The organism is Streptomyces sp. RLA012 (assembly GCF_056270325.1).
Genome location: NZ_JBWDPA010000002.1, coordinates 11,450,507 through 11,505,311, shown reverse-complemented (window position 1 = coordinate 11,505,311; position 54,805 = coordinate 11,450,507). Strand labels below are relative to the sequence as shown.

Annotated in this window: 49 protein-coding genes and 17 pseudogenes (1 of these 66 only partly in view); 36 read left to right on the top strand and 30 right to left on the bottom strand. The window is 68.5% G+C overall.

The genetic code is table 11. The annotated features are described in order from the left end of the window. Window positions 1–349 precede the first annotated feature (349 nt). The 3 genes and pseudogenes from RV986_RS52485 to RV986_RS52475 form a co-directional block, all read right to left on the bottom strand. Window positions 350–1,282 (bottom strand): annotated as a pseudogene (locus tag RV986_RS52485) (IS701 family transposase); the annotation flags it as partial. 155 nt (window positions 1,283–1,437) lie between these two features. After that, window positions 1,438–2,505, bottom strand: a complete 1,068-nt coding sequence (locus RV986_RS52480; RefSeq protein ID WP_475924139.1) for an alpha/beta hydrolase domain-containing protein — start codon at window positions 2,503–2,505, stop codon at window positions 1,438–1,440. A 30-nt stretch (window positions 2,506–2,535) separates the two neighbouring features. After that, a pseudogene (locus RV986_RS52475) lies at window positions 2,536–3,445 on the bottom strand (helix-turn-helix transcriptional regulator). Window positions 3,446–3,606: 161 nt separating this feature from the next. Between RV986_RS52475 and RV986_RS52470 the strand changes: the two are divergent. The 8 genes and pseudogenes from RV986_RS52470 (at window position 3,607) to RV986_RS52435 (ending at window position 12,493) form a co-directional block, all read left to right on the top strand. After that, a complete protein-coding gene (locus RV986_RS52470) occupies window positions 3,607–5,055 on the top strand; it encodes an MFS transporter (protein WP_475924138.1) in 1,449 nt (482 codons plus the stop codon). A gap of 43 nt (window positions 5,056–5,098) precedes the next feature. Beyond that, window positions 5,099–5,950, top strand: a complete 852-nt coding sequence (locus tag RV986_RS52465) for an aldo/keto reductase (protein WP_475924137.1) — start codon at window positions 5,099–5,101, stop codon at window positions 5,948–5,950. Between the two features lie 44 nt (window positions 5,951–5,994). Further along, window positions 5,995–6,981 carry an aldo/keto reductase gene (locus RV986_RS52460; RefSeq protein ID WP_475924136.1) on the top strand — a complete coding sequence of 329 codons (987 nt, stop codon included), beginning with the start codon at window positions 5,995–5,997 and terminating at the stop codon, window positions 6,979–6,981. A gap of 118 nt (window positions 6,982–7,099) precedes the next feature. Continuing rightward, the gene (locus tag RV986_RS52455) at window positions 7,100–7,720 is read left to right on the top strand and encodes a flavodoxin (protein WP_475924135.1); all 621 of its coding nucleotides are present in this window, start codon (window positions 7,100–7,102) and stop codon (window positions 7,718–7,720) included. Window positions 7,721–8,083: 363 nt separating this feature from the next. Next, window positions 8,084–8,998 (top strand): annotated as a pseudogene (locus RV986_RS52450) (xanthine dehydrogenase family protein molybdopterin-binding subunit); the annotation flags it as partial. Window positions 8,999–9,087: 89 nt separating this feature from the next. Next, window positions 9,088–9,657 (top strand): annotated as a pseudogene (locus RV986_RS52445) (XdhC family protein); the annotation flags it as partial. A gap of 2 nt (window positions 9,658–9,659) precedes the next feature. Next, a pseudogene (locus RV986_RS52440) lies at window positions 9,660–10,271 on the top strand (metallophosphoesterase); the annotation flags it as partial. Window positions 10,272–11,467: 1,196 nt separating this feature from the next. Further along, a complete protein-coding gene (locus RV986_RS52435; RefSeq protein WP_475924718.1) occupies window positions 11,468–12,493 on the top strand; it encodes an aldo/keto reductase in 1,026 nt (341 codons plus the stop codon). A 114-nt stretch (window positions 12,494–12,607) separates the two neighbouring features. Here the strand turns inward: RV986_RS52435 and RV986_RS52430 are convergent. The 5 genes and pseudogenes from RV986_RS52430 to RV986_RS52410 all read right to left on the bottom strand — a co-directional run. Further along, window positions 12,608–13,801: pseudogene (locus RV986_RS52430) on the bottom strand (IS3 family transposase); the annotation flags it as partial. A gap of 66 nt (window positions 13,802–13,867) precedes the next feature. Further along, a pseudogene (locus tag RV986_RS52425) lies at window positions 13,868–14,508 on the bottom strand (IS701 family transposase); the annotation flags it as partial. A gap of 138 nt (window positions 14,509–14,646) precedes the next feature. Further along, window positions 14,647–14,985 (bottom strand): annotated as a pseudogene (locus RV986_RS52420) (transposase); the annotation flags it as partial. A gap of 90 nt (window positions 14,986–15,075) precedes the next feature. Continuing rightward, window positions 15,076–15,888 (bottom strand): transposase, encoded by an 813-nt coding sequence (locus RV986_RS52415; protein WP_475924134.1) that lies wholly within the window; start codon window positions 15,886–15,888, stop codon window positions 15,076–15,078. Between the two features lie 44 nt (window positions 15,889–15,932). Further along, window positions 15,933–16,172, bottom strand: a pseudogene (locus RV986_RS52410) (helix-turn-helix domain-containing protein); the annotation flags it as partial. Between the two features lie 367 nt (window positions 16,173–16,539). Here RV986_RS52410 and RV986_RS52405 point away from each other — a divergent pair. After that, complete coding sequence (locus tag RV986_RS52405) at window positions 16,540–16,875, top strand: GMC oxidoreductase (RefSeq protein WP_475924133.1); 336 nt, start codon at window positions 16,540–16,542, stop codon at window positions 16,873–16,875. A 20-nt stretch (window positions 16,876–16,895) separates the two neighbouring features. On the opposite strand, the gene RV986_RS52400 is transcribed toward RV986_RS52405, so the two are convergent. The 5 genes and pseudogenes from RV986_RS52400 to RV986_RS52380 form a co-directional block, all read right to left on the bottom strand. Then, a complete protein-coding gene (locus RV986_RS52400) occupies window positions 16,896–17,999 on the bottom strand; it encodes a class I SAM-dependent methyltransferase (RefSeq protein WP_475924132.1) in 1,104 nt (367 codons plus the stop codon). Then, window positions 17,996–18,514: a glycosyltransferase gene (locus RV986_RS52395; RefSeq protein WP_475924131.1), complete on the bottom strand. Its 519-nt coding sequence runs from the start codon at window positions 18,512–18,514 to the stop codon at window positions 17,996–17,998. The genes RV986_RS52400 and RV986_RS52395 overlap by 4 nt, the downstream gene beginning before the upstream one ends. Further along, window positions 18,511–18,762: a hypothetical protein gene (locus RV986_RS52390; RefSeq protein ID WP_475924130.1), complete on the bottom strand. Its 252-nt coding sequence runs from the start codon at window positions 18,760–18,762 to the stop codon at window positions 18,511–18,513. The genes RV986_RS52395 and RV986_RS52390 overlap by 4 nt, the downstream gene beginning before the upstream one ends. A 64-nt stretch (window positions 18,763–18,826) precedes the next feature. Beyond that, entirely contained in the window at window positions 18,827–19,075 is a 249-nt protein-coding gene (locus RV986_RS52385; RefSeq protein ID WP_475924129.1) for a hypothetical protein, read from the bottom strand. A 132-nt stretch (window positions 19,076–19,207) separates the two neighbouring features. Further along, a pseudogene (locus RV986_RS52380) lies at window positions 19,208–19,366 on the bottom strand (TetR family transcriptional regulator); the annotation flags it as partial. A gap of 192 nt (window positions 19,367–19,558) precedes the next feature. Here RV986_RS52380 and RV986_RS52375 point away from each other — a divergent pair. After that, complete coding sequence (locus tag RV986_RS52375) at window positions 19,559–20,677, top strand: FAD-dependent oxidoreductase (RefSeq protein ID WP_475924128.1); 1,119 nt, start codon at window positions 19,559–19,561, stop codon at window positions 20,675–20,677. Window positions 20,678–20,768: 91 nt separating this feature from the next. On the opposite strand, the gene RV986_RS52370 is transcribed toward RV986_RS52375, so the two are convergent. From RV986_RS52370 to RV986_RS52360, 3 genes and pseudogenes are all read right to left on the bottom strand, one after another. Next, window positions 20,769–21,710, bottom strand: a complete 942-nt coding sequence (locus RV986_RS52370) for an IS3 family transposase (RefSeq protein ID WP_475915735.1) — start codon at window positions 21,708–21,710, stop codon at window positions 20,769–20,771. Then, the gene (locus tag RV986_RS52365) at window positions 21,698–21,859 is read right to left on the bottom strand and encodes a hypothetical protein (RefSeq protein ID WP_475924719.1); all 162 of its coding nucleotides are present in this window, start codon (window positions 21,857–21,859) and stop codon (window positions 21,698–21,700) included. The genes RV986_RS52370 and RV986_RS52365 overlap by 13 nt, the downstream gene beginning before the upstream one ends. Before the next feature lie 20 nt (window positions 21,860–21,879). Further along, window positions 21,880–21,987, bottom strand: a pseudogene (locus RV986_RS52360) (transposase); the annotation flags it as partial. Between the two features lie 15 nt (window positions 21,988–22,002). Here RV986_RS52360 and RV986_RS52355 point away from each other — a divergent pair. Together RV986_RS52355 and RV986_RS52350 are read left to right on the top strand one after the other, a co-directional pair. Next, window positions 22,003–22,413, top strand: a complete 411-nt coding sequence (locus tag RV986_RS52355; RefSeq protein WP_475924717.1) for an alpha/beta fold hydrolase — start codon at window positions 22,003–22,005, stop codon at window positions 22,411–22,413. Beyond that, window positions 22,410–22,901, top strand: coding sequence for a nuclear transport factor 2 family protein (locus tag RV986_RS52350; protein ID WP_475924127.1), 492 nt, complete (start codon window positions 22,410–22,412; stop codon window positions 22,899–22,901). Before RV986_RS52355 ends, RV986_RS52350 begins: the two co-directional genes overlap by 4 nt. Before the next feature lie 38 nt (window positions 22,902–22,939). Here RV986_RS52350 and RV986_RS52345 read toward each other — a convergent pair whose 3' ends face one another. Then, window positions 22,940–23,326, bottom strand: a complete 387-nt coding sequence (locus tag RV986_RS52345; RefSeq protein WP_475924126.1) for a winged helix-turn-helix transcriptional regulator — start codon at window positions 23,324–23,326, stop codon at window positions 22,940–22,942. Between the two features lie 426 nt (window positions 23,327–23,752). Next, window positions 23,753–24,508: a transposase family protein gene (locus tag RV986_RS52340; RefSeq protein ID WP_475924125.1), complete on the bottom strand. Its 756-nt coding sequence runs from the start codon at window positions 24,506–24,508 to the stop codon at window positions 23,753–23,755. Between the two features lie 242 nt (window positions 24,509–24,750). Between RV986_RS52340 and RV986_RS52335 the strand changes: the two genes are divergently transcribed. The 4 genes from RV986_RS52335 to RV986_RS52320 all read left to right on the top strand — a co-directional run bounded on the left by RV986_RS52335 (window position 24,751) and on the right by RV986_RS52320 (window position 27,885). Next, window positions 24,751–25,326, top strand: a complete 576-nt coding sequence (locus tag RV986_RS52335; RefSeq protein ID WP_475924124.1) for a PadR family transcriptional regulator — start codon at window positions 24,751–24,753, stop codon at window positions 25,324–25,326. Between the two features lie 76 nt (window positions 25,327–25,402). Further along, a complete protein-coding gene (locus tag RV986_RS52330; protein WP_450556521.1) occupies window positions 25,403–26,560 on the top strand; it encodes an epoxide hydrolase family protein in 1,158 nt (385 codons plus the stop codon). Between the two features lie 62 nt (window positions 26,561–26,622). Continuing rightward, window positions 26,623–27,024, top strand: a complete 402-nt coding sequence (locus RV986_RS52325) for a PPOX class F420-dependent oxidoreductase (protein WP_475924123.1) — start codon at window positions 26,623–26,625, stop codon at window positions 27,022–27,024. A gap of 342 nt (window positions 27,025–27,366) precedes the next feature. Continuing rightward, window positions 27,367–27,885, top strand: a complete 519-nt coding sequence (locus tag RV986_RS52320) for a transposase domain-containing protein (protein WP_475924122.1) — start codon at window positions 27,367–27,369, stop codon at window positions 27,883–27,885. 1,518 nt (window positions 27,886–29,403) lie between these two features. On the opposite strand, the pseudogene RV986_RS52315 reads toward RV986_RS52320, so the two are convergent. Beyond that, window positions 29,404–29,562: pseudogene (locus RV986_RS52315) on the bottom strand (transposase); the annotation flags it as partial. Between the two features lie 200 nt (window positions 29,563–29,762). Here RV986_RS52315 and RV986_RS52310 point away from each other — a divergent pair. From RV986_RS52310 to RV986_RS52260, 11 genes and pseudogenes are all read left to right on the top strand, one after another. After that, window positions 29,763–30,120 (top strand): annotated as a pseudogene (locus tag RV986_RS52310) (integrase core domain-containing protein); the annotation flags it as partial. 291 nt (window positions 30,121–30,411) lie between these two features. Beyond that, entirely contained in the window at window positions 30,412–30,903 is a 492-nt protein-coding gene (locus RV986_RS52305) for a DUF2975 domain-containing protein (RefSeq protein ID WP_475924121.1), read from the top strand. Continuing rightward, on the top strand, window positions 30,903–31,124 hold the full coding sequence (locus tag RV986_RS52300; protein WP_054237256.1) for a helix-turn-helix domain-containing protein: 222 nt from the start codon (window positions 30,903–30,905) through the stop codon (window positions 31,122–31,124). The genes RV986_RS52305 and RV986_RS52300 overlap by 1 nt, the downstream gene beginning before the upstream one ends. Window positions 31,125–31,164: 40 nt before the next feature. After that, window positions 31,165–31,302 (top strand): hypothetical protein, encoded by a 138-nt coding sequence (locus RV986_RS52295; RefSeq protein ID WP_475924120.1) that lies wholly within the window; start codon window positions 31,165–31,167, stop codon window positions 31,300–31,302. Between the two features lie 24 nt (window positions 31,303–31,326). Continuing rightward, window positions 31,327–31,410 (top strand): annotated as a pseudogene (locus tag RV986_RS52290) (SDR family NAD(P)-dependent oxidoreductase); the annotation flags it as partial. 85 nt (window positions 31,411–31,495) lie between these two features. After that, window positions 31,496–31,621, top strand: coding sequence for a hypothetical protein (locus RV986_RS52285; protein ID WP_475924767.1), 126 nt, complete (start codon window positions 31,496–31,498; stop codon window positions 31,619–31,621). 112 nt (window positions 31,622–31,733) lie between these two features. Beyond that, window positions 31,734–32,024 carry a hypothetical protein gene (locus RV986_RS52280; RefSeq protein ID WP_475924766.1) on the top strand — a complete coding sequence of 97 codons (291 nt, stop codon included), beginning with the start codon at window positions 31,734–31,736 and terminating at the stop codon, window positions 32,022–32,024. Between the two features lie 63 nt (window positions 32,025–32,087). Next, window positions 32,088–32,426, top strand: a pseudogene (locus RV986_RS52275) (isochorismatase family protein); the annotation flags it as partial. Between the two features lie 116 nt (window positions 32,427–32,542). Continuing rightward, a complete protein-coding gene (locus tag RV986_RS52270) occupies window positions 32,543–33,190 on the top strand; it encodes an SDR family NAD(P)-dependent oxidoreductase (protein WP_475924119.1) in 648 nt (215 codons plus the stop codon). 33 nt (window positions 33,191–33,223) lie between these two features. Further along, window positions 33,224–33,886: an MFS transporter gene (locus RV986_RS52265; RefSeq protein WP_475924118.1), complete on the top strand. Its 663-nt coding sequence runs from the start codon at window positions 33,224–33,226 to the stop codon at window positions 33,884–33,886. Then, window positions 33,840–33,974, top strand: a pseudogene (locus RV986_RS52260) (SGNH/GDSL hydrolase family protein); the annotation flags it as partial. The gene RV986_RS52265 and the pseudogene RV986_RS52260, both read left to right, overlap by 47 nt. Window positions 33,975–34,188: 214 nt before the next feature. Here the strand turns inward: RV986_RS52260 and RV986_RS52255 are convergent. Beyond that, window positions 34,189–35,787: an IS1634 family transposase gene (locus RV986_RS52255; protein ID WP_475924117.1), complete on the bottom strand. Its 1,599-nt coding sequence runs from the start codon at window positions 35,785–35,787 to the stop codon at window positions 34,189–34,191. A gap of 244 nt (window positions 35,788–36,031) precedes the next feature. On the opposite strand from RV986_RS52255, the gene RV986_RS52250 reads away from it, so the two are divergent. The 3 genes and pseudogenes from RV986_RS52250 to RV986_RS52240 form a co-directional block, all read left to right on the top strand. Continuing rightward, window positions 36,032–36,502, top strand: a complete 471-nt coding sequence (locus RV986_RS52250; protein WP_475922747.1) for a helix-turn-helix domain-containing protein — start codon at window positions 36,032–36,034, stop codon at window positions 36,500–36,502. A 26-nt stretch (window positions 36,503–36,528) separates the two neighbouring features. Beyond that, complete coding sequence (locus RV986_RS52245) at window positions 36,529–37,173, top strand: IS630 family transposase (protein ID WP_475918978.1); 645 nt, start codon at window positions 36,529–36,531, stop codon at window positions 37,171–37,173. 89 nt (window positions 37,174–37,262) lie between these two features. Continuing rightward, window positions 37,263–37,541 (top strand): annotated as a pseudogene (locus RV986_RS52240) (DUF6518 family protein); the annotation flags it as partial. Between the two features lie 181 nt (window positions 37,542–37,722). On the opposite strand, the gene RV986_RS52235 reads toward RV986_RS52240, so the two are convergent. The 5 genes from RV986_RS52235 to RV986_RS52215 form a co-directional block, all read right to left on the bottom strand. Next, the gene (locus RV986_RS52235) at window positions 37,723–38,340 is read right to left on the bottom strand and encodes a malonic semialdehyde reductase (protein ID WP_475924116.1); all 618 of its coding nucleotides are present in this window, start codon (window positions 38,338–38,340) and stop codon (window positions 37,723–37,725) included. Between the two features lie 149 nt (window positions 38,341–38,489). Beyond that, complete coding sequence (locus RV986_RS52230; protein ID WP_475924115.1) at window positions 38,490–40,508, bottom strand: acetoacetate--CoA ligase; 2,019 nt, start codon at window positions 40,506–40,508, stop codon at window positions 38,490–38,492. Between the two features lie 16 nt (window positions 40,509–40,524). Then, window positions 40,525–42,147, bottom strand: coding sequence for a bifunctional 3-(3-hydroxy-phenyl)propionate/3-hydroxycinnamic acid hydroxylase MhpA (gene mhpA / locus RV986_RS52225; RefSeq protein ID WP_475924114.1), 1,623 nt, complete (start codon window positions 42,145–42,147; stop codon window positions 40,525–40,527). Further along, the gene (locus RV986_RS52220; protein ID WP_475924113.1) at window positions 42,144–43,082 is read right to left on the bottom strand and encodes a fumarylacetoacetate hydrolase family protein; all 939 of its coding nucleotides are present in this window, start codon (window positions 43,080–43,082) and stop codon (window positions 42,144–42,146) included. Before RV986_RS52220 ends, mhpA begins: the two co-directional genes overlap by 4 nt. Beyond that, window positions 43,079–44,224 (bottom strand): VOC family protein, encoded by a 1,146-nt coding sequence (locus RV986_RS52215; RefSeq protein WP_475924112.1) that lies wholly within the window; start codon window positions 44,222–44,224, stop codon window positions 43,079–43,081. The genes RV986_RS52220 and RV986_RS52215 overlap by 4 nt, the downstream gene beginning before the upstream one ends. 137 nt (window positions 44,225–44,361) lie before the next feature. Here RV986_RS52215 and RV986_RS52210 point away from each other — a divergent pair, with 137 nt between their 5' ends. After that, on the top strand, window positions 44,362–44,997 hold the full coding sequence (locus RV986_RS52210) for a TetR/AcrR family transcriptional regulator (RefSeq protein ID WP_475924111.1): 636 nt from the start codon (window positions 44,362–44,364) through the stop codon (window positions 44,995–44,997). Window positions 44,998–45,185: 188 nt separating this feature from the next. After that, on the top strand, window positions 45,186–45,422 hold the full coding sequence (locus RV986_RS52205) for a helix-turn-helix domain-containing protein (protein WP_475924110.1): 237 nt from the start codon (window positions 45,186–45,188) through the stop codon (window positions 45,420–45,422). Window positions 45,423–45,539: 117 nt separating this feature from the next. Here the strand turns inward: RV986_RS52205 and RV986_RS52200 are convergent, their stop codons facing one another. Then, a complete protein-coding gene (locus RV986_RS52200; RefSeq protein ID WP_475924109.1) occupies window positions 45,540–46,586 on the bottom strand; it encodes a zinc-binding dehydrogenase in 1,047 nt (348 codons plus the stop codon). Window positions 46,587–46,719: 133 nt separating this feature from the next. Further along, the gene (locus RV986_RS52195) at window positions 46,720–49,941 is read right to left on the bottom strand and encodes a bifunctional cytochrome P450/NADPH--P450 reductase (protein WP_475924108.1); all 3,222 of its coding nucleotides are present in this window, start codon (window positions 49,939–49,941) and stop codon (window positions 46,720–46,722) included. Between the two features lie 245 nt (window positions 49,942–50,186). Between RV986_RS52195 and RV986_RS52190 the strand changes: the two genes are divergently transcribed. Further along, a complete protein-coding gene (locus RV986_RS52190) occupies window positions 50,187–50,804 on the top strand; it encodes a TetR/AcrR family transcriptional regulator (protein WP_475924107.1) in 618 nt (205 codons plus the stop codon). Window positions 50,805–51,389: 585 nt separating this feature from the next. Here RV986_RS52190 and RV986_RS52185 read toward each other — a convergent pair. The 3 genes from RV986_RS52185 to RV986_RS52175 form a co-directional block, all read right to left on the bottom strand. Continuing rightward, on the bottom strand, window positions 51,390–51,719 hold the full coding sequence (locus tag RV986_RS52185) for an NIPSNAP family protein (protein ID WP_475924106.1): 330 nt from the start codon (window positions 51,717–51,719) through the stop codon (window positions 51,390–51,392). A 70-nt stretch (window positions 51,720–51,789) separates the two neighbouring features. After that, window positions 51,790–52,209, bottom strand: coding sequence for an SsgA family sporulation/cell division regulator (locus RV986_RS52180; RefSeq protein WP_475924105.1), 420 nt, complete (start codon window positions 52,207–52,209; stop codon window positions 51,790–51,792). Window positions 52,210–52,236: 27 nt separating this feature from the next. Continuing rightward, window positions 52,237–52,491 carry a hypothetical protein gene (locus RV986_RS52175; protein WP_475924104.1) on the bottom strand — a complete coding sequence of 85 codons (255 nt, stop codon included), beginning with the start codon at window positions 52,489–52,491 and terminating at the stop codon, window positions 52,237–52,239. A 511-nt stretch (window positions 52,492–53,002) separates the two neighbouring features. Here RV986_RS52175 and RV986_RS52170 point away from each other — a divergent pair. The 3 genes in view from RV986_RS52170 to RV986_RS52160 are tightly spaced (at most 31 nt apart) and all read left to right on the top strand, a layout consistent with a single transcriptional unit that may run on beyond the window. After that, window positions 53,003–53,212: a ferredoxin gene (locus RV986_RS52170; protein ID WP_475924103.1), complete on the top strand. Its 210-nt coding sequence runs from the start codon at window positions 53,003–53,005 to the stop codon at window positions 53,210–53,212. Next, window positions 53,202–54,575, top strand: a complete 1,374-nt coding sequence (locus RV986_RS52165; protein ID WP_475924102.1) for an NAD(P)/FAD-dependent oxidoreductase — start codon at window positions 53,202–53,204, stop codon at window positions 54,573–54,575. The genes RV986_RS52170 and RV986_RS52165 overlap by 11 nt, the downstream gene beginning before the upstream one ends. A gap of 31 nt (window positions 54,576–54,606) precedes the next feature. Further along, window positions 54,607–54,805, top strand: partial view of a cytochrome P450 gene (locus tag RV986_RS52160; RefSeq protein WP_475924101.1) — the beginning only. 998 nt of this gene lie beyond the right edge of the window; 199 of the gene's 1,197 nt are visible here — the first part of the coding sequence; the start codon lies at window positions 54,607–54,609; the stop codon falls past the right edge of the window.

Sequence of the window (54,805 nt, the reverse complement as noted above, 5' to 3'; positions counted from 1 at the left end):
TTCAGCCAACACAATCCAGCCAGCAAAATACCCGCCCGCGCACTGAACTTGACCCGGACAACCCGCAGGAACACACGACCCCGCAACCGCCACCTGCCCCCGAACACCACCGCCACCACCACCAACCCAGGCGACTAAACATTCCCAACCCGCCGCCCCCCACCAGAGTCATGTATGTGTCGCGGACTCGTGCCGCACGGCACGACATCCCTACCGAGACCATGGACTGCGCCACGGCGACGACCAGACGCCAGCAGCGCAACTGCACCAAAGCCAGCACTCGGCCCCGCCTACACACCGCCCAGCCGGGCAAGCTGCGCGGCACCGACCTACTGGAGACGGACGACCGCGCCGTGGACACGTCGCACAACCAGGCACCGTAGGCGATCTCGTCGGGCTTGCTGATGCTGCGGCGGGCCAGTATCCACCGCTGCCGGGTCGGCTCGCCGCCGTCGGACTCGGCCACGGCGGACAGACGGGCGGCGGCCCAGTCGTAGAACCGTTCGCCCTTGGCCCCTGGCCCCGCCGACAGACGCTGCCATGCCTCGGGCGGGGCCTGGGTGATGAGATGGTCGATGCGCGGGCCGCTCACCTGCTGCGACTTGGGGACGGCAACGACGTAGGAGAGCTTGGTGTCTTCCAGGAAACGCCGGAAGCACGAGTCCTGTCCGTAGGCGGAATCCGCAGTGACCCAGGCGACGGGGAGCGGGGAGGCCAGGGCGCGCAGGATCATGTCGCGGGCCAGCTCGCCCCTGGTGGCGAAGGTGCGCTCGTCGGGGATGCGGGCCGCTCGGCAGCGGTCCCGGTCGCCTGTCCAGGACTTGGGCAGGTAGAGCTCGCGATCGATCAGGGCATGGCCGCGGGTGGTGGCGTAGGCGGCGAAGACACCGATCTGGCAATTTTCTGTCCGTCCGGCCGTGCCGGAGTATCGGCGTTGCACCCCTGCGGAGGTGGTGCCCTTCTTCACGAAGCCGGTGTCGTCGAGGATCAACACCCCGTCTACACAGCCGAGTTGTTCGGCCACGTAGGCCTGCAGGTCGTCGCGCAGGCCATCGGCGTCCCAGCGGCTGTGCGAGAGCAGGTGCTGCAGGCCGTGCGGGGTGGCATGACCGGCGTACTCGGCGAGCTGCCAGCTGTTCTTTCGGCCTACCGGGCCGAGCAGTCCGCGGACGTAGTCCCGCATCCGCCGCCGGGCCTCCACACGGCAAAAACGGGCTCCGGTCTGCAGGAAGAGTTCTTCGAGTTCCAGGTCCCAGGTGTTCGTCGGTACATCGTGGATCACGACAACGGACTGCTCGTCGCACTGTCACTGCATGCGGCGCCGGCACTCGTTGGTGGGACGGCCGGCCCAAGACCGTCCCACCCATGCCAAACCCCCGCTACACTCCCCACCGCCAGGCCGTTGACCAGGAGAAATACAGAAGTCCGGCTGGAGTATTAGGCCGGTTTCGTTTCCGCCGATATCCGCTCGATCAGGATGTCGGCGTACCGGACGAGCAGATCCGCGATCGCTTGGTCTGCCCGGCCCTGGCGTCGGAGTTTCTCCACTCCGACGCGATAGCGCCGCACCGACTGGATGGCCTTCTCGAACTTGCTCTTCCGGGCGGTGTGATCAGATCGCTGGGCGGCGGTATACCCCTCGGCAACGAGCCGGGTGGCCTGGTCGAGGAGTGCGAGCAACCGCTTCCCGCCACGGAAGTAGTAGATCTGGGTGTGGTCACGCAGGATGCTGGTGGAGGGATTGTTCAGGAAGGTGCTGACATTCGCGCAGCGCGGACCGTAGATGAGCCCGGTGCCCACGAGCGAGCTCTCGGCGTTTGCGATGAGCTCGGCGGCGTCCTCTTCCGGTAGGAAGCCGTCGCGGACGTTCTGCTGAGCGGCTTCCTTGATCGCGCGCACGTAGGCGCTGTGGCTCGGGTACCGACTCTGCAGCGTCGCGGTACCGAAAGGAACGTGTACACCCACAAGGATGTTGCCGCACGAAGTGATGCCCTGGTCCGTTGCGATCGGCACGGCGAATGGTGCGACGCGAATCCCTCCGAGCGCGTTGCCGTGCTCGTCACGGACGAGGGCGGGGGGACCGGTCGGCCTGAATTCGGGCAGCGGGGAGTGGGCCGGCGGCGATCCTTCGCGGATCCACTTCACCATCGCATCCATAGCGGCCGCGACGACGTGGTGGGACGGTATGCGGCTGAGGCTCGGGCGACTGCAGTCGGTCTCCGGCAACGGGTCGTTCGGAAGGTCGCGGACGCGCGTGGCGGCATGGCTGAGCTCAGACTGATGGTCGCCGTGCGACGTACCGGCAATCCACCAGGTCCGGAACCGGCCGGTATCGGGCTGCCGGGCGCTGATTTGCGTTCCCTCGTCGTAGGCGCCGCCGAAGTCCGTCTCGGAGAGGACCTTCATCACGGGGATGTCGAGGTCGGTGCGGACCTGCCGGCCTGCGATCAACAGCATCACGCCGTCGGCTATCGGGGCGCGCGGATGCACCGCGTTGACGTACACGCGCAGCTGGAAAAGCTCAGTGGGTCTCGGTCAGGACTGTATGCGCCGTTGCTGTCCGGCGTTTGCTTCGGGATGCACGGCCGTGTCCGGTGCGGTCACGTCGAGCAGGAGCATGGCGTCGTGGTCGGGGGTCCCTGGTTCGGCGGTGTAGACGCCCAGGCGTTGGCCCGGGGTGTCTTCGAGGTGCATGCTTTGGCCGCTGAGGGTGAGGACGCCGACCTCGGGGTGATGGAAGGTCTTCTGGTTCTTCTTGCGCCCGACGACGTCGTAGCGCTCCCACAGCTTGGCGAAGTCGGGGCTCTTGAGCAGAAGTTCGCCCACCAGGCTGGTGAGATCGGGGGCGTCCGGGTCGGTGCCGGCCACCGCGCGGAGCCGGGCGACACAGCCGCGGACCAGGTACTCCCAGTCGTCGGGGAAGAGGGTGCGCGCGGTGGGGTGGAGGAAGAGGTAGCGGGCGAGATTGCGCTGGGTGGCGGGCCAGTCGGCGAGGCCCGCGTACAGGGCGAGGCCGCCGGGATTCCAGGCGCAGGTCCATGCTGCGGCTGATGACGTAGGCCGGGCTCGGCCGCAAGGTCTCCAGGACCAGCTTCAGGTGTGGGGGCACGGATCGGCTGGGCGGCGGAGGTTCGAGAGCGTACCGGGCGGCCTGGGCGGCGAGGTCGCGCATGTGCTGGTGCTCGGCCTCGTCGAAGCGCAGGGCGCGGGCCAGGGCGTCGAGGACAGAGGGACTGGGACGAGTCTCGTTGCCGCGCTCCAGGCGGATGTAATAGTCGATGCTGATACCCGCCAGCGTGGCCAGCTCCTCGCGGCGCAGGCCAGGGGTGCGGCGCAGTCCTGTACCCACAGTGAGGCCGACCTGGTCAGGGCTGGTCTGGGTGCGACGCGCGCGCAGGAACCGGCCCAGTTCCATGTCTGCGCTGCTGCTCTGCTCGGATGCCATAGCCCCAGTGTCACGCCGCGCTGACCTGCGCGGCAGGCAGGTGGGGGGCCCTGTCACACCCCTGAACATCAGTCCCTGGCACAGCCCGGCCTGCCACACGGGCGGGAAAAGCGCGAGGCTCGTCTTCTGTCACACCCGTTCCCAGCGCAGGAGATCGTTCCTTGTCCCCGTCCGCCTCGCCCGCCCAGCTCCAAGTCGGCGCAGCCGCTCCGTCGCCGCCGAGCACCTCCGGCACACGCGCGGCGCTGGCTGCCGTGCTTCTCGGCTTCTTCACGATCATGGTCGACGCGATGATCGTGAACGTGGCCCTGCCCTCGATCGGGCGCGGTTTCGGCAGCGGGATGACCGGGCTTCAGTGGGTGGTCGACGGTTACACCCTCGCCTTCGCCGCGTTCCTGCTGTCGGCCGGCGCGGTCAGTGACCGTATCGGGGCCCGTCAGGCGTTCGCCTGTGGCCTGGGCCTGTTCGTGGCGGCGTCCGCGGTCTGTGCGATGGCGCCGAACCTGGGCGTTCTGGTGGCGGCGCGGCTGGTACAGGGAGGCGGCGCCGCGCTAGTCGTTCCGTCCTCCCTCTCGCTGCTGCGTGAGACCTTCCCCGACCCGGCGGCCCGGGCGAAGGCGATCGCTCTGTGGGGCGTGGGCGGCTCTGTCGGCGCCGCTGCCGGGCCGGTGGCCGGCGGGCTGCTCACCCTCGTCGACTGGCGGATGATCTTCTTCGTCAATCTGCCCGTCGGCGCGGTGGCCCTGGTGCTCCTCAAGCGCGCCCGGCGCTCCCCGCGTCAGGACGTGCCGTTCGACTGGACCGGCCAGGTTGCCGCCGTCGCCGCCATGGGCGCGCTGACCTACGCGGTCATCGAGGCCGGTGCCGACGGCTTCGGCACCGCGCGGGTTCTGGTCGCGTTCGCCGTGGCGGTCGTGGCGGCCGTCGTCTACGTGGTGGCGCAGGCCCGTGGGCGGCATCCGATGACGCCGCTGCCGCTGCTACGCTCCCGCACGATGTCGCTCTCGGTCGCCATCGGGTTCGCTCTGAACGTCGGGTTCTACGGAATGATCTTCCTGCTGGGGCTGTATCTCCAGCAGGTGCACGGGCTCAGCGCCCTCGCCACCGGCGTGGCTTTCCTGCCGATGACTGTCCTCACCTCCTTCATGGGTCCCGTCGCCGCTCGCCTGGCCACCCGGTTCGGTGCACGGATGCCGGTGGCCACCGGCCAGTGCCTGATTTCCGCAGGTCTGCTGGCGATGGTGGTACTCCCTGCCACCGCCCCGGTGTGGCTGACCGTGGTGTTGATGGTGCCGGTCGGCGCCGGCGGTGCGATGGCTGTGACCGCGCTGACGGCGTTTCTGCTGGAGAAGGTGCCCGCCGAGCGGGCCGGCGTCGCCAGTGGTGTGCTGAACGCGGCCCGTCAGCTCGGTGGCGCCTTGGCTGTCGCGGTCTTCGGCGCGCTGGTCGCGGACCGGACCGGATTCGTCACCGGTCTCCACACCAGCCTGCTGATTGCCGCGGCGACCGTGGCGGTGAGCATCGTGGCCACCGTGCTCCTGCGTACTCCCATCCCTCATCAGATTCCGGCCACCGCCACCGACGCGGGCCCACACCCGGTCGAACGCTGACCGGTCACGTCCCTGACCCCCGTTCCGTACAGAAGGAAGTCCCATGCAGAACGTCACCCTCAACAACGGCGTCGAGATGCCGATCCTCGGCTTCGGCGTCTTCCAGATCCCGGCGGAGGAGACCGAGCAGGCCGTTTCGGACGCCCTGACCGCCGGCTACCGGCTGCTGGACACGGCTGCCTCGTACCAGAACGAGGAGGCCGTCGACCACGCCATCAAGAACAGCGGCATCCCGCGCGAGGAGCTGTTCATCACCACCAAGCTGTATGTCCAGGACGCGCCCGCCGAGGAGAACACCAAGCGCGCCTTCGAGACCTCGCTCAGCAAGCTCGGGCTCGACTACCTCGACCTCTACCTGATGCACCAGCCCTACGGAGACGTCTACGGCCAGTGGCGTGCCATGGAGGAGCTCCACCGCGCTGACCGCGTCAAGGCAATTGGTGTCGCCAACTTCTACCCCGACCGGCTCCTCGACCTCGTCATCAACAACGAGGTCACGCCCGCGGTCAACCAGATCGAGACCCACCCGTTCTTCCAGCGCGCCGACTACCAAGAGCTGATGCGCGAGCACGGCGTGCAGATCCAGTCGTGGGGCGGGTTCGCCGAGGGCAAGAACGACCTCTTCACCAATCCGGTCCTGAGCGAGATCGGTGAAAAGCATGGCAAGTCCGTGGCGCAGGTCGTGCTCCGCTGGCTGACCCAGCGCGGCGTCGTCGCGATCCCCAAGTCGGTCCGTGCCGACCGTATGGCCGAGAACTTCGACATCTTCGACTTCGAGCTCACCGACGACCAGATGGCGGCCGTCGCCACCCTGGAAACCGGCGGCTCACTGTTCTTCGACCACCACGACCCGGCCATCGTCAGCTGGCTCAGCGCGCGGCGCCTGGACGCCTGAGTCGGCTGGACACATCCGCACCGCACGTCATAGGGAGAAGAGCTTTGAACACCCGCACTCTCGGCAACAGCGGACTGGACGTCTCCGCCATCGGACTGGGCTGCATGGGCCTCAGTCACGGCTACGGGCCGGCAGTCGACAACCAGGACGGCATCGCTCTCATCCGCGCCGCGGTCGACCGGGGCGTCACCTTCTTCGACACCGCCCAGGTGTACGGCCCGTTCACCAACGAGGAACTCGTCGGGCAGGCCCTGGCACCCGTGCGCGACGAGGTCGTCATCGCCACTAAGTTCGGCTTCTCCTTCGACGGCTCCCGGTCCACCGGCCTGGACAGCCGTCCCGAGCACATCCGGGCGACCGTGGAGGATTCACTGCGCCGGCTGGGTGTGGACAGCATCGACCTGCTCTACCAGCACCGTGTCGACCCCGACGTGCCGATCGAAGACGTCGCCGGCGCGGTGAAGGGACTCGTCGAGGCGGGCAAGGTCAAGCACTTCGGCCTGTCCGAGGCAGGGGTGGACATCATCCGCCGCGCCCACGCCGTACAGCCGGTCACCGCGCTGCAGAGCGAGTACTCCCTGTGGTGGCGCGAGCCCGAGGAGCGGATCCTGCCCACGCTCCTCGAACTCGGCATCGGGTTCGTCCCCTTCAGCCCGCTCGGCAAAGGCTTTCTGACCGGTTCGATCACCAGCTCCACGTCGTTCAGCGACTCCGACCTGCGAGGCAGCCTCCCGCGGTTCACCGAGCAGGCCCGCGAAGCCGACCAGGCCCTCGTCGACCTGCTGGGAACCGTCGCCGCGCGCAAGGGCACCACCACCGCGCAGATCACGCTGGCCTGGCTGCTGGCCCAGCACCCCTGGATCGTGCCGATCCCCGGAACCACGAAGATCCACCGTCTGCAGGAGAACACCGGTGCTGCCGATGTCCAGCTCACCCCGGACGACCTGGCGGAGATCACCGAGGCGGCCGACCGGGTCGACGTCAGCGGGGACCGCTACCCCGAACACATGCAGCGGTGGATCAACCGCTGAAGGCGTCCGCCGTGCAGCCGACGACGACAAGGGACGCCAACGATCTTCGGGAGACCGACCCGCTGCACCGAAGCGACGCACGTTCCTTCGTGGCGCGCTACTGGGAGGAGCCACCTTCATGACCGGTGTCGAGATCGCCGGCTGTTCCGGGTCCCCGTCAAGCGGGGACGCGCCGGCGCCTGCCGAGCGGCGTGCCTCTGCCGACTCGTCCGGGAAGCGGGTCCTGCTCGCCTATTTCTCCCGGCCGGGCGAGAACTACGACAACGGCGGGCGCACCGATCTCAAGGTCGGCAACACCGAAGTACTCGCCGAAATGATCCGCGAGCACATCGAGTGCGACGTCCACCGCATCGAAGCCGTCGACCCCTACCCCGACGACTACGACGCGACGGTCGCGCGCAACGTCCGCGAACAGGCCGCCGATGCGCGACCGGCCATCGTCGATCTCCCGTCCTCGATCGACCGTTACGACGTGGTGCTGTTGGGCAGCCCCATCTGGAACGTCCGGGCCCCCATGATCATGTCGACGTTCACGGAGAAGTTCGACTTCCGTGGCAAGACCGTGCACCCGGTCACGACGTATGCGATGAGCGGCCTGGGCACGACCGAGCGCGACTACGCGGCCTCCTGCCTGGGCGCGACCATCGGAGAAGGGCTCGCGGTGCGCGGCGAGGAAGTCCGGAAAGCCGATGCCGAGGTCCGGTCGTGGCCGCGGCACATCGGTGCTCTCCGGGACTGACCCCGTTTCCGAACGAAACAGTCTGACAGCCCTGTGGCCCGTGCGACAGGTGGGAGAGGGGCTCTGTCACACCCTGGCTGACCGTTCCCTGGCACAACCCGCCCTGCCACACGGCCGGCTGGCCCACCAGGCCGGGGACGGAACCGGAATGCCGTGCGAGGCAACGGCGAACCTCCTTCGCGGGCTCACGCCGATCAGCAAGTCCCCCACCTTCCTTGTATCGAGAGAGGGCGCATGTCTGCCGAAACTTCAGAGTCAGCCGCGTCTCCCCCCACCCGGTCCCCGTCCACACCATCACGTCGTACCTTCATAGCAACGACCTCCGCGGCCGGCGGTGCCCTCGCGGCGGATGGTCTGGTCGCAGGTCCGTCCTTGCTCGGCGTCGAGGACGCCGCGGCCGCCGAGACCTCTCCCAGCAGCCGCGTCTCGTTGACCGTCAACGGCGAGCGACACACCGTCACGGTCGACAACCGCACCTCGCTGCTGGACCTGCTGCGCGAGCATCTGGGCCTGACCGGCTCTGTCCGCAACGTGACCTTCCGGCTCGGCGACACGGACATGCCCACGGCCCCGCTCCACGGCGGCTCGCTGACCATGGCCAGCGTCGGCTCCACCGTCCAGGACGGCTGCGACAAGCTGCGACAGCAGGCGATCAAGCTCGCCGTCGAGAACGAGAACTCACCGCTGTACGGCGTCGCGGCAGACGACATCGTCGTACGGGGCGGGCGGCTGCACGTGAAGGACAACTCCGCACGCGGGGAGACGTACAAGCAGCTCCTCACCCGCAACAAGCGCGAGTACCTGGAGGCGATGGGCTCCTGGACCCCAGGCCAGTCCCGGTCCTCGATGTACGCCTACGGGGCAGTCTTCGCCGAGGTCGGTGTGGACGCCCGCCTGGGCCTGGTCCGAGTGCGGCGGATGCTCGGCGTCTTCGACGCGGGCCGGATCATCAGCCCCAAGCTGGCCGACAGCCAGGCCATCGGTGCCATGGTCGGCGGTATCGGCGCGGCCCTGCTGGAGCACACCGTCACCGACCACCGCGACGGCCGGATCGTCAACGCCAACCTGGCCGACTACCTGGTCCCGGTCAACGCCGACGTTCTCGACCTGAAGGCGATGTACGTCGACGGCCGGGATGACGAGGCCGATCCCATCGGCGTCAAAGGCCTCGGCGAGGTTGTGCTGGTCGGGGTTGCGCCCGCCATCGCGAACGCCGTCTTCCACGCCACGGGCCGACGGATACGCGACCTGCCCATCACCGCCGAGGCCCTGCTCTGAGCCCAGCCCCGGGGCGGCGGTCAGGACGCACCGCTGCCCGGGCCCTCCCCCCCCCAATGCGTCCGCCGCCCTTCCTGGAGACCCCACCCATGCTGAACATTGCGGACACGCTCCACACATGGTGTCGCGAGGCCCGCCCCTTCGCCCTCGCCACCGTCGTCCAGGTCAGCGGCAGCGCACCGCTGCCCGTCGGCACGGCTCTGGCCGTGGACGCCGACGGCAACGTGGTCGGCAGTGTGTCCGGAGGATGCGTGGAGGGCGCCGTCTACGGGCTGTGCCAACAGGTACTGAAGTCCGGCGAACCCCCGACCCGGGAACGCTTCGGCTACTCGGACGACGACGCCTTCGCCGTAGGCCTGACCTGCGGCGGCGAACTCGACATCCTGGTGCGGCGGATCGACCCCACCGACCGTCCCCACCTGACCGCGGCTCTCGACGAGGTGACGTCCGGCCGGCCCACCGCCGTGGCCCAGATCATCGGCGGCCCCGAAGAACTCCTCGGCCGCACCCTGAGCGTCACCGGCGACGGCAGCAGGCACGACACAGCCATGGGCAGCGAGCAGTGGGAACGTACGGTGACGGCACAGGCTGGCGCGTATCTGCGCGCGGGCCGGGTCGAGGCCGGCGGAGACGAGACGGCCTGCCCGCAGAGGCTGTCCGCTCCCAGCGAGTCGTCGACACCATCAACTCGACCCAGCCCGACCTGATAGCGATCGTCGGCGACCTGGTGGACGGCAGCGTCGAGAACCTCACCCCGGCCGTCGAACCACTCGCCCAACTCCGGGCACGGCACGGCACGTACTTCGTCACGGGCAACCACGAGTACATCTCCGGCGCCGAGCCGTGGATCGAGAAGGTACGGGAGCTGGGGCTGCGCCCGCTGGAGAACGCCCGCACGGAACTGCCCGGCTTCGACCTGGCCGGCGTCAACGACGTCCGGGGCGAAGAAGAGGGCCAGGGCCCCGACTTCCGCGAGGCCCTCGGCGACCGCGACCGTTCCCGCGCCGCTGTCCTCCTCGCGCACCAGCCCGTCGTCATCGACGACGCCGTCCGCCACGGCGTCGACCTCCAGCTCTCCGGCCACACCCACGGCGGCCAACTCTGGCCCGGCAACCTCCTCGCCCAACTGGCCAACCCCACCGTCGCAGGTCTGGAGTGCTACGGCGACACCCAGCTGTACGTGAGCAGGCGCGCCGGCGCCTGGGGCCCGCCCGTCCGCGTGGGCGCACCGTCCGACATCACCGTCATCGAACTCGCGTCAAGGCAGGCATAGTCTCCGGCGGACTGCGCGACAATCGGCAGCCCTCACCGCACGTTCCGGAGCATCTGGCATGGCCGGACGGGCGCGCGGTGGTGCGGAGCACCCGAAACTGACGGAGGGAGGGGTAGCACCGGGTCACTTACGGCCTGCCGCTGACGGTGGCCCCTGCCGTGCCCTGTCCAGCTGGAACCACGGGCTCGCGCTCGTGTCGACGAAGGCGCACAACGCTGATCGTCAACGGCCTTGCGCCGCGATGCTGATGTGTTCGGGGCGGCGGCGGGCACGCCCTGCGCAAACGCGCCCGCAGGCGGCTGTCGGCTTCCTCCCTGCGCACGGTGCAACGTCGTGCTCCAGAAGCCGAGACTGGCGTATCCCACGGCCACGTACCGCCCCCACAGGTGGACGAACTCCGTGCTGCTGCACAGGAGTTCATCGACGAGCTCGATCAGATCAGGGGCGTCCCGCTCGACCCCGGCCAGTCGCACGGGCGACCAATTCTTGGACCGCGCTCCCCTTGGCCGAAGGGGTACCCGGCACCGCTGCGACCAGGGCAACGTCCTCTTTTCGCCAGGCTGTTGTTCTGTTCCGTGCCGACGAACCCTCCAGTGGATTGCGGCGGAGCCTGGAGCGCGCGAGCCTCCGTAATGCTTCCATGCCAAGTCAGGCCGAGAGTGCCCTGTCCGAGACTGAGGGGCACTGCTGTTACCTGGCAGATCACGCCCTCCCACCCCGACGGGAACGCTGATTGACTCAGCTTGACCGCCCGGCATCATCGGAACCAGACGACGCCCATCGCCGGACGAGCGTGGGCATCATCCGGAGCCACGGACGTGGACGAAGCCGCCGGACGAAGTGCCCAGGGGTTCATCTCGGGCACGGTCCACTTCGGCCGCTCGACAAGGCCGACCCTGACGCGGCCCGTCCGGGCGGGGACCACAACCCGACCAAGGCAACAGAATCCACTCCTTCGTCACCGACGGTGACGTACCGAGGGTGCTCACAACCGACGACCATGAGGGATGTAATCCATGCACGAACAGGACAGCACGCCGAACGGCAGCTCGACAGACCGCGGCCGTCGCGGCTTCCTGAGCGCGGCCGCACTCGCAGCGACCTCGCTGGTGGCCGTGACGGGGGCCGCGCCGCTACAGGCACACGCAGCGTCACCCGTCACGGGCACCGGGGCCCCCACACGGCATCGTAACCAGGTGACCGCAGCCATCACGCAGACCGGTCGCCGCCGACTCGGGTCCTTGAAAGTCTCCAGCATCGGCCTCGGCTGCCAGACCATGCCGGGCAACCTTTACGGCCCCGTCACCAGCCGCAAGGACATGGTCGCCCTCATCCGGACAGCCGTCGACCAGGGGGTGACGTTCTTCGACACGGCAGAGGCGTACGGGCCGCTCGAGTCGGAACGGATCGTCGGGGACGCCCTCCGACCCGTCCGCGACGACGTGGTGATCGCGACCAAGTTCGGCTGGGACATCGACCCGGACACGGGAGCCCGAGGCGGCCTGAACAGCCGACCGGACCACATCCGCCGAGCCGTCGACGGCATGCTGAAGCGGCTCAGGACGGACCACATCGACCTGCTCTACCAGCACCGCGTCGACCCCACCGTCCCGATCGAGGACGTCGCGGACACGGTGAAGGACCTCATGGCCCAGGGCAAGGTGCTGCACTGGGGCCTTTCCGAGCCGGGGCTGCAGACCATCCGCCGGGCCCACGCGGTCCAGCCGCTCACCGCGATCCAGAACGAGTACTCCACGCTGTGGCGCGGACCCGAGGAGCAGGTCCTGCCGCTCTGCGAAGAACTCGGCATCGGCTTCGTGTGCTGGGCGCCGCTGGGCATGGGCTTCACGACCGGCACGATCAATCCGTACGCCCAGTTCGCGCAGGGCGACTTCCGGGCCGCTGTGCCCCGCAACAGCCCGGACAACATGCCCGCCAACATGGCACTGGTGCAGTTGCTCCAGGAGTGGGCCGTACGCAAGGGTGCCACGCCCGCCCAGATCGACCTCGCCTGGCTGCTTGCCCAGAAGCCGTGGATCGTACCGATCCCCAGCACCACCAGGCTGTCCCACCTTCTGGAGAACATCGGCGCGGAAGAAGTCAGGTTCAGCCCCGACGAACTCGAGGAGCTGAACGCTGCCGTCGCGCGGATCACCATCAGCGGTGCACGGCTCATGCCGCCGGTCCTCGCACAGACGGGCGTCGAAGCACCGACCCGCTGACCGATCACCCGGGCCGTCACGTCCCACCCCCGGCCGAACTCCCGTACACGACGGGACGTTGCGGCCGGGGGGCCCTGACCCCGGATTCTGGACACGGGCTTTTGCGGCTTCGGTAAGGCTAGTTGATATTGTTGTGGTGGCCGTCTCGTAGGCCATGGGGCTGTGTTGTCCCAGGCGGGAGTGACGGCGTCGGGTGTTGTAGCGGTGGAGCCGGCGGAAGGCGTCGAGACGTGCTGTGCGCTCGTTTGGCCGGCTTTTTCGGCCTTGCAGCGTCTCTCTTTTGAAGGTCGCGTTGAAGCTTTCCGCGGCGGCGTTGCCGGCTGAACTGCCGACCGCACTCATGCTTTGGAGCACGCCCGCCCGGCGGCAGGCGTCAGCGAACGCCTTACTCGTGTATTGAGCCCCGTGATCCGTGTGCATGATGACGCCCTTGAGGCTGCCGCGGCACCGTTCGGCCGCCGCGAGGGCGTCGATGACGAGCTCGGTGCGCATGTGACCGGCGAGTGCCCAGCCGGCCGGGCGCCGTGACGCGAGATCGATCACGTCGCGAGACAGCAGAACTTCCCGCCGCCGATGCTCAGGTAAGTGATGTCGCCCACGTACTTGGTGTTCACCTCCTCGGCAGTGAAGTCGCGGCCGGTCCGGTCCGGGGCCTTCGCGGCGGCCGGGTCCGGGACGGTGGTGCGGTGCCTGCGGCGCAGGCGGACGCCGGCCAGGCCGATCGTGCGCATGACGCGAGCGATGCGCTTGTGGTTGACGTGCTCGCCGCCTCGCGGAGTTCGGCAGTGATCCTCGGGACGCCGTAGGTGCCGTCCGATTCCTGGTGGACGATGCGTATCTTCACGGCGAGCTTTGCGTCGGCCGCCTGGCGGGCAGCGCGGTCTGCGGCGGTCTTGCGCCAGTAGTGGAAGCTCGAGCGGGCGATGCCCAGGATGATGCACAGCCGCTTCACGCCGTGGCGGCGCTGGTGGTCGGCAACGAACTGGAAGCGGTTCACCAGCGCGTCTCCGTTGCGAGATACCGGGCTGCCTTGCGCAGGATGTCGCGCTCCTCCTCCAGCTCGCGGATCCTCTTGCGTGCGGCGGCGAGCTCGACCCCTACCGAATCCCCAGCCGGTGCCGTCGCGGTGGCCCCGGCTGCCGAGTGGGAGCCCGGGCGTCGTTCGTCGGTGGCCCTGATCCAGTTGCGCAGCGTTTCAGTGTTGACCCCCAGACCGGCGGCGACCGGCTTGATCGTCGCTCCCGGCCTCGACCGGTACAGCGCGACCGCGTCCGCCTTGAACTCCGGCGGATACTGCTTCATCCCCACAGGGACTCCGTTCTCCCAGACCCTCAAGATCCAGTGTCTACGGTGTCCAACATCCGGGGTGACGGCCCATTCGACCAGCAGTGTTACTTCGGGCAGGACGCCGTCCCAGTGGCCGTGTCCGGCGGTTGCGGCGGCCTGGGCCAGACGGCGGGCCCTGACGCCGGGGGGCCGCACCCGCACTGCCAGGAAGTGCGAGCGCATCGGCCCGCGGGAGGCTTGCCGCCAGGTGACCTCGTGGAATGCCGTCCGTCCGTGGCTCATCGCCGGCGCGGCCACCGGGGACGGCTTGTCCCGGTAGCGGGGCTGCGGCTTGCGGCCGTTGCCCGACCACGGCGGCGTGAGGGGCTCGGGGCCGTGCGGGTGGACGGTCATATCCGAACGGACCGCCACGGCATAGCCGATGCCCCGCTCGCTCAGGCCGGCCCGGAAGTCGGCGTTCTGCCCGTAACCGGCGTCGGCCACCACCACCGGCGGCACCAGACCCCACCCGGCCAGCTCGTCGATGGTGTCCAGGGCCAGGCGCCACTTCTCCCGGTGCCCGACCTCCTGCGGTATCCCGGTCTTCTGCCGCAGTACGGCATCGTGCGCCCACTCCCCGGGCACGAACAACCGCCACTGCAGCGGACAGGACGCGGTGTCGGAGACCGCGTGCATGCTCACCGCGACCTGGCGTTGGCCTGCTTGCCCAAAGCCCTGCAGTACTGATGCTGTTGGCCAACCCGGTCGGCCACGTCGGCTCCGCGGCATGTGTGCCGGAAGCCGTGAGCACTAGATCGATCTAGTGCTCACGGCTTCCGGGGAGAGTGTTCCCCGCGGCGGATTTGCCAACAGCATCAGCACTGGGGCGCGACCGCCACCGACATCTTCCCGTCCTTGGGGAACGACACGTCATCGACCGCCCAGGCATCCGGGCCGATCTGCGGCACCATCCGCTCCGCAATCCGCCGCCGTACCGGCACCGGGTCCCAGGTCGACTGGTTCACGAACTGCTGCAGGTTCTGCTCGCTGCCGTCCGGCAGCCGCTCCGCCATGGCCTGGATGGACTTGCGCCGCCCGTCCAGCATCAGTCCCCGCAGACAGCAGTCGCCCTTCGCCCGCTGATCCTTGCGCGGCACCGACGCGAACACATCAGCTACGAACAACGCCAACTTCGCCCGAGCACCGTTCACTTCATGTGCGTCCACACCCCCACCATGCCCCCAAACAGGACCGAGAGACAGACCTAACGGAGTCCTACTACTAGTGGTCGGCTCCGGAGGTCCTTCGGGGGTTGATCACACTGCCAGTCCGGCGGAGGATTCTTCGTGGTGATCGGCGGTGTGCCGGTCGAGCCTGGCCGGCAGATCGTCCAGGTCGGTGGTGGTGAACTTCCACTGGAACGGCTTCGCTGTGGCGTTGTAGCGGTCTTCGAATGATCCGAGCCGGTCCCGGACTTGGGCCAGGTCGGTGAAGTCGTTGGGCGAGACGACCTTGCGCTGTACGACGGAGAAGTAGATCTCCACCTGGTTGAGCCAGGAGGCGTGGACGGGGGTGTGGACCATGACCGCGTTCGGAAACGCTCTGGTCAGGCGGCCGGCGGCTTTCTTGCCTCGGTTAGAGGAGCCGTTGTCGACGATCCAGAACACGCGCTTGGCACTGGCGTACGGCTCGTGGCTCATGACCTGGGTGCCCAGGTTCATGAACGGGTCGATGCCGGTGCGTGGTTCGGTGCGGCCGAACACCCTCGCGCGGTGGACGTCGTAGGCAGCCAGGTAGGCCAGGGCACCGCCGCGGCCGTAGGTGTGGTTGACGCGCATGGCCCGGGCCTGGCCTGGGGCCAGGGCGGGATGGCAGCGGCAGCGGGCCTGGATGGAGGTCTTCTCGTCGGCGCTGATGACGTACTCGTCGGCCCTGAGTGGTTCGCCCTGCCAGGTGCGGGCGTACAGGTCCAGGACGCTGGCGGCCTTGGCAGGGAAGTGCGGGTCGGTGATGAAGATCCAGGAGCGGTGCCGCCAGGGCTTGATCGCGCCCTCGTGCAGCCGGCGGCGCACGGTGGAGGCCGACAGGGCCGGGGTGATGCGACGGCCTCGCGGGCCGGCTCCGGGCACGGCCGGCGCGGCAGGGGGATGCCGGTTTCGGCGGGCAGTCGGCAGGCCAGTGCCTTGACCTGGGCGGTCTGCAACGCCGTGAACGAGGGCGGGCGCCCGGAGCGCTTGCGGTCGGCCAAGCCCGGCAGGCCCTCTTCTGCGAACCGGCCCCGCCAGGTGCGGACCGTGTCCAGGTGCAGGCCCGAGCCGAGGGCGATGCGCGCGTTGGAGCGGCCGCGCGCGGCGTGGAGCACGACGTGCGCGCGTATCAGGGCCCGGTGAGGGGTCTTGTGGCCGTAGGCCATCGCCTTCAGCCGGTGCCTTTGCGAGACGGTCAGCGATATCAGGCAGGCGGCGGCAACGGGCAAGGCAGGCAGGCCGATCAGCGGAAATGGATCCTACCGGCCGAAGCCTCCCGCACCACCTGACGCAACGACCAGGCAGGATGCCCCCCACATGCCCACCGTGCCGGAGTCGACCAAGTCCTCCCTCACCCTTCAGGACTTGCTTGAGCCGTATGCGCGGATAACGTGCACGTACGGTTCTGAGGGGGCGAGGGCGACGAAATGCGCCCTCGCTACCCGACAAAAGTAGCGGGTGTCCCTCCATCGGCATCTCGATGCCGCATTGACCAGGGGGGCGAACACACTCCTCGCGCTGATCACAGCCCGCATGGAGTCCATCGCCGCGGTGAGCGGCGGCCTCATGATCGACACCAATGCTACCGCGCCCTCCACCTGGCACTCGCTGGGCGGCGTGCCCATGGGCGAGACCGTCGACCTCTACGGCCGCGTCCTCGGCCACCAGGGTCTCTACGTCCTGGACGGCGCCCGCATCCCCGGCTCCACGGGCGCCTGCACCCGTCCTACACCATCGCGGCGCTCGCCGAGCACAGCATGGAGACCATTGTCCGCCGGGACGTCGGACGCGTCTTCTGACAGGCCGTCCGAACGGACGCTGCCGGGCCCGGTGCGCGGTCGCGCCGGGCCCGGCAGCAGGGCATCGTAGGACGGTACGGGTCGCGAGGGTCAGTCCCGGCGGGCCACCAGCCGGTAGGCGTTGGAAAGGCCCAGGGGCCGGGCCACGCGTTTGACGACGAGGAGGTCCAGCAGCCTGCCCAGGAGCAAGGCCGGGATGCCGGCGATCACTGTCGTGGCGCGCAGTATGCGCTGGAGGCGGGACGGCGGGACCGGCAGCCAGGGCAGGTCGTCGCGCGGTGCGGCCGCGTCCAGGGCAAACCAGACGGCGGCCAGCAGGTCGACGGGGTCGTGGGGTTCGGCGTGCTGCTCCGCGACCACCGTGAAGCCGAGGTCCGTGAGACGAGCGCGCAGGTTCTCGACCGGGACGAAGTGCAGGTGCTGCGGCTGCAGCCAGGGCAGCCACCAGCGGCCGAGAAGGCGGGCATAGCGGCTGTCGGGGTCCGGGACCTCGATCAGCAGGTGGCCGCCAGGTCGGACGGCTCGGTGCGCAGCCTGAAGTTCGCGGGCCGGTTCCGTGCTGTGCTCCAGGTAGTGGAACATGCTGACGACGTCGTAGCCGTCGGTGAGTTGCTCGGCCAGCTCGGGAAAGCTGCCCCGGTGGCCGTGGTCCACGCGTCCGGCGCGCTCGGCGAGTTCGGCGCCGTCGGTGAAGTCGAGGCCGTCGAAGCTCGTGTCCGGGAAGACAGTGCGGGCCGCCTCACAGAAGTGGCCGTGACCGGTGCCGACGTCCAGCCAGTTCTTGGGCGTGGGGGCGAAGGGGACCAGGGACTCGGCACGCTCCACGTACATTTTCGTCCGGCTTGCGAAGGTCATGGCGAGCTGCTTCTCGCCCAGACCGTCATAGAAATCGCGGTAATAGAATTCCAGGCCGGCCTCGCTGAGCCGCGGGTTCTGGAAGGTGTGCCGACATCCCTCGCACCGGTCGAGGACGAAACGGCCTGGCTTGTGCTGGATCAGGTCCGTGGTGCGCAGCCGCGTCGCCAACCGGGGCGAGCCGCACCACGGGCAGGTGTCGCGCCGGGGTTCGAAGAAGCGGTCCAGGCCTTCGGCGAGGTCGGCCCGGTAGACCGGGCGCAGCGCGGCGACCTGCTCGGCTCGGTCCGGGGACACGGGCTCGGGCTCGTGGGTGCGGTTCTTGTGGTCGTTGCTCACTGGTCCTCCTCGGGAGCGCGCCATTGGCGGCTCCAGGTGTGGGTCGCGGCCGCCCCGCTGCCGCCGACCGCGCGGAACGCCGTGCGGATCCGGTCGGCCGCCGCGCGATGGGCGGGATCGTGCAGTACGGCGTCCAGCGCGGTGCCCAGCCGCCCGGCGGTGACCCGGCCGAACCGGACACTTACGCCCGCGCCTGCGTCGGTCACCTGCCCGGGTCCGGCCACGACCGGCTGGTCATCGCGGATGGGAGCCACGACGAGGGGGACGCCATGCCAGAGGGCCTCGCACAGGTGTTGTGACCGGCGTGGCAGATTACCGCGTCCACCCGTTCCAGGAGCGGGAGTTGAGGGACCGAGAGGGAGAACAAAGACGTCCTTGTCGTGGGTGTCGGCGCCGAGTTCGCGGCCCGGGTCGACGATCACCGCCTGCAGCCGGTCGGTCCGTTCGAGGATGGCGGCCAGGCACCCGCCCAGGAAGCGCGCCCCCACATCGGTGTTGGCGACGCCGAGCGTCACGAGGACGCGGGAACGGGAGTCGTCGAGCCAGTCCCAGTGAAGTCGGATCCGGCGGGACGGCCCACGATCGAGGGGCCGACAAAGCGGATCTGCCCGTCCCGCCGGGCGTCCGGTCCCACGAACTCCGGGGTACTGAAGACGGGTACCAGGTGCGGGGAGAAGCGGGGGTCGGCAGTGCCGGACGGGTCGCCGATCCGGCTGCGCAGGGCCCGGAGGGCTCCGTCCAGCCAGTCCGCGCCCCTGGGCATGCCCCGCCAGGACGTCGGTGAACTCGGCCGACGTGGTGGCCGAGGCGGCCCACGGAACACCGAGTCACTCCGCCGTCAGCCCACCGGCGAGCGCCTGTTGATCGGCGACGACGGCATCGGGACCGAACGCGTCCAGAGCCGCCCGTACGCCGGGCGCCATCTCCTCGGCGAGCGGCACCAGGAACAACTCCCACAGGAACTTCAGCGCCTCAAGGCTCTGGATCTCCGGCGGCCGTCCGCCCTCTCCCGCACCCGGCACCTGCCCGGCGCAAGGGAACACCGCCGCCGCCTCGCCCTCGAGCCACCGGGCCAAGCCGGGATCCGTACAGGCCCAGGCCGACTGGTGCTCTCACCGGGAAGGTTCGCCGGGGTGGCGGTTTCGGCGGTTGGATGTGCGGTGGCGTCGGATCCGATGGCTGGGGGTGTGGTGGCTGAGCCTGCCGTCAGCTGCTGAGGCATCGGTCGCGGTGCCGGGCAGGTGGCTCTTGTTCGCAGCATGCCAATGGATCGCCGCGGGCCCGGTGGCAAGGCGCTCGGTCAGTGCTCGGAATGTCATTCCGCCCTCGCCGGCTGCGTCGAGCAGTTCGACGGCAGCCTCGATGATGCGCTTACGGGTGTGCGCTTCTGTACGCCGCTCCGACTTGCGCGTCCGTGGTGTCGGTGTGCTGTCGGTGCGCTGTCGGCCGTCGGTGACGGTGTCGCTGAGGTGTGGGTGCTTTGTCGGTGGGATCTGGAACGTTCTGCGGAGATCCTGCCGGGCGTCCATCCGGCAGGCGTGAACATGCGAGGAATCACTATGACCACTCACGTCACGATCATCGGTGCCGGACTCGGCGGTCTCACGCTCGCCCGTGTCCTGCACGTCCACGGGATCCCGTCCACGGTCTACGAGGCGGAGCCTTCCTCGACGGCGCGCACGCAGGGCGGGCTGCTCGACATCCGCGACTACAACGGCCAACTGGCTGTGCAGGCGGCCGGCCTGATCGACGAGTTCCGCGGCCTCATCCTGGAGGGACGTCAGGCGATGCGGGTCCTGGACCGGGACGGGAACGTCCTGCTCGAGGTGCCCGACGACGGTACGGGTGGCAGCCCCGAGGTGCAGCGCGGCGAGCTGCGGCAGATGCTGCTCGACTCGCTCCCGGCCGGCACTGTTCGGTGGGGGCACAAGGTCAGCGGTGTCCGTGCCCTCGGCGGGGGCCGCCATGAGGTGGCCTTCGCCGACGGCACCACCGCCGTCACGAGCCTGCTGGTCGGCGCGGACGGCGCGTGGTCCCGAGTCCGGCCGTTGCTTTCCGACGCGGCACCCGAGTACATCGGCATCTCGTTCGTCGAGACCTACCTGTTCGACGGTGACACGCGGCACCCGACCAGCGCGAAGACCGTCGGTGGCGGAGCGCTGATGGTGCTTGAGCCGGGAAAGGGGATCATGGCTCACCGGGAGCGCGACGGGAACCTCCACACCTGGGTGATGCTTTCCAGGCCGCAGGACTGGTTCGCCGGTATCGATTTCACCGATCCCGACGCGGCCACCGCGCGGATCGTTCAGGAGTTCGACGGCTGGGCACCAGAGCTCACTGCCCTGGTCACCGATGGTGAGACCACACCGGTCCTGCGCACCCTTTGCACCCTGCCCATCGAGCACCGGTGGGATCGGGCGCCTGGGGTGACCCTGCTCGGTGACGCCGCCCACCTCACGGGCCCGAACGGCGAAGGCGCCAACCTGGCCATGTACGACGGCGCCGAACTCGGCAAGGCCATCGCCGCGCACCCCGACGACATAGAGGCCGCGCTCACCGAATACGAGCAGGCCATATTCCCCCGCAGCGCCGCGTCCGCCGTCGATGCCCCCGATCTCCACGAGATGTTGGGCGACGACACACCCCACAACCTGATCAACAAGTTCGCCGGGAGCTAGTGCTGACAAGGAGGGTTCGCCGAGGTGGCGGGTCACTCCTTCCCGGAGGCAACTGCGAGATGTCAATCCCCTGGTTGCGTAGAGACGTTGGTTATGCGGCCCGGCCTTCCTGATCGGTCCGAGCTCGCGCTTCCTGGATGATCCGTTCGAACTCGGCGGGTGGCTTCCCCCCGGCCGCGCTGTGACGGCGTTTCGTGTTGTAGAAGTCCGCGATCCACGTGGCGGTCTTCAGCCGGGCCTCGGTGCGGGTGGCGAAGGTGTGCCGGTGGATGTACTCGACCTTGAGGACCGAGTGGAACGACTCCGCGGCGGCGTTGTCCAGCGCCGACCCGACGCGCCCCATCGACTGCACCACGCCCCACCTGCCGCACAGCTGCTGGAACGCCTCGGACGTGTATTCGCTGCCGCGGTCCGTATGGAAAATGACGCCGTCGACCTGGCCGCCCCGGGTCGCGATCGCCATCTGCAGGGCCGCGCTGACCAGCGCGGCGTCGTGCCGCGCGCCCATCGCGTAGCCAAGGGCGCGGCGGGAGAAGGCGTCGTGGACGGATGCGAGGTAGAGCTTGCCCTCTCCGGTCTCGATCTCCGTCATGTCGCCCCACCACAAGACGTCGGGAGCGATGGCGTCGAACTTGCGTCGCACCAGGTCAGGAGCGGTCTTCCGCTTGCCTGGGCGGGTGAGCGAGCGGCGTCGACGAGGCGGCTTGCGGCCCTGCAGGCCGAGTTCGGCCATGATCTCGGCGACGGTGTTCTGCGACACCTGCCAGCCCTCCTCCCACAAATCCAGCGTGATCCTCGGCGAGCCGTACGTCCGGCCGGAGCAGTCGAAGAAGTAACGGATCCGCTCGGCCAGCTCTGCGCGTCTGATCTCGCGTTTTGTCGGCTCGGACGGCCTGCGGCGCCACTTGTAGAACCACGCCTCCGACACGCCCAGGGCCCGACAGGAGGTGCGGTGCGAAATGCTGTGCACGGTCTTCTGGTCGCTGATCACCCCGACAAGCAACGCCGGGTCCGCCACAGCTACTTCACCCACAAGACCATGCAGCGTTTGAGCACATCACGCTCCATGGCCAGCTCCTTGTTGTCCTTCTTCAGCTGCGCGTTCTCCCGCCGCAGCCGCGCGAGCTCCTCGCTCTCACCCGTCGCCGTGGCCCCGCCGCCCTGCGAGCCCGCGACACCCAACTCGCCAGCGTGGTCTCGTTGATCCCGAGATCCTCCGCGACCTGCGCGATCGGCTTGCCGGTCTCGGCGACGATCCGCACAGCCCCCTCACGGAACTCCGCGTCGAACTTCCGCCTCTTGCCTGCCATGACCCTCAACTTCCCCTGCAGTCAGGGTCTCTACGCTACGAGGGGAAGGTCAGGCAGAGCCTGTCGGAGTTCGGGGACGGCAGCCCCGCCCCGTTCCTCGACGTCGACCCCGACGCCGGCACGTTCGGGGTCCGCCCCGAGCTGCTCGTGGACACGTTCCTGCAGGACTGCGACCCCGAGGTCCAGGCGCAGGCGGCGGACCACCTCGCCCGGCAGAGCGTGCAGGTGACCGGGCAGCCGGTCGGGGCGGCCGCATGGCAGCAGTTGCCCTCGACGTACCTCGTCTGCGCTCAGGACCGGGGCACCCCGCCGCGGCTGCAGCGCGAGTTCGCCCGCAGGGCCGGCAGCGTCGTCGAGCTCGAAGCCGGGCACCACCCGTTCCTGTCCCAGCCTGCAGCGGTCCGGGACCTGCTGCTGAGCCTGTGACGGCAGCCGCGGACGAGCCGGGCCGGCGATCCGAGGGCCAGTGGACCGTCGTGAGCGCCGAGGAAGAACTGCTGTCGAGGGCCTGCCTGGCCTGCAACAGGCAGTTCGTCGACGGCCTGCTCGCTCTCGTCAGCGACGACGTCGACCGGCCGGACGGCTTGAGCAGGCTGCGAGGCAAGGCTGCCGTCCGGGCGTACTGGACGAAGCAGTGGACCCGCACGCATACCCACGACCGGCCGGTCGCGTTCACGCGGCGGCCAGATGGCAGGGTCGCGGTCCGGATCAGCCAGGTCGTCCGGTCCCTCGACGGTTCCGTCATCTCCACAGGGTCCTTCTGCCACGTCCACCGCATCGAGGGCCATTGCATCGTCCGCATGGACATCGAGGACGCCCGAGCCGGCTCCTGCGCTATTCGATCGGACCCGTTGGAACAGCTGCACCCGAGATCAATTCGCTGCCCAACAGTCCGTAAGCGGCGGTCCGTGTGAGCCTGACTTCTTGCAGCGCAGGACCACTTCGCGCTGCGCTATCCGGCGCGGTCGAGGCGAGTGGCGTTGTCGTACGACTCGCGGGCGTCGAGCAGTTCGTCCCAGTGTTCCTCCGTCCAAGCGCAGGCGACCGCTATCGGTTGGAGCATGCTGCGGCCCAGCGGCGTCAGCTCGTACTCGACATGCGGGGTGGCCTCGGCGTAGACGGTGCGCTTGACCAGACCATCTCGCTCGAGGGACCGCAGCGACTGGGTGAGGACCTTGGGAGTGACGCGGCTCAGCGGCACACGCAACTCGGAGAACCGGCGCGGCCCGTGCTCAAGGCAACGGATGATGAACGCCGCCCACTTGTCGCCGAATCGGATCGGATTGAGCGAGGAAGGGCACAGTTCGTCGAACATGTCGGCGGGCAAGGGTTCCCTCATGGCCTCACCCTAGCCCCGGTATCCCAGCGATAACCATGGCCTTCGATACCGGTAGTTCGTTAAATCCGGTGGTGGCGTGGGTTGACGGCAGGTCGGGTTGGTCGGCTGCCCGGCGGAGGCCGACCACCTGTCCGAAGTTGTCCATCGCTGACAGATTCTGCAGCAGCCTGCCCAACGGATCGCAGCAGATGCCGACATATCGGTCACCACGATCCGAAACATGTTCCGAACTGCCGCTAGTGGTGTGGTTCAGAGGCGTTTGTGGTGCCGTTGTCGCAGTTCTTCCAGCCTTGCGCGAGTCGCTTCATCTCGCCTTGTCGGCGGGGTTGCATGTGCCGGACAAGGTATTTGGGGTGGCGTGGGCAGGCTCAGAGACGTAGATACGAGCGTGAGGATTGCTGCCAGATCAGTGAGCGTTTTCCAACCTCACATTGACGCGTGGTGAAGGACGAGGACGGCCTTCACCATGTCGGTGATCCGGTTGGTGCTGCAGCGGAGCTTCCGCAGAAGACGCCAGTCCTTGAGCGTGGCCATAGCTCGTTCGCCGACGCATCGGATCTTGGCGTGACTGGTGTTGTGGCGGCGCTTCCACCCCTTCAGACGGCGACCGCGGAACGGGACTCGAACAGGCCCGCCGGCGCCTTGATACGCCTTGTCCGCCCAGCACTTCAGGCCCGCCTCGGTGAGCGCGTCGATGATTCCGTGGTGTCGGGCAGCAGTGAGGTCGTGGGTCGATCCGGGCAGGGCGGGCGAGGCCCAGAGCAGGCGTCCGAACGGATCGGCGAGGACCTGGATGTTCATGCCGTGGCGCTTGTGTTTCCCGGAGCAGTACGGGGAGTCCGCAGCGATCCGGTCGATCGGCAGCAGAGTGCCGTCCAGGATCACGAACGCCTTCTCGCGGATTGTCCGCATCGCCTCGGCGAGTGAAGGCGCGAGGGCGGCCAGGGCCTCGACAGCTTCGCGTATATAGCGGTAGACCGTGGCGATCCCGATGTCGAATCCGGCAGCGAGCTGGGCGTAGGTATCACCGCACCGCAGGTGCGCGAGGGCGAGCAGAGCCTGGCGGCCGACGGCCAGACGTCGCCACCGTGTACCGATCTTCGCCCGCCGCGCGGCCAGTTGACCGGTAAGGAACCGCAGGGTTCGGCTGGACAGATCGATCGAGGATGAGTAGACAAGCATGCGAAGCTCCTGGCAGGCACGGGTGATCTTGGTCGAGAACCCGTCTACCAGGAGTTTTGTCGTTGCGCAGGGGCGTCCAACTTGTGGTCAGCATCGGGATGCTGGAAATCGCTCACTGTTCAGTCACGGCGGTGAGCTCGGCGATGAATCCCGTTCGTGACCTCGACGCGGTCGCTCCCGGAGCCGATGTTCAGCACATCGGCCGGTTGCCTATGAACGAGTACTCATGTAAGAGTAGTCGTATGTCATCGATCAGGTTGTTCATCCTCGACACGTTCGCGAGGAACGGCGAGATGCACGGGCATAGGGTGCGCCTCCAGGCCGAGCGGGAACATCTGCACCTGTGGACGGACGTGTCCGTGGGCAGCCTGTACCAGGCGATCAAGCGTCTGCTGGCTGAGGGCTTGCTCGAAGAGGTCAGGACCGAGAAGGAGGGCAATCTGCCCGAGCGTCAGGTGTACGGCATCACCGGTGAAGGGCGGCTGCGTCTCAAGGAACTCCAGTCCGAGAGTCTGCGCCACATCTGGATGAAGCCGGACCCGTTCGACCTGGCCCTCACCCGCCTGGACCCGGAGAAGCTGGACGAGCTCCACACGGTGATCGCATCCCGGCTGGATGAACTCGCCTACATGCTCTCGGACACCGAGGCGCTGAACGCCAACGCCATCGACGGCGGCTACCTGACGGTGAGCGAGGCGCTAGCGGTCAGTCACAGTGCGCACAGGCTGCGCGCCGAGATCGCCTGGCTCCAGGAGGTCCTGGACGCGGTGCCCGAGATTGTCACCGATGAACGGACCCGTCAGCCCGACACCCTCTGAATCACCGGATTCCGCCCCCCCTTGAATCCACCCGCGTCGCAGTCGGCGCGGTATCGCCCGGTAAGGAGCACGCCCCATGTCCGAACTCATCGAACCCTTCACCCTGTCCGTGCCGGAGGAACAGCTGACCGACCTGCGTGAGCGGCTCTCCCGCACCCGGTGGCCCGATCCAGAGACCGTTCTGGACACCAGCCAGGGACCCCAGCTGGCGAAGCTCCGCGCGCTGCACGACTACTGGCTCAACACCTACGACTGGCGGCGGTGCGAGAAGACCCTCAACTGCTTCGGCCAGTCACGCACCATCATCGATGGTCTGGGCATTCACTTCCTCCATGTGCGCTCGCCTGAGCCGGACGCCCTCCCGCTGGTCATGACCCACGGATGGCCCAGCTCCGTCCTCGATTTCCACAAGGTCATCGGCCCACTGACCGATCCCGCGGCCCACGGCGGTGACCCGCGGGACGCCTTCCATCTCGTGGTGCCGTCGCTGCCGGGATTCGGGTTCTCCGACCGGCCTACGGAACCCGGCTGGGGATTCCCCCGGGTCGCCGATGCCTGGATCACGCTGATGGACCGGCTCGGCTACCGGCGATGGGGCGCCCAGGGCGGCGACCTCGGATGCGCGGTCACCGACGAGATCGGCCGCAAGGCCCCCGACGGATGCGTCGGGCTGCACCTCAACTTCGCCATGTTCCCGCCAACGCCCGACGAGATCCGGGACGCCACCGAGCACGAGCAGGCAATGCTCGACAGCGCCGCCTACTTCTGGGAGAACCTCTCGGGCTACGCCAAGGAGCAGGCAACCCGCCCTCAGACCATTGGCTACTCCCTCGCGGAGTCCCCCATCGGCCTGGCTGCCTGGATCTACGCGATGTTCCAGGACACCTGCGGCACGCCGGGGGACGCGGAAGCATCTTTCACCCTGGACGAGCTGCTCGACGACATCATGCTCTATTGGCTTCCCAACACCGGGACGTCCTCTGCGCGGACCTACTGGGAAATGGCACGGTCGGCACGGCCCTCCGCGCCGAACGCCGCCGCACCGATCACACTGCCTACCGGATTCAGCATGTTCCCGGAGGAGCACGTCCGGAAGTCCCAGCGCTGGGTGGAACGCCGCTACAGCAACGTCGTCCACTTCAACGAGCTTGAGGTGGGCGGGCACTTCGCGGCCCTGGAACAACCGGCACTCTTCGTTGACGAAGTCCGGACCACCTTCCGTTCCTTGCGCTGAGCGCACCGCCGGCATCGGCACCTCCTAACCGACAGCTTCCCCCCCAGGAAGGGCGATACCTCATGACACCCCTGCCCGGCGAACTCCTCAAACTGCTGAACCGGCCCAGCCCCTGCTTCATCGCCACCACCATGCCGGACGGCTCGCCTCAGCTCACCCAGACCTGGGTCGACACCGATGGTGAACACATCCTCATCAACACCGTCGAGGGCTACCGCAAAACCAAAAACGTTCGACGCGACCCCCGTGTGGCCGTCAGCATCGCCGACCCGGATGACACCTCCCGCTACTTCTCCGTACGGGGACGCGTCACCAGCGCCACGACCGACGGCGCCGCCGAGAGCATCGAACACCTCGCCCAGAAGTACACAGGCCACCCCTACGCCTCGTACGGCGGCCCGGGCCAGACCCGGCTCCTGCTGACCATCACCGTCGACTCCGTCATCCATTCCCCCATGCACTAACCTCGTGCTTTCATGAGCGTGCTCGTCCATGCCTGATTAAATAAGCGGAGAGTGCTTCTGACCTGCAATGCCGGTGATTTAGTGCATCGGTGCAGGTGGGCGCCATACGGATGGTGATTTTGGGTGCGTAGGCCCCTGGGGCGCATGCGGAGATTCGCCCCGATCTGATGATGCGCCAGATGATCTCGGGACATGGCAACGGGGCTCCCGGTAGGACAGAAGATCGACCAAGATCCGACTGTCTGCAAGGGAGCCCCGTTGGGCGCTCAGTCTGCCATCACTGCTGCCTCAATCGTCATGCCGACGCCCCGTCCGATGTCTCCTCGAAGTCCCCGTAGGCGGTTGGAGCCGCAGTTCGGCGACCGGATCCGGCTCGGCGTACTCACTGAGGAGATCACCCCCGAAGTGGTCGACGAGGTACTGGAGTTGACCGGAAGGGCAGAGTGCCGTCGCAGGCTTCTGCCAGCCCGCGCGGTGGTCTACTTCGTCCTGGCCCTGTGCTTGTTCAGCAGCTCCGACAGTGCCGGGCCACCGGGATACCGGGTGGTCCTGCGAGCCCTGACCGAGAAACTGCGGCACCTGCCCGGCGGCCTCGTCCAGCGCCTGCCCACCAGTTCGGCCCTCACCAGAGCCCGCCAGCGCCTGGGCGACAAGCCGTTCCAGGCGCTCTTCGAACGCCGGTGCGGCGCCCAGGCGACACCCGCGACCCCGGGAGCGTTCGCCTTCGGCCTGCGGCTGGTCGCCTGGGACGGCACCGCGCTGGACGTGCCGGACACCCGGGGAATGCCGCCGCGTTCGGATTCACCGGCCGCGACGGCACCAACAAGAGCGGAAACCCTCAGGTCAGGCTTATGGCCCTGATCGAATGCGGCACCCACGCCATCATCGACGCGGCCTTCGACTCGATCGCCAGATTCAGCGAGCACAAGCTCGCCCGCCGCCTGCTCGCCTCCCTGCGGCCCGGCATGCTGCTGCTGGCCGACCGTCAAAAACCGGCTGCGCGGCGCCGGCTTCATCCTGCGCTCCAAGACCCCCGAGCTCATCTGCCAGGAGATCTACGCACTCCTCACCGTCTACCAGGCACTATGCGCGCTCAAAGTCCACGCAGCCGAACAGGGCGAGGTCGATCCCGACCGGATCTCCTTCACCACGACGGTGCAGCTCGCCCGGCTCACGACCGCCGGACAGACCGCAGCGAACCCGCAGACCCTGTGCGCCGCCCGACTCGAAGCAGTCCAGGAACTCCTCAACGACCTCCTGCCCTCACGCCGTGACCGCCGCTGCCAACGACTGAAGAAGCCACCGAGGAACACCTTCGAAGCCAAACGCCGGGACGAACCCCGCCCTCCGAGCCAAGTCAGCTACTCACTCAAAGTCACAGGGAACCCAGGACACCTATCCTCACCTGCGAAAACACCCTAAATCACCGGCATTGTTCTGACCTGCAACGATGGGACCTGTCTAGGGTCCTGTTGGCTGCACGGAAGGAAGCACTCTCCAGGTGAGCAAGCGTATCGGGGTGTACCCACGTGTCCGCCTCGAGGGTGGTGGCAGCGGGGTGGTCTCGCAGGCCGGGGCAGTGCTGCTGGTCGAGACAGTCGATCTGACCGACTGAGGGGACCGGCCCTCCGGTACCCGGGGCCTACGGCCCGTGACGGCCGGCAGAAGTCAGGACCCGTCGGGGCAGGACCATCTCAAGATTCTCATGGTGCGGAGATCGAAGTCGACCTCGATCGATTCCGGTGCACTGTTGCTCGTCACGCGTGCACGGACGGTGTCGGCCCCGGCGCTACGGGGGTCGCCGACGGTGAAGGTGGTGGTGGCCTCCACATCCCCACACGTGGCCGCCAGGTCGCCGGCTCCGCGGCCTTCGAGAACAACTTCTCGCTTCAGTGCCGTGTCCGTGAAATACGCGGTCATCAGCTTCCGCAGCTTCGACGTCGAATGCCGGGTGGCGAAGGCATCCGGCAGAACCGAGTAGTAAGCCCGCATTTTCTCCTGGGCCGCTGATATTTTGGAAACCTCACCGAGGCGGGCGGGATCTTCCGCCGATCGGTCCGCGCCCACGGAATTCCAGTAGGCGCCCGCACCGAGTGCCGCCACGACAATCGCCGCAAGGGCGGCAGAACGGGTACGGCGTTGACGGCGTCGGATGCTTCGGCGACGCAACTCCTCTGCGGACACCGGCCAGTCCACCCGAACACTCTCCAACTGGGCGACGCTCTCGGTAAGCCAGACAGGACGCTCGTACTCACCGGACATGGTCCACCTCCTGGTCCGGCAGGGAGGAAAGGTGGCGGGAGAGTGACAGGCGCCCGCGGACCAGCCGGACGGCACCGCCTCCCGAGGCCGGGCGCCCGGCTTCGCAATCGCGGCGGTGATGCCACGGCGTTCGCGGTCCCGCAGCACCCACTCACGCAGGGTCGCCCGGTTGACGCCCAGGTCAGCAGCGATGCTCTTGTAGATCGCCCCGGGTGTGGACTCGTACAGGGCCACGGCATCGGCCTTGAACTCGTCCGAGTAGTCCTTCATCGCCATCGGCGGTCTTCTCGCTTCCTCCGGATCAAGCAGATCCAGTATCAGCGTGTCCACCACTCAGGGGGAGGCCCCGTTACCTCTGCCGAGAAACTCATCCGCCCAGGTGAGAGCCGGTGTGCGGGATGCGCGGGGTCTTGAGCACGGACGCTCCAGTCGGTACTCTCGCGCAGTTGGCGATCACCCCGGCATGATGGCCAGGCCGCCGGATCCGGGTCCTGGGCGCCACTGCGCACCCCACCGCCGTGTGGGTGACGCAAGCCGCGAAGAACCTCGTCATGGACCTCGAAGACGCCGGTTGCCGGGCCAGTCTCCTGATCCGGGACCGGGACCGGGACCGGGACGGGAAGTTTCCCGCCCTGTTCGGCACCGTCCTCCAGTTCAAAGACTTCTCCAACTCCCACCGGCCCCGTCAAGACATCGTCAACGCCCGCCCGCTGCACCCTTTACCGATGCCGATCACCAATCTGGAGCAGAATTCCGGAGCAGATCACCCACCTCGACATACGACGACGCCAACGACCCGGCGGCATCCTCTACGAGTACCAACATGCCGCCTGAACTCGGCGGATAAGGTTCTCGGCAAGGACAACGTGTACCGGAACTCCCTCGGTGATCCGGCGGACAGCGGGGTGTACGCGCAAGGCTTCGGCGTAGTCGCATGGCGTCCGATTTGTGGCTAAGCGAGGTCGACTTCGGCAAGATCGAAAACCTTCGCATCGCGCCATGCCGCGGGAGGGGGCGGCGGCATCCCGCCATGGTGCGAAATCGCCGCCCGCCCTTCGACCCAACCCTTGCTTCACCTATCGAGATTCGATAGATTCCCATCGTAGATCGATGGAAGGATGGGTCATGGGAAGCCTGACAGTGCGCGCGCTGCGCGCCGTGCTCGTGGTGGTGCTCACCGGCACCGTGTTCGTACAGGCATTGATGGTGTGGGCGTTGGTCAGCGGGAGTGACCCGGAGGACGGGTCGCTCCCGCTGACCCCGCTGCGCGTGATCACGATCCTGGGCATCGGGACGGCCCAGGTCGCCCTGGTCTGTGTATGGCGACTGGTAACGATGGTGCGACGCGGAACCGTGTTCTCCCACGCCGCCTTCCGGTACGTGGACGTCATCATCGGCGCGATCGTTGCAGCTGCTCTCGCGTGGTTCGCGGTCACGGCCCTGAATGCGCCCGGCCAGCGGGACGACCCGGGCGTCACCCTCATCATGGGCGGGATTGGCGTGGCCATCCTGGGAGTCGCGCTCATCGTGCTCGTACTGCGGATGCTGCTCGCCCAGGCAGTCGCCCGCGACGTCGAAGCGGCGCAGATGCAGGCCGAGTTGGACGAGGTGATCTGATGCCGATCGCCGTCGACATCGACGTGATGCTGGCCAGGCGGAAGATGTCCGTGGGCGAGCTCGCAGACCGCGTAGGGATCACGCCCGCCAACCTGGCGGTACTCAAGAACGGCCGCGCCAAGGCGGTGCGCTTCGCGACGCTCGCCGCGCTCTGCGAGGTGCTCAAGTGCCAGCCGGGCGACCTGCTTCGCTGGGAGGCCGAGGACACCGCGGGCGAATGAACCGTGCCTGCCGACGCGTCATCGCCGATCCCGCCCTGAGGTGCTGGTGAACACCCTCGGGGCGTTCCGTCCGGGAGAGGCGGTCGCCACTACGCCCGAAGACCTGCAGATCATGCTGGACGTCAACCTCGGCGCCGCGCTGTGGCTGAGTCAGGCGGTTGCGCCGTACATGCGCTGACGCGGCGGGGGCGCCATCGCGCACATGTCCGCCCGCCCTGCGACCGAACCGACCGCCGGTATGGCCGCCTACAGCCTCGGCAAGGCGGCGCTGAACCATCTCGTCCGCATTCTCGACCTGGAGCTGCGCCCGGACGGCATACGCGTGAACGCGGTGGCGCCGCAGCCTCCTCGACACGGCCAAGAACCGGGCGGTGTTCCCTCCGGAGGCGCTGGCGCACGCTGTCCGGCCGGAGGCGATCGCGAACGCCATCGCTTTTCTCGTCGGCGACCTCGCAGTGCACATCAGCGGAGCTGTCGTGCCCGCCTACGGCGCCTAGCCCGATCATCCACGACCAAGATCCACCCCCTCGGCAGATCCTCAGCCCGGACAGGTCGGACCCCGTACGTCATCCACCCCATGTACGTCACCACCGCCCGAAGGGAACCACCATGTCATCGAGGAACCGCCGTTCGTTCCTTGCCCGGAGCGCGGCGCTGGCGGCCGTACCCACGGTCGCCGCGCTGGCCGACGGCGCACTCGCCGGCCAGGCATCCGCCGCCGCTCTGCCCGACTACGCGCCGATCCCGCCGTCCGCGCTCGGTCCCGCCGTCAACGCGCAGGGCTACTACGTCGGTCGGGTCGAGAAGAATCTGTACTGGGTGACCGACGGCACCTACCAGGCGGCGTTCCTGACGACCCGTGAGGGTGTCGTGGGCCGCGACAAAGGAGCACGACGATGACCAAGGACCGTTTCCGAGCGTATGACCTCGAACATCTCCTTCTGGTAGGCGACAGGCCGCAAGCGACTGATCATCGGCGGACTGCACACCGAGATCTGCCTGACGTTCGCCTCCGTCCAAGCGCTCAAGGACGGCTACGAGGTCATGTACGTGACCGATACCGTCGGTGGCCGTTCGCAGACCGCGCACCGCACCGCCATTGAACGGCTGGCGCATGCCGGCGCGGTTCCGACCACGGCACTCGCGGTGGTCACCGAACTCTTCCGTGACTGGGCGACGCCGCTGGCCGGGCCGGCCCGCGAGGTCATCAACTGCTACTTCAACGAGGTACCGAAGCTGACGGACGAGGTCGGCGTCGCGGAGGCGGAGAAACTCGCCGCGGCAAGCCAGAAGGGGCAGTGAGATGTCGGGCCGGCTGGCGGGAAAGGTCTGCGTTGTCACCGGCACGGGCGGGAGCATGGGGCGCGCAACCGCCTTGGGATTTTGCCCGGGAAGGCGCCCAGGTCGTCGGTTGCGACGTGACGGTCGAGGCGGCGGAAGTGACCGTCGGAATGGTGCGCGCCCAGGGCGGCGAGATGGTGTCGCTGCAACCGTGCCGTCTCAGTGATCCCGCCGAATGCGCACGGCTCGTCGAGTTCGCGCTGAGCGAGTTCGGCCGGATCGACGTCCTGTTCAACCTCGCCGCCAGGACCCACTTCAACTGGCTCGAAGACACCTCCGACGAGGACTGGGACGACGCGCGCCGGGACGAGGTCGACTTGGTGTTCCACCTCACCCGGGCGGCCTGGCCCCAGCTGAAGGCCAGTCGCGGCGTGGTGGTGAAAATGGCGTCCCTGAATGGATCTCTCAGCTTCAAACACTTCCCGTCCCTGTCCCACACGACGAACAAGGCCGCGGTCATCGGTATGACGCGCCAACTGGCCATGGAGGGAGGCGAACACGGGATCCGCGTCAACTCGATCTCGCCGGGCCTCATCGAAAGCAACGCCACTCGCGACGAGTTGGAGGACGACGAGTTCGCCCGCCGGATGCTCGACCGAACGCTCCTGGGCCGAGTGGGCCGGCCCGAGGACGTGGCGAACGCCGCGCTGTTCCTCGCGTCCGGCGAAAGCTCGTACGTGACCGGCATCGACCTCGTCATCGACGGCGGCATGAGGGTCTGGTGACCGACGTGGTCCGGCACAGGTGAGGGAGATTCCATGCCCAGCAGCAGTACTGACGTGGCGCCTGCGGCTCAAGGACGCCGCTACACCTTCGGTTTCTGGACCGTCGCGATCGCATTCCTGATCGTCATAACGGTCTCCACACTGCCCAGTCCGCTCTACGGTCTCTACCGAACGCGAGACCACCTCTCGGCCTTCACGATCACCGTCGTCTACGCGGTCTTCGCCGGCGGAACGATCGCCACGCTGCTTGCGGTCGACTCCATCGCCCTGCGCATCGGGCGCCGGGGCGTCATGCTCGGCGCCGTCGCGACGATGATGGCGGCAGCGGGCCTGCTCGCCGCGTGGAAGGATCTGCCCGGACTTCTCATAGGGCGCCTGCTCACCGGGGTGGCGGTGGGCCTGGCCGCCGGCACCGCGATCACCTACCTCATCGAGCTGCAGGCCCGCGCGAATCCGAACGCGTCCATGGTCCGTGCCCGGACCATCGGCACATCGGTGAACGTCGGTGCACTCGGAATCGGGCCGTTGATCGCCGGCTGCCTCGCGCAATGGGCGAAGTGGCCACTGACCTTGTCCTACCTCCTCTTCGTCGCGTTGGGGGCGGTCGCTCTCGTCGGTCTGGCAGCCGTGCCGGAGACGGGTGCGCCAAGGCCCCGGGCGGCCGTCGGGGGACGGCCGGACAGGCGCCCAGTTTAGCGCTGAGCTGGGCAAAGCCTTCTGGATCACCCCTGCGGACCACACAAACCCCGGCCCTGTGACGGACTGGCGACGGGTGGAGCCCTAACCCGGAGCCCCGCCCCGCTGCCATGCACCGTTAAACGCAGGGCCTCACCCGCACGACACCTGCGGCCGACGCACCGACGTCACGCCGCAAGTCGTACAGCATCCTGAGCAAGGACCTGCGTCCTGCCGACCTCAACGACCGGCCGCCTGTAGCTCACGGCGAGCCCGGAGCGTGTGATGAACTCCACTAGTTCCGTACTTCGCGGGTCGTTATTTCAGGTCTGTGGCCAGCGGGTTCGTGTGATGTCGGTGTCGAGGAGGTCGAGGAGGTGGAGTTGGATGCCGCGGCTGATCTGGACGGTGGGTGGATCGGTGACGCTGCCGATCCGCAGGGTGAGTTCGCTGAGGTGGTAGAAGATCATGCGTCCGGTGGGACGGACCCGGCGGTTGTCCGGGTAGAGGCCGGTCATGGTCTGCTCGCCGCCGAGGGCGCGTCTGGTCTGCCGCTCGATGAGACAGAAGACGAGCAGAGCCAGGCAGATGACCTGGATCAGGGCGGCGACGCGCCGGTTGTGCTGCACGAAGACCGGGGCGACCGCGAGGGGGCCTTTGAAATCGTGGTAGCGGCGTTCGACCGTGCCCTGGCCCTTGTAGTGGACCAGGATCTGGGCCGGGTCGGCCCACTCGGCCGGGATGCTGGTCAGCAGTGCGTACCAGCCGTCCACCGCGGCTTCGGCATCCAGGACTTCCTGGTCGAAGTGCCAGACCAGGGTGGGGGTTTCGCATTCGTCTTCGGTGACCGTCCAGCGCAGGCACGAGACCACGTGGCGCTGGGCGGCAATGACCCCGATGCGGGCCGTGATCTTCTCGCGGGTCTTGTAGTGCCGACCGCCGGAGGCGCCGGCGAGTTTGGCCATCTCCTCACCGGCCCGGGCCAGACGCTTTTCGCGGGCCCTGCGCTGGCCGGCCGCAACAGCGGAGGAGTGCACCAGGATCCGGCGCACTCGGTGCACGGGCTCCCGCTTGCGGCGCCCGGCCAGGGTATGGACGTCCTCCAGGACCCGGTAGCTCTCGCGCTGATCGGCGGGTTTGCCCGCGTCCCGCTCCGGCACCCAGTCCACTGCCTGGGCCTGAGTGGCATCCAACGCGGCATAGACCTCGTCCTTGACCTGGGAAGCCGGGACAGGGGCGATGAAGTCGACTCCGGCCGCGAGCAACGCGGTGACATTCGCATACGACACCAGTTTGGAGTCGGCGACCATCAGGAACTTCCGTTCACCGGCCATGTCCCGCAGGTCCTTCATCGCCCCGACGACCTGGCTGACCTCGGCCGCTTTGCCGCCCAGGACCCGGGCATGGACGGGGACCGAGCCGTCGGCGGACACCGCGAGCCCCGCCTGGACCTGCTTCAGGTCCACCCGCCGGTCCTTGGGACGCCCGTGAGCGATGACCGGGTACCGCTCGTCCTGGTCCTCGACGGGGTAGGCGCCGTGAACCGACATGCTGGTCATATCCCAGTGCAGTCTCGACACGTCGATCCCGAACTCGGCGATGGCCCGTGCGCCAACAGTGCCCGCGATCTTGTCCAGACAAGGCACGATCGCGTCCAGAGCCCGGGCCAGGCGGTCGTCGTTGAGCAGGTCCGCCTCGATACCGAAGACCTCCTCCACCGCCCAGGTGCGGGCCCAGTCACTGACCCTCACCAGCGGTGCCGGCGAGGTCAGCCGGTTGGCCACCAGCGCCTCGATCACCTGCCCGTGGGTCAGATGCGCGCTCGCACCGCCCGGGCACACCTCGTCGACGATCCCAGCGACATCCAGCCAGCGCAGAAACTCGGCAGCGACAGGCAGAGCGCCCAGACGCTTCTCCACCACGGGCGTCACCACCACATCGAGGCGCTGACGCACAGACCGTGGCCGCGGGGACCGGGAAGTCATCGACACACCCCGCCCAACGCCGTATCACCGGCCCGGGACACCCCCAGACCGGTCACACCATACGAATCAACGACCCGCGAAATACGGGACTAGTAGCGCGTCGCTGCTTAGTTATGGCATGTCTGGTTGGGATGCTGGCGTCTGGTGGGTACCTTCCTTTTTCCCAGACAGGACTGTCGTTGTGGGTTCGCAGAAGAAGCGGCCGGTCAAGTTGACCGCGCAGGATCGTGAGGAGTTGGTCCGGGTGACCACGACGGGTGTTCGTGGGGCCTCGATGATCATGCGTGCGCGGGTGCTGCTTGCGCTGGACACCTCAGTGGGTGACGTGGATTCCAAGGAGGTGATCGCGGCCCGGCTCGGCGTCTCCGGTGAGACGTTACGGCTGGTTGCCAAGCGTTTCGCCGAGACCGGTGGCGATGTGCACGCCACGATCGCGCGGAAGAGACGTGACCTCCCACCGGTGCCCTCGCCGGTGACCGGCGAGGTCGAAGCCCGACTGATCGCGATGGCGTGCTCACAGCCACCCCAGGGCTATACCCGGTGGTCGCTGCGGCTGTTGGAGAAGCACGTCGCGCTGGCCGAGGACATCCCCGATCTGGACCACTCCACCATCGGGCGGGTCTTAAAAAAACGGAACTGCGTCCTCATCTGAGAAAGTGCTGGACCATCCCACCACGGGTGAACGCGGAGTTCTCGGCCCGGATGGAAGATGTGCTGGCCGTCTATGCCCGGCCCTACGACCCGGCACGTCCGGTGGTGTGCATGGACGAGAAGCCCTACCAGCTTCTCGCCGATGTCCGCGACCCGCTCCCGGCCCGCCCTGGTCACGACGCTTGCCGGGACAGCGAGTACATCCGCTGCGGCACGTGCTCGATCTTCGTGTGGGTCGAACCCCTGCGTGGGTGGCGTCGCGTTCAGGCGCTGTCCCAGCGGACCCGGATCGACTGGGCCGGCCAGGTCAAGCAGCTGCTGAGCGTGGACTACCCCGACGCCGAGGCCGTGGTGCTGGTGATGGACAACCTCAACACCCACGGCATCGCCTCACTGTACGAGGCATTCGAACCAGAAGAGGCATTCGCCCTGGCCCAACGCCTCGAGATCCACCACACGCCCAAGCACGGGTCATGGCTCAACATCGCCGAGATCGAACTCTCCGCGCTGACCCGGCAATGCCTCGACCGCCGGATCAGCGACCTCGACACCCTCAACACTGAACTCTCGGCCTGGCAGAACGCCACCAACACTGACCAGCGTCAGGTGGACTGGCAGTTCACCACCCACGACGCACGCATCAAACTGCGCCACCTCTATCCCAAAAATTAGCCGCGACAATCTACTAGTCGAGGCCTGCGTGCCGTCTTTGGGCCCCCTGGTGGATGTCGCCGTGACGACCACCACTCCCACCTGAAGCGTGGAGCCAGGTTGCCAACTCCGTTGTCGTCTGGTCCGCTGTCGCGTTCGCCGCCGGAGTTCTGCTCTGCCCGCAGGGCCCCTTGGTGCGGGCCGCGATCGGCGGCCTCGGCGCCGAGGCAGGCCTGATCATCGGGTACTACGGATACGCTGAATTCGGACGCGACGCCATGAAAAGATGCGCTCCCCGCCTACGCCCTCATCGAACTGCCCCTCCAGGCACTCACTCTCCGCATGACACGCGGCACCTCATGATCACCCGGACTGCAGCCACTCGTTGATGGCCGCTAGAGGACGGTGGCTTCCAGAAAGTCCATCACAGCCACCCCGGGCAGGGAAAAAAAGGGCGCCGGTACTCAGGAGAGCACCAGCGCCCACGGCATGGCACCTCTCACTCCTACGCCGACCGCTCTCGGGCTGATCGGACTTCGGATCCCCCGCGCCCAGGCGGCTGCAGTGCCGTCAGGCCCAGGCGAGGGCGTCCTCGACGGGCACGCGGGGCAGCCGCGGGAACCACGGGTCGGCACCGGGGTGACCGATGCTGACCACCAGATGCGAGCGCCAGCTGGTAGCGGCGAAGAACTCTCCGTCCACGCCGGCCTTGTCGAAGCCCGCCATGGGACCGGCCGCGAACCCCGCCGCACGCACCGCGAGCAGGAAGACCCCGGTCTGCAGTGCCGAGTTGTAGGCCGCGATGGTCTCCCGCGTCTCCATCTGGCCGGCGAACGCCGCTCGCAGCATGTCGCCGCGAGCCGGGAAGACTGTCGGCATGTGCTCGTGGAAGTCGACGTCGTACGCCAGGACCGCCACGGCCGGCGCACTGAGCGTCTTGGCCCTGTTGCCCTCGTCGAGGTGCCGGACGAGTCGCTCCTTGCCCTCGCGGGTGCGCACGAAGAGCGCGCGCAGAGGCTGGCCGTTGGCGGCGCTCGGCGACCAGCGGGCGAGTTCCCAGATCATGGCCAGTTCGTCGTCGGCAACGGCCACCTCGGCGAAGGTGTTCGCGGTGCGGGCCTCGGTGAACAGCACCTTTCGTCCGGCGTCGTCGAGGACATCGAGGGCCTGCGGTTCGCGGTCGGTCATGCTCATCATTTCTCTCTTACTTCGGTTGTGTGTGGTGCCGGGGCGGGTTGACCGCCCCGGCACCACCCCCTGGGGACGGGGTTTACGGAGCCGGGCAGGGCACAAGGACCCGGTGCTGTCACGTGGGCCTGTGGTCCCCTGGCCCGACGTCAGGTGTCGTGCGCTGACCGCTTGTTCCGCTCCGCGCCCAGGCGGGCGAAGTAGGCGATCAGGTCGGGATTGTCGACCGCCGCGGGGTTCAGGACCTGCTCGGCAGGGGCACCCTGGAGCAGGCGCTTGACGGGAACCTCGAGCTTCTTGCCGGTCTTCGTGTGCGGGAGGGCCCGTACGGCGATGATCTCGTCGGGGACGTGGCGGGGTGAGGCGCCGGTGCGGATCGCGTCGCGGATCCGGACGCGCAGGGAGTCGTCCAGGGCGACCCCGTCGGCGAGGACCACGAAGAGCGGCATCCAGTAGCCGCCGTCGGGTTCCTCCGCGCCGATGACGAGAGCCTCAGTGATCTCGGGGAGGCGTTCGACGACATCGTGGATGTCGGCACTGCCCAGGCGCACGCCGTTGCGGTTGAGGGTGGCGTCGGAGCGGCCGTGGACGATCACCGAGCCGTGCGAGGTGAGCGTGATCCAGTCGCCGTGCCGCCACACACCGGGGTAGGCGCCGAAGTAGGCGTCGCGGTACCGGCTGCCGTCGGCGTCGTTCCAGAAGTACAGCGGCATGGACGGCATGGGCCGGGTGACGACCAGTTCGCCGACCTGGTCGAGGACAGGGGTGCCGTCGGCTCCGTACGCGGCCAGGGCCACGCCCAGGTTGGGGGCGGACAGCTCCCCCGCCCAGACGGGGGTCGTGGAGGCGCTGCCGGCGAAGCCGGAGACGATGTCCGTGCCGCCGCTGGTGGAGGCCAACTGGACGCCGGCGCCCACGTGGTCGCGGACCCAGGGGTAGGCGGATGCGGGCAGAGCGGAGCCGGTGCAGCCGACGACGCGGATCGCCGACAGGTCGTGCACGGCGGGTTCGATGCCCAGCTTGGCCATGGTCAGCAGGTACTGCGGGCTGGTGCCGAAGACGGTGACCTTGTGGCGGGCCGCCAGCTCCCACAGGACGTCCGGACGCGCCTGCGGAACCGGGCTGCCGTCGTAGGTACATGTGGTGGCACCGGTCAGCAGGGTGGAGACGACCAGGTTCCACATCATCCAGTGGGTGGTGGTGAACCACAGCAGGCGGTCCCCGGTGCCCAGATCGGTGTGCAGGCCGAGGGTCTTGAGGTGTTCGAGCAGGACCCCGCCGTGCCCGTGGACGATGCCCTTGGGCAGTCCGGTGGTGCCGGAGGAGAAGACGACCCACAGGGGGTGGTCGAACGGCACCGGGGTGATGGTGAGGTACTCGACGCGGGTGGCCGCGTCCTCCCAGGGAACCGTCAGCCCGGTGTGCCTGTCCTCGGGCCAGGCAAGGCCCACGTGGTCCACGAGCACCGTGGCCTTCAGCGTCGGCAGGGCGGCGGCGAGTTCGAGCGAGGCGGCGCGGCGGTCGTGGGTGGTGCCGTTGAAGAGGTAGCCGTCCGCGGTGATGAGCACCGTGGGTTCGAGCTGGGCGAAGCGGTCGGCGGCGGCCTTGGGTGCGTAGTCCTGCCCGCACACCGACCACACCGCGCCCAGGCTTGCGGTGGCGAGGAAGGCGATGACGGCGTGCGGGGTGTTGGGCAGATAGCCCACCACCCGGTCGCCCTGTCCGACGCCCAGGTCGCGCAGGCTGGCAGCGACGGAGGCGACCCGGGCGCGCAGCTCCAGGCCCGTGATCTCATAGCCGGCTCCGGTCTCGTCCAGGGCGGTGATCGCGGGAGCGTCGGGCCGCAGGTTGCGCAGCGCGTGATGGGCGTAGTTGAGGGTGGCGCCGGGGAACCAGCGGGCGCCGGGCATGGTCTCCTCGGCCAGCACCTCCTCGTACGGAGTCGTCGCGTCGATGTCGAAGTACTCCCACACCGCGGCCCAGAACCCTTCGAGGTCGGTGACGGACCATTGGTACAGGGCTCGGTAGTCCGTGGGGTCCTGGATCCCTTCGGCGCCCCGGTGCCTGGCCGCCCATCGGGCGAAGTCCGCGATGCGGCTGTGGGCGGCCGACTTCGGGTCGGGAGTGAAGAAGGGTTCCGGATACGGCGCGGGGTGCGGGGTGGTCATGGTGTGGTACTCCTCGTCAGGCGGGCCGGGCGTCGGCGGTACGGCGGGCCGTGTGCAGCAGGCGGGCCCAGGCGACGGTGTCCGTGAAGTCGCCGGTGCCGGCCGGGACGGTGTCCATCACGACGCGGTCGGGGCGCAGCAGGACGGCGTCCAACCGGCCGCGTGCCAGCCAGGCGGCCAGGGTGCCGTCGTCGCCCAGATCGTCGACGCGGATCGTCGGAGCGCCCAATGCCGTGGCCACGGCCGTCATCTGCGACGTGGGCGGCACAGCGGTCAGGACGGCGAAGGAGTCCCCGAGGACGTCATCGAGGCGCACTCGCCTGCCCTCGTGCCGTACCCAGGGCTGCGGGCAGAAGGTGCCGGCCAGCACGCGGCCGGTCAGCGTGGGACGGCGCCGTACGAGTGGACCGGCGGTCAGGGCGGGACTGAGGTCACGGCTCACCGCCGCGGTCACACCGGGGATGCGACAGGCCGTGCCCACGACGGCCCGGCGGAGCGCCGCACCGCGGTCCTGTCCGCCGGTCATGGCCCAGCCGACGGCGACCGCCACGCGGATCACATGGCGGGCGTGCGGCTTGCGCTCGCCTTCGTAGGTGTCCAGTAGCCCCTCGTGTGCGCCATGTTGGAGTACGCGGGCGAGTTTCCAGGTGAGGTTGTGGGCGTCGCGCAGGCCCGTGCACAGACCCTGCCCGACGAAGGGCGGGGTGAGGTGGGCGGCGTCGCCCAGCAGGAAGACACGCCCCCTGCGCCACCGGTCGGCGAGGCGGGCCCGGAAGGTGTACTGCGCCTGCCGGATCACCTCGAAGTCGTCGCCCTGCGAGGCGTCGGGCGGCAGGTCCACCCAGGGGGCGACCAGCTCGCGCAGGCGCTCCCATCCGTTTGGGCCGTCCAGGTTCTGGTCGTCGGCCAGCCTGAACTCCCAGCGGTAGCGGTCCTCGCTGACGCGCATGAAGGTGGCCGGCTGGGTGGGAGAGCAGATCTGCTCGGCGCCTTCCCAGGTGCGCACAGGGAGGCTGGTGCGCACGTCGATGACCCGCCAGCTCTCCTCGAAGTGCAGGTCCTCCCACACGGCGCCGATGGCGTCACGGGTGAGGCTGCCCGCGCCGTCGCAGCCGAGGACGGCATCGGCCCACAGGTGCTCGTCCTCGTCGGTGCCGTCGCGACGAAGGGTGACCCGGACCGGACCCGTCGGATCGTTCGGTCCGTCGGTGTCCCGTGCGACGGACTGGGTGACGGACACGACCTCCACTCCGCTCCACAGCTCGCACTCCGGGCGGCGCGCCAGGGCGTCGCGCAGCAGGCGTTCCAGCTCGGGCTGGTCGAACATGCTGGTCTGCGGGAAGCCGTGGTGTCCGTGCATGGACCGCGGGAATTCGGCGATCACGCGGCGCCCGGTGTCCAGCAGCCGCAGTCCGGGCGCCGGGCGGGCGAGGGCGGCGAACTCCTCGTGGACACCGGCGCTCTGCAGGATCCGGCGGATCTCGTCGTCCACGACGACGGCGCGCGGCAGAGGGTAGATGTCCCGGTGACGTTCGAGGAGCAAGCTGCGCACTCCGTGCCGGGCGAGCAGCAGGGCGGCCATGACCCCGACGGGTCCCGCACCGATGATCACCACCGGTCTCCGGGATGCGGCTTTCATGATGCGTCCGTAATGGGGGTCCGCTGCTCGCCGAGGTCGATCCGTCCGTCCGGGGTGGCGATCGTGGCGGTGACGAGGTCACCCTTGCGCAGGTACTTGGGGTTCTTGGCCTGGCCCTTGAAGAACGCCTTCCACTTCAGTGCGGGCGGCAGCAGCGCAGCGATCTTCTCGGCCGCCTTGGGCGGCGCCTTCAGGGCGGTGCCGCCGGGTGTGCCGGTCAGCAGCAGGTCGCCCGGGGCGAGGGTCTGGAAGCGGGCGAGCAGGGTGAGCGCCTGTGCGGGCCGCACGATCATGTCGGCCAGCGTGCGGTCCTGGCGCGACACGCCGTTGACCGACAGCTGCAACCGCAGGTTCAGCAGGTGAGCGAAGTCCTCGGGCTCCAGCAGGGTCAGGTACGGACCCGTCGGCGTGAAGGTCGGATAAGACTTGCTCTCGTAGAACTGGGTCTTGGTCAGCTGGACGTCGCGGGCGCTGACGTCGTTGGTCAGGACGAGGCCGGCGACGTAGTGCGGCAGGTCCTGCTCCTCGACGACGGTGCCCACGGGCAGGGTCGCGCCCATGACGAGGCCGAGTTCCACCTCGTAGTCCAGGAACTTCACGTGTGCGGGGCGGATGATCGTGTCATGGGGGCCGCTGACCGAGCCGGACGCCTTGCGGAAGAAGGTGGGCGGGATGTCGCCGGTGAAGCCCGAATCCTTGGCGTGGCTGCGGTAGTTGACCATCTGGGCGACCACCCGGCACGGGGTGGTGACCGGAGGCAGCGTCACCAGGTCGGCGACGGGCGTGCCGCTCTCGGCGGAGGCGGCGGCTTCGCGGACCGCATCCCGGTCGGCGAGCAGTTCGGCGGTGGTGACGGCCTTGGTCTCGATGCGGACGGCGCGCTCGTCCCGGACGACCCACCAGCCGTCGGTAGTGCGCAGAACGTTGGTGCTCATGAGCTCATCGCTTTCATCAGGCCCAGCAGGCGTGCGGGGTCGAGTTCGTTGTCGCCGCGCAGGGCCGTCATGACCTCGCGCAGCTTGGCGGGGGAAGGGTTGGTGCCCAGGAAGTCGCGGGTGACCGGCGGGCCCCACTGGGCCAGGCCGCTCGCCGACATCGGCGCCCAGCCGGACTCCAGGTCGCAGGAGAAGAGGTCGCCGTCGGCGAAGTGCTCCAGCATGAAGTGGTCGGGGTCGCGCCAGTAGTCGAACAGCTGGCTGCCCTGGATGTGCCGGCCGATGCCCCAGCTGCGCTGGTAGCCGCGCTCGGCCAGGTACTCCCCACCGGCGGCGATCGCGTCGAGGTCGGTGACCTGGTAGGCCGAGTGGACGTAGCCGGTTCCGGGCCCCAGGTGCAGGGCCAGCGTGTGGTGATCGACGGCCACGCTCCCCTGGTCGCACCGGACGAACGCCATCGTCGGCCCGCGCCCGCGCTGCCCGTCCAGGAACAGGAAGTCGGACACGATCATCCCGAGGGTGTCCAGGTACCAGTCCAGGGTGCGGGCGAACACCCGTGTTTCCAGCACCACATGGCCCAGCCGCTGGATACGGGACGGCTCACGGGGCGGACGCTGGGTGGCGTTCGTACGACGGTGATCGGTACCGAAGTTGAGGATCAGCGGCTCCTGCTCGGGCAGCGCGGGCAGCTGCTCGGCGCAGTGCACGACCCGGACCGGCAGGCCCGAGGGATCGAGCAGGGCGACCGACTGCCCACCGCCCGGTACGCCGATGTCCCGGACGGTACTGCCGGTGGCGCGGGCCAGCCGGTCCAGGTCGGCCCGCTCGGCCGCGCGGAACGCCGGCCCGATGAACCGGGACGCACGCCCGCGCCGGATGACCATGCAGGGTGAGCCCGCGAAGGTGCCGCGCAGCCACAGCTCGCCCTCGGTGCGGGCGGCGATCGCGAACCCGAAGTCACGCGCGAAGACCTCGGCCTGGTCCAGGTCGGGCTTCTCGAACTCCAGCCAGGCCAGGTCGGCCACCTTGATCACGGGATTCCGGGAACGTCCGGGGTGCTCGCCGCGCAGGGCGCCCTGCTCACTGTGGAGGTCTTGGTGGGGCGTCTGGGGAGCGGCCCTGTTAACGGGGGTGTGGGACATGGTGTCCTCCAAGCAACACTGCTGTAATGAGGAAATCATCAACTTTGCCGTTACCCATCGTCAATAGGGTGGAGTCAAATAATTGATGATCTCATCAGTAATGGCAGACCCATCGCGACGGTTGTTACACTCGCCGCATGCCGACGTCAGCCCCGCCCAAGAACCGCTTCGAGCGGCGCCGTGCCGAGACCCGTCAGGCGCTCGTCCGTGCGGCCCGGCAGATCCTCGCGGAGACCGGGGACACCAGCGCCAGCATCCAGGCCATCGCCGAGCGCGCGGACGTCGGTTTCGGCTCCTTCTACAACCACTTCGAGTCCAAGACGGAGCTGTTCGACGCCGCGGTGACAGACGCCCTGGACGAGTTCGGGCAGGTCATAGACGAGCGCGTACAAGGAATCGACGACCCGGCCGAGCTCGTCGCCGCGGGCTTCCGGCTCACCGCCCGCATGGCCGACTCCCACCCTGAACTCATGCGGATCCTGCGGGACCGCGGTCTGGCCTACATCCACTCCGACCGCGGACTCGCCCCGCGAGCCCTGCGCGACCTGGAGAACGGCATCGCCTCGGGCCGCTTCACCTGCCGCAACGCGACCACCGCCCTGTCCGCCTTGGGCGGCACCCTGATGTCCCTCGTGGCGCTGCGGCTGGCCCGCCCCGACCTCGACGGGGACGAGGCCGCCTCCGACCTGGCAGAGATGGTCCTGCGCATGCTCGGCGTCCCGCCGGACGACGCCCGCGAAGTCCCCCGGCGCCCGCTGCCCGACCTCGACTGACAGCTCTGGGGCCCGGCGTCCAGAAGGGATGCTGGGTCCCTGCGTGCTTGCGCTGGGCGGCTACTTCAGTGCCGCCAGGGCCGCATCGACTCCCGCGATGGGCGAGGCCGCCGCCCTGGTCCACCGGTCACCGCTGTGCGACGGCCTCGTCGAGCGCTTCGAGGCCGACTGGCAGCAGGCCACCCCCCGTGTTCGGCAACGAGGCCCAGGAAGCGGAAGAACAGCCTGACCTCAGCGAGGACGACCGTGCTCTGCTCCACCCGCTCCACCCACTCCACGCCGGGCTGACGGACGAGACCATAGCCCGCCAACTCGGCCTCGGCGAACGCACCCTGCGCCGCCGGATCACCGGCCTGACCACCCGCCTCGGGGCGACGAGCCGATTCCAGGCGGGTGCGCAGGCGGCCCGTCGCGGGTGGCTCTGAACCGCCTGTGGTTCAGGGGGGTCGGGAGCGAAAGACTGTGGGCGCCGGTGCTCCCTCAAGCACCGGCGCCCACTCACCCCTGCCCGAGGTGGTCTTGGTGAACTTTCTGTTCAGTTGTCAGGGGACGAGGATGAGGCGGATCGGGTCGCCGATCTTGTTCTCCAGCCGGTTGACCGCGGCGGCGGCCTCGGCGAGCGGTATGTGGTCGGTGATGGAGGGGGCCAGGTCGAGACGGCCGACCTCGGCCAGCCGGACCAGGTCGGTGACGGACTCGGGGGTGCCGCCGTAGTGGCCGCGCACCTGCTTGCCCAGGTAGTTGAAGGTCAGGCCCTCGCTGATGGTGATCGGCCTGGGGCTGATGCCTACCAGAATGAGGACTCCGTTCAGGCCGAGCGCGGCGGCGGCCTGCTCACGGACCGCCGGCACGCCGGCGCAGTCGAAGGCGAAGTCCAGGCCCCGTCCGCCGGTGGCCGCGCGGACCTGGTCGGCGAAGTCGTCGGCGGCCGGGTCCAGGGCGGCATCCGCACCGAAGGCCAGGGCACGCTCCCGGGCGCCGGGCAGCGGGTCGACGGCGATGATCGGCGCGGCGCCGGCCAGGCGGGCGACGCGGACGTTGTGGGCGCCGACGCCGCCCACGCCCCAGATGCCGACGGACTGGGCGGGGCGCACCCCGGCGGTGGCGACGACGGCGGCGTAGGGCGTGGAGACCGCGTCGGGGATGATCGCGGCCTGGTCGAAGGGGAGGTTGTCGGGGATGGGGATGAGGGTGTCCTCGCGGGCGAGGGTGTACTGGGCCCAGCCGCCGTCGTAGTCGATACCGGCGGTGAGCATCTGGGTGCAGGGGCGATGGCGCACGCAGCCGGCGCACTGGCCGCAGGTCTTGCCGGCCTCCAGGGTGACGCGGGTGCCGACGGTCAGGCCGCGCTTGAGGTCGGGGCCGAGGGTGTGGATCACACCGGAGACCTCGTGGCCGACGGTGACCGTGTCGGAGGTGGCGAACAGCGGGACGAGGGAGCCGTCGATGAGGTGGACGTCCGAGAGGCAGACGCCTGCGGCCTTGACCTCGATGAGGACCTCGCCCGGGCCGGGCACGGGGACGGGGACCTCCTCCACGGCGAACTTCTTGCTGTCCAGGTGGAAGCGTCCGGCGAGCATGGTGTCCATGGTGCTCTGCTTTCTGTGAGCGGCACTCCCGGCGGTTCGGGCCGATGGGGTGCCGTGTGGTGGCTCGTGGGTGAGTGGTGGCCGGGAGGGGTGCGGCTGTCAGGAGGACCGCACGCCTCCCGGCGTCTGGTGGTCAGGCGAAGACGTCCTGCTGGTAGCGCTCGTCCGCTTCGAGCCGGGCGAGCCACTGCTGGGCGGCCTCGTCGTCGCTGCCGGTGTGCTTGCGGTAGATGGCGGCGAGCGCCTCGCGTACGGCGGGTGCCATGCGGCGGCCGTCGCCGCAGACGTAGATGTACGCGCCGTCCTGGATGGCCTGCCACACGGTGTCGGCCGCATTGGCGATGGCGTCCTGGACGAACCGGGCCGGATGGCCGGTCACCGCGGAGAAGGCGGTGTGCACCTGGGCGATCCCGGACTGCTCCCAGGCCTGCATCTCCTGGCCGTAGAAGTAGTCGTGCTCCGGGTGGCGGCAGCCGACGAAGACCTGGGACAGGCCCACCTGGGTGCCGTTCGCGTGCTGGTGGGCTCGCTCCTCCAGGAAGCCGCGCAGCGGCGCGATGCCGGTACCCGGGCCGATGAGGACCAGCGGCGTGGCGGGGTCGGCCGGCGGGGCGAAGGTCGGGGAGGGCACACGCACATAGCCGTAGACGACGTCGCCGGGATTGAGGCCCGCGATGTAGGAGGAGCAGGTGCCGCGGTACCGGCCGTCACCGGACAGGGCCGGTCCTTCCAGCAGGCCCACGGTCAGGCGCACGTGGCGCGGGTCGGCCGGCGGAGCGGAGGAGATGGAGTAGAACCGCGGGCGGATCGGGCCCATCATCTCCAGGAACACCGCCAGCGGCAGTTCGACCGCGGGGAAGCGCTCCAGCAGGTTGAGCACGGAGACGCGCTTGCCCAGGACCTCGGTCTGGTAGCGCTCCTCGGCTTCGGCGGTGTCGGCCGAATAGGCCTGCAGTTGCGGTCGGGTCCAAGGGCACTCGGTGTGCCCGGCCAGCGTCTGTATCTGGGAGCGGGTGGCCACGTCCTGCAGCTCCAGGAACTCGGTGAACAGCAGGCCTGCGGTGACGGGCGTGCCCACCGGGAGGTGGGTGCGGCCGCCGGCGGGCTGGTCCAGGCGCAGGACCTGGTCGCGGTCGACGCCGAGCCGCGCGAGGGCGCGGTTGACCAGCGCGGGCTCGTTCTTGGCGAAGACGGCCAGGTGGTTGCCGGTGTCGTAGGTGACACCGTCGGGGAGTTCGATGGTGATGGACTTCGCGGCCGGGCGCGGCGGCTCGATGCTGAAGTCCCACAACCCGGTCGCGTCGTTGACCAGCTCCTCGTTGGCGACCACGGTGAGGGGGTAGGCCTGCTCGGAGACGATCGCGGGACGCACCTCCGCCTCGGTCAGCAGCTGCACCTCGAAGCGCGGCCCGGTGGTTTCGGAGGTGTCGGCGGCGTACTCCTCGGCCAGGGTGGTCCACAGGGTGTCCATCCAGCGGGTGGCCATGCCGTCGAAGTCACCGGCGGCATCCGCGATGCCGCGCTCGATGACGCGGGTGGCGCCGGCGGCCAGCAGGCCTGCCTCGATCCGCTTCGGGAAGCCCTGGTAGGTGGCCACCCACTGGGTGTTGCCGGCACCCAGCAGCGCGAACCGCACGTTGGACAGCGAGCCCTCCGGGAGCCCGGCGGTGAGCAGTTCGTCGAAACGCTGCGCGTTGTCCGGAGCCTTGCCGTTGTAGCTGGAAGCCACGACGACGAGCAGGCCCTCGGTGGGCAGGTTGTCACCCAGCTCGTCCAGGCCGACCAAGGTGGTGCCGAACCCCGAGCGCTCGCCGCGGTCGGCGATGGTGCGCGCCAGGTCCTCGCACGAGCCAAGGCTGGAGCCGTAGGCGACGGTCAGGTTCACCCCGACACCGCTGACCGCGGCCTGGTGCTGCGTGTCGTCGGTCTGCAGGTCCGCGACGCCGAAGACGGTGCGCTCGTGCTCCTGACGGGACCGCACGACCAGCTCGAAGTCGCCGGGCTTGCGCGTCAGTGCCTCCCGCACGTCCATCTTGTAGTCGGTCGTGTCGGAGAACTTGAACTTCTGCAGCACCAGCGCGAGGGCCAGGCGGGCCTCGGTGAGCGCGAACTGTCGGCCGATGCAGGCACGCACACCGTTCCCGAACGGCTTGTAGGCGTGCGGGTGGTGGTCGACCCGGTTCTCCGGCAGCCACCGGTTGATGTCGAACTCCTCCGGCCGCTCCCACGCCTTGGGATGGGTGTGCAGCGGGCCTTCGAGGATGTTGACCCTTGTTCCCTTCTTCAGCCCGTAGCAGCCGCCGATGACGGTGTCCTCCAGCGGGGACTTGCCGATCAGCGGGATGGGAGCCCACAGGCGCAGGGTCTCCTCCAGGATCCGCGGGATCACGTCCATCTGCATGATCGTGTCGTAGTCCGGGACCGTGTCGCCCGGCAGCAGCCGGTCCACCTCGGCGTAGGCCTGGGCCAGGACGTGCGGGTTGCGCATCAGCGAGTACGTGGCGAACGACAGCAGACCGCTGGTGGTCTCGTGGCCGGCGATCAGGAAGGTCACCACCTGGTCGCGGACGTTGTCGTCGTCCAGCCCCTTGCCGGTGTCGGGGTCCGTGGCCTGCAGCATCAGACCCAGCAGATCATCCTCACCCGTGTCGATCCCCTCACGGCGCTCCTTGATCACCTTCTCGACCAGGTCCCGCATCAGCTGGATGTTCTCGCGGTACTTCTTGTCGTCCGCCTTGCGCATCTTGGTCATCATCGGCAGCTCCTGCGAGCGCCGCAGCGACTCCACCAGCGCCTCCAGCAGCGCGTTGAGGAAGGGGTGCAGATCCTCCTTGGCGAACGAGTCGAACCGGTAGCCGAACCCCGACAGGGCGATCGTGTCCAGGGTCAGCCGGGTGTAGTCGTCGGTGATCTTGACTGGCCGACCCTCCTTGCTCTCCCACTTGCCCACCAGGTTCTGAGCGATCTCCAGCATCTGCCCGTAGTAGGACTTCATGGCCCGCTGGCTGAACGCCGGCAGGAGGATCCGGTGCGCCATGCCCCATTCCTCCTCGTGCTGATGGGCCGTGAACAGGCCCGCACCCGTGAAGTCCCGCACATGGTTCAGCGGCGTCTTCTCGATCTGCTTGTAGAACCGCGTCTCGTCGCAGACCTCGGCCACCAGGTCCGGGTCCCAGACGAAGACCTGCTCGATACCGGCGATCTCCATGCCGTAGAGCCCCTCGGGGAACTGCTTGGACAGCTTGCCGAAGTACTCCACCGGGTTGGTGCTGGGGATCTGCGGCGTGTGGCCGAAGAGCGGAACCCCGCGCGGAGACCGGATGGGTCGCAGGTCGTTCTTGGACTGTGTGGTCATGGCTTGCTCCTCTGTGCAGCGAGGGGATGGGCAAGGGCGCCGGCGATGCCGGGGTGCACCACGGAAACATACGCCGTATGGAATTGGTACCATACGGTGTATGGAAAGTCGACCGCAACCCGGGCCGCACGAGCTGCCGTCATGCCGCCGTGTGGCCGAGGTCATTTCCATACGCTGTATGAAACTGATACCGTCCGCGTATGGAAAAGGCGAAGCGTCCTCCGCGGGGAACCAGGAAGAGAGAGGTGCCCCTGACCGAGGCCGGGATCTATGCCGCCGCCCTGCGGCTCATCGACGCGGACGGGGTCGAGGCGCTCACCATGCGCAAACTCGCGACCGTGCTTGATGCGAACCCGATGTCGCTGTACCACCACGTGCCGAACAAGGACGCCCTACTGCGCGGCGTGGCGAGAATGGTCGGCACCCAGTTCCGCACCGTGACGCTGGAGGACGCTCCCTGGCAGGAGCGCATCCGCCTGCTCGCCACGGATTTCCGGACGCTGGCGCACCGCCACCCCAAGCTCATGGCCTACTCGTTCAGCCACCAGGCGGACTTCATCCAGCCCGAAGACCCGTTCTGGGTTTCGCTCGCCGCGATCCTGGACGCCGCTGGGGTGCCGCACTCCGAGCTCCCGCAGATCGCCGCCCTCGTGTGCGCCGTCATCACCGGTGTCCTGACCGCCGAGCTCAAGGGCGCGCTCCACCAGTGGGCGAGCCTCAAACCCCCCACTGTCGGCGAAGACGGGCTCACCCCTCCAGGCCGTGACGAGAACGGCGTCTTCCGCCTGGCGCTGGACACGCTCATCACGGGTCTGGAGAGCCGACTCGCCGCCGATGGTGACGGCCAGGGCGCCGGCCATTGATTGTGCAGTCCTGAAGCGTTGCTGCCTGAGGCCGGCCGGTGGTCGGGCGGGCGCAGGCTGCCGTGCATGAGGAGGCGCCCGTCACATCCCGAAAAGACCTTCTCCACGCGACCGCTGCGGATGCGCGGTGTGCTGCGGCTGGGCGGCCGATCTGTGGCCAACCTGCCCTACGCCACCTCGCGCTCAGTCTTGCTGCTGGATATGCGTGGTCCGCGGTCTCGTGCGACGCCAGGAACCGCAGCGTCCGCCAGTGGCCAGGGCCCTGGATGCCGCCGTGCGGTTCGCTCGCACTCCGGACGACGACCCTGCGCATGACTGGGCCGGCCAAGCTCCGGACGCGGCAGCAGCCTGGCGCACGGTGCCGCCGGTACGCGTTGATCCCCGGTCGGCTGGGCCTCCATGCCACCGGACGTCGGCCGCCCGTACCGATAAGCGCTCAACCGGCTCCACGGCAACTGCAACCGTCCCCTCGACCTCGCCATCTCGTCCATGCCGCTTGCCGTCCAGCGAGCCCCTTGGCGGAGTTGCGCGGCCTTCCGACACGAACGAGAAGGTCGCCGCAGACTTCCAGCGGCTCGGTACCTGTCACCGCAAGGGTGAGTCGGCGGTGGGCGTCAGCACGGACTCGGCGACGCCGACGATCCGACTGATGTCGAAGCCCTCCATGTCCGCGCGGAATTCGGGGCTGGAGAGGTACGCCTCCAGCCGCTCCTGAACGTCGTCGGCGTCCCGGTAGGAAACGAGGGCGTACAGCTGGGGAGCCTCATTCCCGGAAGCTGCAGGCACCGTCCAGACGCCGTGTGTCGTGATTCTGTGCTTGGCCATACCGGGAATGTGCTTGGACCAGATGTTCTCGTAGGCGACGAGCGCCTCAGGGCTGCGCAGTGTGTAGACACGAAGCTGGTACTGGGACATGACCACTCTTTCTTTCTCTTCTGCCGCCGGGACAAAGATCCCCAGCGGCAAGGCGGTTGGGAGGCTTCTCTCAGCCTTTCGCGAACAGGTTCGCCAGTTCGAGCTCCCAGTCGATGTGTCCGGACTCGGTGCCCCGTGGCACCAGCGCCTCCGCGTTCTCGAGGAAGGTCCTGACGTCCTGCACGGGAACCTCGAGCAAGGCGGTCCCCGCGGGAGACCCGAGAACGATGTACATGGCTTGGTCACCACGGCCGACGGCCGGCCAGACCCGGATGTCCCCACAGCCTGCGGAACCCGTCAGGCCATCGGCGAGAAGATCACGCCCCAAAACCCACTCGCCCTGCTCGTCGGTGTCGGCGAAAAAGGCGGCACGGACGACATAGGGATCAGTGGGCTCGTACCGCAGGCTCATGCACATGGACAGCGAGCAGGTGCGCGAGATGACAAGCTGCACGGCCACCCCCTGCAAGACGGACTTCAAAGACTCCATCGACTTTCACTCCCGGCTGGACGGCGGTCAGCGAACGCTGATCTCAACCTGGCCGTCGTGATACCAGCCACGGATCTCGTCCCAGGAGTAGCCCAGTTCGAGCAGGTAGCCGACACCGTGGTCCCAGCGGTAGTCGCCGGCGTTGACACTGACGGCCGGACCCTGGACGTGCGCGGATACAGAAGTCGCGGCCGAAGCGGTACCCCCGGCACCAAGAACAGCGACACTCGCGACCGCCACGGAGGAAGCGGTGACGGCAACGCGCCTCGTGAGCTTCTTCATGATCTTTCCTTCCCGATCGGTGCGATCTGCACCATCGACCACATGCAGGCGATGTGTGGCGCCTGGTGTGGCCCGAGCAAACTCTTCCGTACGACGCATGGAAGTACCTTCCCAGAATTACCATACGCCGTATGGAACTGTCGAGGCGGCGAAATTGGCTCGCACGGCCGGCAGCGGCATGAACAGCTCGATGTCCTCGCCCAGACCGCGTCGGTCGCCTGGACGAACTCCGCCTGGCCTTCAAGAAGATGTTCACCGGCATCGACCACCTCGCGCTCTGCACCCTGGAGATCAGCCACACCGACGAGCAACAGGACAGCAATTCACGGGCGTTCACCCACCTTTCCCTCATCGGCCGCGGCCGTCGGACTCGACCACGCCCTGGGCTGAGCCCTCGCGCCCGAAGGACGAGCTGCCCGGGATCTCCGTCTCCGGAGCCGTGGCATGCGGGCGCCCGGGTCCGACCCCATGCTGGACATGAGGGAACGAGGCCACGGAGGAGGTGGTGAGGATGCAGACCGTTGTGGATCTCACGCGCTGCCAGGGCTATGCGCAGTGCGTGTTCCTCGCGCCGGAGATGTTCGAGCTGCACGGCGAGGAGGGGTTGCTGTACGCCACGGCCGTCCCGGACGACCAGGTCGAGCGCGTGCGCCAGGCTGCGGCGGCGTGCCCGGTCCAGGCCATCCTCCTCGGTGAAGGGGTGAGCGCCGATGCCCGGTGATCTGAGCGACGGCCGCATCGTGATCGTCGGCGCGTCGCTGGCCGGGTTGAGGGCCGCGGAGACGCTGCGCGAGCAGGGCTTCACCGGCTCACTGACCGTGGTGGGGGACGAGCCCTGTGCGCCGTACGACCGGCCACCGCTGTCCAAGCAGGTGCTGCTCGGCAAGGCGCCGGCGGACACCACGGCGCTGCCGATGCGACGGGACCCGGACGCCGACTGGCGACTGGGAGTGGCCGCCACCGGCGTGGACCCTATGGAGAAACGGGTGATGCTGGCCGACGGCGAGTCGCTGCCGTACGACCGGCTGCTGATCGCCACCGGGACCCGGGCGCGCCCCTGGCCCAACCGGGACGAGGGATCCCTGGACGGCGTGTTCACCCTGCGCACCAGTGACGAGGCCGGGAGGCTGGCCGAGCGGCTGGCCGCCGGGCCGGAGCGGGTGCTGGTGATCGGTGCCGGTTTCACCGGTTCGGAGATCGCCTCCGCCTGCCGGGAGCGGGGTATCGAGGTCACGGTCGCAGAACGCGGCCCCGCACCTCTGGTGGGCGCGCTCGGCGGCACCCTGGCGAAACTCGCGGCAGCCATGCACCGCAACCACGGCGTGGACCTGCGCACCGGGGTGACGGTCACCGCTCTGCGCGGGGACGGGAACGGCCGGTTCACCGGCGCGGACCTGTCCGACGGCAGTCGCGTCGACGCGGATGTGTGCGTGGTGGCGTTGGGGGCGGTCCGCAACGTCGAGTGGCTGGCGGAGTCCGGGCTGGCGGCGGGTCCGCGCGGGATCGCCTGCGACGCCGGGTGCCGGGCCTTCGACATGTACGGGATAGTCACCGACGACGTCTTCGTGGCCGGTGACGTCTCCCGGTTCCCGCACCCGCTGTTCGGGTACCAGATGCTCTCCCTGGAGCACTGGGGCAACGCGGTCGAACAGGCCGAGGTGGCGGCCCACAACATGGTCAGTCCGGGGCCCCTGCGGCGCCCGCACCTCGCCGTCCCGACGTTCTGGTCGACCCAGTTCGGGCTCAACATCAAGTCGGTGGGCGTGCCCACCTACTCCGACCACGTGGTCATCGCCCAGGGCTCTCTGGAGGCGCGCCGTCTGGCGGTGGTCTACGGCTACCAGGGACGGGTCACCGCCGCGGTCACCGTCGACATGGCCAAGTCGCTCGACTACTACAAGCACCTGATCGAGACGGCCGCTCCGTTCCCGCCCCCGCCCGGCGCGGCGGACCGTGCGATCGCGGCCGACGTCACGATTCCGTCCGACGTGCCCGACCCGAGCGTGCTGTCGCACGGCCCCACCGTGGCGCTCACCGGTTACCTGCCCGATCGACGACTGACAGTGGTGCAGCCCACGCGCTGACCCACGTCCCGCCCAACCACGAGGAGCCACCATGGCCTCCGAGACCTTGCTGGCACGGATCTCCGACTACGCGAACCGCCCCGACCCCTACCCGCTGTATGCGGAACTCCGCGAGGCCGGTCCCGTGGTGCGACAGGCCGACGGCAGCTGTCTGATCGGCACCTACCACGAAATCGCCGCTCTGCTCCACGACCCGCGGATGAGTGCCGAACCGCGCAGCCGCACCGACT

Coding starts and splice junctions, on each gene's coding strand:
- RV986_RS52465 (WP_475924137.1), top strand. CDS start 5,099: ATGCAGAACGTCACCCTCAACAACGGCGTCGAGATGCCGATCCTCGGC.
- RV986_RS52455 (WP_475924135.1), top strand. CDS start 7,100: ATGACCGGTGTCGAGATCGCCGGCTGTTCCGGGTCCCCGTCAAGCGGG.
- RV986_RS52405 (WP_475924133.1), top strand. CDS start 16,540: ATGGAGTCCATCGCCGCGGTGAGCGGCGGCCTCATGATCGACACCAAT.
- RV986_RS52390 (WP_475924130.1), bottom strand. CDS start 18,762: ATGCCCAGGGGCGCGGACTGGCTGGACGGAGCCCTCCGGGCCCTGCGC.
- RV986_RS52375 (WP_475924128.1), top strand. CDS start 19,559: ATGACCACTCACGTCACGATCATCGGTGCCGGACTCGGCGGTCTCACG.
- RV986_RS52345 (WP_475924126.1), bottom strand. CDS start 23,326: ATGAGGGAACCCTTGCCCGCCGACATGTTCGACGAACTGTGCCCTTCC.
- RV986_RS52340 (WP_475924125.1), bottom strand. CDS start 24,508: ATGCTTGTCTACTCATCCTCGATCGATCTGTCCAGCCGAACCCTGCGG.
- RV986_RS52335 (WP_475924124.1), top strand. CDS start 24,751: ATGTCATCGATCAGGTTGTTCATCCTCGACACGTTCGCGAGGAACGGC.
- RV986_RS52330 (WP_450556521.1), top strand. CDS start 25,403: ATGTCCGAACTCATCGAACCCTTCACCCTGTCCGTGCCGGAGGAACAG.
- RV986_RS52325 (WP_475924123.1), top strand. CDS start 26,623: ATGACACCCCTGCCCGGCGAACTCCTCAAACTGCTGAACCGGCCCAGC.
- RV986_RS52305 (WP_475924121.1), top strand. CDS start 30,412: ATGGGAAGCCTGACAGTGCGCGCGCTGCGCGCCGTGCTCGTGGTGGTG.
- RV986_RS52300 (WP_054237256.1), top strand. CDS start 30,903: ATGCCGATCGCCGTCGACATCGACGTGATGCTGGCCAGGCGGAAGATG.
- RV986_RS52280 (WP_475924766.1), top strand. CDS start 31,734: ATGTCATCGAGGAACCGCCGTTCGTTCCTTGCCCGGAGCGCGGCGCTG.
- RV986_RS52265 (WP_475924118.1), top strand. CDS start 33,224: ATGCCCAGCAGCAGTACTGACGTGGCGCCTGCGGCTCAAGGACGCCGC.
- RV986_RS52235 (WP_475924116.1), bottom strand. CDS start 38,340: ATGACCGACCGCGAACCGCAGGCCCTCGATGTCCTCGACGACGCCGGA.
- RV986_RS52230 (WP_475924115.1), bottom strand. CDS start 40,508: ATGACCACCCCGCACCCCGCGCCGTATCCGGAACCCTTCTTCACTCCC.
- mhpA (WP_475924114.1), bottom strand. CDS start 42,147: ATGAAAGCCGCATCCCGGAGACCGGTGGTGATCATCGGTGCGGGACCC.
- RV986_RS52220 (WP_475924113.1), bottom strand. CDS start 43,082: ATGAGCACCAACGTTCTGCGCACTACCGACGGCTGGTGGGTCGTCCGG.
- RV986_RS52215 (WP_475924112.1), bottom strand. CDS start 44,224: ATGTCCCACACCCCCGTTAACAGGGCCGCTCCCCAGACGCCCCACCAA.
- RV986_RS52210 (WP_475924111.1), top strand. CDS start 44,362: ATGCCGACGTCAGCCCCGCCCAAGAACCGCTTCGAGCGGCGCCGTGCC.
- RV986_RS52200 (WP_475924109.1), bottom strand. CDS start 46,586: ATGGACACCATGCTCGCCGGACGCTTCCACCTGGACAGCAAGAAGTTC.
- RV986_RS52195 (WP_475924108.1), bottom strand. CDS start 49,941: ATGACCACACAGTCCAAGAACGACCTGCGACCCATCCGGTCTCCGCGC.
- RV986_RS52185 (WP_475924106.1), bottom strand. CDS start 51,719: ATGTCCCAGTACCAGCTTCGTGTCTACACACTGCGCAGCCCTGAGGCG.
- RV986_RS52180 (WP_475924105.1), bottom strand. CDS start 52,209: ATGGAGTCTTTGAAGTCCGTCTTGCAGGGGGTGGCCGTGCAGCTTGTC.
- RV986_RS52175 (WP_475924104.1), bottom strand. CDS start 52,491: ATGAAGAAGCTCACGAGGCGCGTTGCCGTCACCGCTTCCTCCGTGGCG.
- RV986_RS52170 (WP_475924103.1), top strand. CDS start 53,003: ATGCAGACCGTTGTGGATCTCACGCGCTGCCAGGGCTATGCGCAGTGC.
- RV986_RS52165 (WP_475924102.1), top strand. CDS start 53,202: ATGCCCGGTGATCTGAGCGACGGCCGCATCGTGATCGTCGGCGCGTCG.